Raw genomic sequence first — 46,690 nt, forward strand, 5'->3', positions numbered from 1 at the left:
GACAAACGACAATGGCGAAAAGGGCCGGGCCGATTACGTGCTTTTTGTGGGTTTGACCCCTATCGCCGTGGTCGAAGCCAAGAAAGAAAACACCAACGTCGCCGGTAAGATTCGCCAGGCAGAGCGCTACAGCAAAGGCCTGAAAGTTGAGCCCCCTTTGGTCGGTGCCTGGGAACTGATTGGCCGCACCATCGCCTGGCCTGCCGATGAAAGCGGCCATTACCATGTCCCCTTCGTGTATTCCTGCAACGGCCGCCCTTATATACCGCAACTGGCGGAACAGTCCGGCACCTGGTTCCGGGATGTGCGAGAGCCCAGCAACCTGCGCCGGGCACTGCCGCAGTTCCACACCCCGGGCGGCCTGCTGGATTTGTTGGAACGGGACAAGGAAAACGCCGAGAAATTGCTGAAAGGCGAGCCCTTCGGCTACCTGAAACTACGTGATTATCAACAGAACGCCATTGTCGCCACCGAACAAGCCCTGGCCCGTGGCGTGCGTACCGCGCTGCTGGCTATGGCCACTGGCACTGGTAAAACCCGAACCATCATCGGTTTGATGTACCGCTTCCTGAAGGCCGAGCGCTTCCACCGTATCCTGTTCCTGGTAGACCGCACCGCCCTGGGGCAGCAGGCCATCGACGCGTTTAACGAAGCGCCGCTGGAGCAGAACCACACCCTCAGCAAAATCTACAACGTCGCCGAGCTGGGCGACATGGCCGCCGAAGCAGAAACCCGCGTTCAGGTCGCCACCGTTCAGGCCATGGTCAAACGCATCTTTATGAGCGACAACCCGCCGCCCATTGACCAGTTTGACTGCATCATCATCGACGAAGCCCACCGTGGCTACACCTTGGACCAGGAAATGACCGAGGGCGAACTGGCCCTGCGGGACACCAGCCAGTACCTGTCCAGCTACCGCCGGGTGCTGGACTATTTCGATGCCGTGAAAATCGGCCTGACTGCAACACCGGCCAAACACACCAGCGAGATCTTTGGTAAACCGGTATACACCTACTCCTACAGGGAGGCGGTGGCCGACGACTGGCTGATCGACCATGAACCACCTGTTCGCTATGAAACCCTGCTCACCCGCAACGGTATAAAGTTCGAGAAGGGCAAACCAGTCGAAGTGATCAACACAAAAACTGGCGAACTGGACACTACCGAACTCGAAGACGAACTTAACTTTGAAGTAGACGCCTTCAACCGTCGGGTCATCAACGAGAACTTCAACCGGGTAATCTGCGAGCAACTGGTGCAGGAACTGGACCCGTTTGGCGACGAAAAAACCATGATTTTCTGCGCCACCGACTTGCACGCAGATATGGTAAAAAGTCAGCTCGATAAGGCCTTCAAGGACTTGTACAACGGCCAGTACAACGAAGCAGCCGTGGCCAAGATCACCGGCCAGAGCGACAAGGTGGAGCAGCTTATCCGCCGCTACAAGAACGAGCGCTACCCCAATATCGCCATCACGGTAGACCTGCTCACCACCGGCATCGATGTACCACGCATCTGCAACCTGGTGTTCATGCGCCGGGTGCGCTCACGCATCCTGTACGAACAGATGATCGGCCGCGCCACCCGCCGCTGCGACGAGATCGGCAAGACCGTGTTCCGCATCTACGACCCGGTGGACATCTACGCCGCCTTGCAGGATGTGAACACAATGAAGCCCTTGGTGAAAGACCCCAACGTCACCCTGGAGCAACTGGTGGACGAGCTCACCGACGAGGAACAACTGGAAAAGGCCCTCAGCAGTCCTGGCGAACAACCCGATGAAAGCCATGCTGATGTGGTGCTCAGTCAGCTTAGCCAGAAACTCATGCGGGTGCTGCGCAAGGCCGACAACAAAGCCGAAAACCGCCCGGAACTGAAACAGAAACTGGACGAACTGCACCAGAGCTGGGGCGTGGAACCCAAATCCCTGCACCAACACCTGCATAAGCTTGGTCCGCGGCAAGCGTCGAAGTTCATAAAGCAGCACAGCGGACTGCTGACCCAGTTAGCAGAAGTGAAATCTCTCGCCGGCACGGAATCCATGCCTCTGATTTCCTATGATGACGATGAGTTCAAAAAGCGAACTCAAAGCTACGGCATTCACGAACGGCCTGAAGATTATCTGGATGAATTCGGTCGGTTCATCAAAGAACAGTTAAACCAGTCTGCTGCACTCTCAGTTGTGGTCAATAAACCGCGAAACCTCACGCGTGAGCAACTGAAGGAGGTGCGCCTTCTACTGGATAACCACGGCTACTCAGAGGCCAAGCTGCAGAGCGCTGTTCGTAGACAAGCGAACAAGGATATTGCCGCAAGCATCGTGGGGTACATCCGCCAGGCTGCACTGGGAGAACCTCTCATCCCGTTTGAACAGCGGGTAGCGCAAGCTATGGATCATATTTACACCCAACACGAATGGAGCCCGGCTCAACGAAAATGGCTCGAACGGCTAGCCAAACAGTTGGTGCACGAAGTGATTATCGACCGCGAGTTTGTGAATAGCCGATTTGCAGATGACGGTGGCGCCAAACAGATGGACAAAATTTTGGGCGATCAGCTTGATACCGTCCTGGAGGAGCTAAACGACGCCATGTGGGGCGCTGAAAGCGCCTAATTTATAAATGTTACCCATTGCTGTTGTAATCGCCACGAGGCCACGGCCTAACCTGCTCATTAGGCATGCCATGCCTGCTGTTGAAGCCCAGCAACGCAAGCCAGACGTAATCGTAGTCGTCTCTGATGAAAGACCCTTGTCGGCCGCAGAGCAAGATATGTTGAGACGGCATACGCCTTCCTTGAAAGTGGTCTTCGGTCAGAACCAAAACTCCCCGGGGGCTGCCGGCACCTGGAACACAGGATTCTCAATCCTCAGTAATTTGTACAAGGATTGCTACGTCGCCATTATCGATGATGACGACCAGTGGCACCCAGACCACCTTCGCTCCTGCGAAACGACTTCGAAAAATGGGCAAGCAGATGTCGTCTTGTCTGGGATAAACGTAGTCCGCAGGAGCACTATTCTGGCGAAAAACATCCCTGATAATATCAGCGCGGCTGATTTTCTCATCGGAAACCCAGGCTGGCAGGGCTCGAACACGTTTATCAGCCTATCAAGCGCGTTACGCATCGGCGGATACACCGACGGGCTCATTAGCTGTAACGACAGAGACTTTGCCATCCGGGCACTCGAATTGGGTGACCTCGACATTCAATACACTCGCCGGGTCACCGTTGATTGGCACATCAATCAAGCTCCTGATGCATTATCTGCTGTCGGGTCTGAGCAGAAGCTCAAGGGGAGCGCTCAGTTTCTGAGGTTCCATGGCGGGAAAATGTCCCCGATTCAACGGGAACAGTTTTTCCGTCGCATGGAATCGCTGTTTGGTCTGAACAAAATGACTATCGAACGAACTGTACAGGGAATGTAACGCTTGCCTCTTCGTGCCCCGATCCGAACATCGCAGATTCTCACTCTGAGAAAGCTCCAGTGCCTGAATGCCGCCAGCAATGAATTCAGGGCTGCGCCGGTTGTTATTGCGGTCTCTCACCAAAACCAACCAGAGCTCTTGAAACGAGCGCTAAAAAGCGCCGTTGAGCAAACTCTTGTCGATGAGAGAAAGGCACAAATTGCGGTACTGGATGATCAATCTGAAGAAAACTGGCGGGACATCACAGGTGCCATTCTCGACCATCCGGCCATTACGATACTAACGGCACGTTGTGGTTCCCCGGCGCGATCCCGGAATCAGATCCTCGACTGGGCAGAAAAGCAGCCCCAGATAAAATGGGTGGCGCGGCTAGATGCAGACGACGAGTTCGCTGCTACCAACAGCCTCGAAGCACTCTACCGCCAAGCAGAAACTCAAAATTCGATCGCGGCAATCGGCAGCAACAAGCTCAGAATCAACGGCTCGCTTTCCTCAAATATCAACCATGCCTCACCCAAGGAGCTGTTGAATACAGAAGCCCTGGTTCAACTCGTACAAAGCTTTTGTATAGAAGGCCAAAAGAGGGAGCTTCCCTCCTGCAACTTGCTACTGAGAGCGGACGCGGGGTTACGCTACCCGAATATCCGCAGCGCTGAAGATCATTGGTTGGTAATGCGTTTACTTTTTGACTTCCCGGATCGAGTGAGTGTTGTCTCCGAACCCACCTATGCCATCTATTCGTTAACTGGCAATGACACTCAATTCAATCGCGACACAGGTTACTGGGCAGATAGCCGCAAAAAACTGGCTTTTGTGGCGCAGAAGCTTCTTGAGCTGAAAAACAATGATCAGGAGCTAGTCGGTTACGGATTAGAGGGTGCCGTATGGCTTGAGGGCGATACCGTCCGAAAGCAGTTCTACCCTTGGTCGATGACTGTCACCGAAGTGACAATGCTGAAGGAGCTTCTGAAGAATGAAGCTACACCTATTCCGCCGGTTCAATGGTCTCAGGCCAGAGAAGGCTTTTGGCACTATGTAACACCGAAGGTTGCCTATTCAACGATAAGAAAACACATACCGTTCGACCAGGTCGTGCATTTCCTTCAGGCACTTTACAAAGCCGGCATTGCCACGCTGAATATCAAGCGTGACAACCTGCGGCTAACGCCTGAGGGTAATCTTCATTACATCGACATAGGAAAAGATATTCAGCCGCTTACGACTTCGTATTTTCTGGACATGTGCGCGCGGCTTTACGGCATCGGAATACTCGGCTACGACGATGAGGAATTGGTGCGAAGATCGTCGACTCTTCGACCAGAAGAAGCTTTATCGGAGATTCCCGGATTCACTAACTTCTATCGCGACTTGATTTCCGGTCTTCACGGCCAAGATTCAGCCGTAACTACAGCCCCAGTCGCCGAAAACGAAGCAGCTGACGTTACGCTCCTTATCAAATGCTGCGCCCAGGATGCTGATGGCTTGTACGAACAAGTCGCTCATATCGTCACCCAGCTCTCCTTCCCAACCACTTTCGCTGAAACAATCCTGCTGGTTGATGGGTATGCCGGGCCTTTTCTTCGACAATATGCAGAACCAGACCTACAAAGCGTTCTGGATCAGGCCGCCCGGCTAAAAGCTGATGGATTAATACATGAAATTTTGACGCCACCAAAAGGCACAGAGTCCATACAGGCCATCTACGAGCAGTGGTTTGGTACTTCCGAAGCCTCAGACACCCACACCATTAATAATGCACCGCTGTATCCCCAAGTTTGGGCCTTTTCTAAAATCCAGACTCGCTATGTCCTTCAATGTGACTGCGATGTTTTGGTTGGCCGAAAAAGGATGGGTCATGATTATCTGACCGACATGCTTGATGCCATTTCTGTGGATGGTGCGCTCAGCGTAGGATTCAATATTCCCAAGGCGACGAACGACGCGTTGGCGTACCAAGGAAAAGCCGGTGAATTCCCTCCTGAAGTGCGATTCGGTCTTCTCGACTTGCATCGAATCCGTGGCTGTTTGCCAATCAACAATCCGGTGCACGACGGCCGCCATCAACTCACTTGGCATCGTGCCCTACAGCAATTCCAGAAAGAAAGTGGGAGACATACTTCCCTCAGAGGTGGGAACCCTGAAAGTTTCTATATCCACCCGCGGAATGAAGACAAAGCGTCGCTGAAATACTCTGCAATACGAGATCTTGTCGCCCAGGGCATCTTTCCTGCGAAGCAAGCCGAACAGTTTGACCTCGTGCCAAACGCGGCCTGGCGGTATCCGCAGCGGCATGAGCCTGTAATTTTCTTGCTTAAGGGACGTTTCACATCTGCCATAAAACTACGGCGTTGCCTCAAATCTCTGGAACAGCAGTCAGACCACAGCTTCGGAGTAATTCTGATTGATGATGCCAGCGGTTACGCCCATTCCTGGCACTATCCCGAACAGATGCGCCCGTTCAAGAATCGTTACACGCTGGTACGGAACATCAAGCGTGAGGGCCATATCGCCAATATGCAAAAAGCCGTGAGCCAGATTTGCACGGATCCATCGTCAATGATCGTGATTCTGGATCAGGATGATTACCTGATGCAGGACACCGTTGTCGAGCAGTTACTCCATGCAAGAGCGAAGGGGCATGATCTCATTCAAATGCCGATGTTCCGACCGAACAAACCGCTGAAGCTTTATCAACCGGATTACAATTCCCCTAGGCAAAAAGGCGGTGGCAATACCTGGGCCCACATGAGGGGGTTTACCAAAGATCTCTTCGATCGCATTCCGATTCAACATCTTAAAACGGCCGACGATGACTGGTATCGGCAGGTGACCGACTACGCCACCATGCTACCGATGGCTGAGCTGGCTAGAAGCCCCGTCTATCTCGACGCTGGGTATGCCTACTGGCACGAACGGGATGATTATTCAGCCACACACAAAGAACAGGAAGTTGCGGCTCTTAAAGAGATTCTGGCAAAGCCTGCACTGGAGAAAGAAGGGACTGTTGAGCCATCGCCAGCGTGCGATGAATCCTCGCCATAAGCCCAGAAGCCTCAAAATCGAAAAGCCACCAGTTCGACGTATCGCGAACACCTCTTCTCAAGAAGAACAAATGTTCTGCCTGTATGAGCAGCTCTTCTGTTGCGTGTGTTTTCCAACAGGCGTGAGGTTGCCCGGCCAGCCACCGTATCAGCCTCAAACCTTCTTGCCTCTCAATGGAAGACAGTGACAGAAGCGGAGGGTATGGGTCGGAGGCCTGGCTCAACTTGGAACCTTCCAATTCAGACAACCAGAACTCAGACCAATCGAGCTTGTGCGCCCATGACAATGCAATGCGGCGTTCCCCCAACCAATTATGAAAACAACACGCTAGTGGCAGACGGTTCGACAACTGCTCTGGCCGCGCAATAGTAGGAAGAAGGTCCATGCAGCTAATTCGTAGGCTACTGGGCTCCTCTCTCAACGCAACAAGGGTCGTCAGCCCTGCAGAGGGACGAACTCCCAGTCGGCTTTCTAGAAACCCTGAAGTCTCATTCAAACTGCGCTCGAAATCATGAGGTGGTTGCAGCCCTTCAACGAGGAACGGTTGGTTGATCCCTTTTCCGCGACCATTTGAAACAACAAGAGTTGATGACTTTGGCCCGGGATCTGATTGATTGAAACGTATCAATCTCTCATTTGGCCTGATCTCAGCCTTTCCAGGACCATTCCCGATCACATGCCATTGCTCGGTATTCGAAGTCATAATTCTGTTTTCTGAATAACAACAATGATTCGGTCTCCCTGACTCTCAACCGAAGTTACATGCGCCATACCCTCCAGCGCAGAGCTAATGGATATCACCTTGCCAAAGCGGTCAGAAACGACAAACTGACCATCCAGCAGATCGAAGTTCCACTGGTGCAGCCCGTAATAGTCTGCAGCGATGCCCTCATTACGATAATGGTTCAGATAAAAATGGCAGCCGGGCTTGAGTACGCGAACACAATTGAGAATGACCACGACCGGATCCAGGCAGTGATCAACACTGTTCCGCGCATGGATAAGATCGAAACTATTCTCTGGAAACTGCTCCGAAAGCCTCTCCCCATAACCTTTCCGCGTGGGAACCGGCGGCAGTAAATCATTCTTTGCCAACAGTTGTTTGTAGTCGTCTGCCAAAGGATCAACCGGGATCAGGTCTATGGGGCTGCCATCCGCGATTTTTCCGACCTTGCTGATCGGTCCTGCTCCCACATCCAGAACCTTATAGAGAGCGTTCGAATCGTTCGGAAGAAGTCTCGCGAGCTCAGGTTGAAGCGCCATCTTTGGGTCAAAAAGCCGCTCCAGTTTTGCCCGATTTCTTCGGAGGTTTTCACCGTGAAATTCCGTTCCCACCAATGTCAGCGCGGATTTCCAGCGAAAAAAAGTGCTCAGGCGAGAGTCCGGAAGTACGGGGTTCAGGAAACGGTGAATCAATCGATAGGCAGCGTGACGCAAATACAGCTCCGTGCATTGGCTAGGACTTAAAACAACGATTTGGACAAGGATATTACCCATCAGATGAGTGCTTTAACATCAAAGCCCAGAAAATGGTAAATTCCTTCGCTATCTAACCATAGCTCCTCACTACAGGCACTGGCTCTTAACATGACCAACAACGACATCGTCCAAAAACTCTGGAACCTCTGCGACGTTCTGCGGGACGACGGCATCAACTACTCGGACTACGTCACCGAACTGGTGCTTTTGCTGTTCATCAAAATGGTCCACGAGAACACCGAAGCCGGCACGCTGAAAAAGCACCCGCTGCCGGAGGGCTGCCGCTGGACGGACATTAACGGCAAATCCGGCATCAACCTGCTGAACGACTACAAACGCATCCTGCTCAGCCTGTCCACCGGCAAGGATGGCGAGGGCAATCTGGTGCACGACGATCCGCTGATCAGCGCCATCTACGCCGACGCCCAAACCCGCCTGCGGGAGCCGCGCCATCTGGAGCAGATGATCAAAACCCTGGATCAGATCGACTGGTTCAGCGCCCAGAAAGACGGCCTAGGCGACCTTTACGAAGGCCTGCTGGAAAAGAACGCTAACGAAACCAAATCCGGCGCTGGCCAGTACTTCACGCCCCGCGCCCTGATCAACACTATGGTGCGCTGCCTGAAACCCCAACCTGGCGAACATATTCAGGATCCGGCAGCGGGCACGGCGGGCTTTCTGATTGCCGCCCACGAATACATCAAAAGCCAGACCGACGACCTGTACGAGCTGAGCGACAAAGACAAAACCTTCCAGACCACCCAGGCCTACGTGGGCATCGAACTGGTGCCGGGCACCCGCCGCCTGGCCCTGATGAACTGCCTGCTGCACGGCATGGAAGGGGATGCAGAAGGCGTGGTGCACCTGGGCAACGCCCTGGGCCAGACCGGCGCCGGGCTGGAAAAGGCCGATGTGATCCTAGCCAACCCGCCGTTCGGCACCAGCAAGGGAGGTGATGCCAGCATCACGCGGGACGACCTGACGTACAAAACCAGCAACAAACAACTGGCCTTTTTGCAGCACATCTACCGCAACCTCAAACCCGGTGGCCGCGCTGCCGTGGTACTGCCGGATAACGTGCTGTTCGAAGCCGGCGTGGGCACCGACGTGCGCCGGGACTTAATGAACAAGTGCAACCTGCACACCATCCTGCGCCTGCCCACCGGAATCTTCTACGCCCAGGGCGTGAAAACCAACGTGCTGTTCTTCACCAAAGGCAGCGCCACGGACAAATATCAGGAAGAGAACTGCACCAAACACGTCTGGGTCTACGACCTGCGCACCAACATGCCCAGCTTCGGCAAACGCACCCCCTTCGGCGGCCAGCACCTCAAACCGTTTGAAGACGTGTATGGGGAAAGCCCCAACGGCGACAGCGAACGCAAAGAGGGCGAATACAGCTTCCATTCCGAAGACATCGAACTGCCGGAACACAGCGACGAAAACGAAGGCGTCGACCCGCGCCTGGCCCACAGCCGCTGGCGGAGCTTCAGCCGCCAGTGGATTGCCGAGCACAAGGGTGACTCCCTGGATATTTCCTGGCTGAAGGACAGTGACAGTGTGGATGCGGCCAACCTGCAGGAGCCGAGTGTGTTGGCGGGTGAGGCGATGGGAGAGTTGGTGCAGGCGCTTGGCGAGCTGGATGCGTTGATGCGGGAGTTGGGGGCTGAGGAGGAGGCTGATGGGGCGAGCGTGCTTTTGCGGGAAGTGATGGGTGAGAATTCATGACTGGCAGCTCTATGCCATCGGAATGGCACAAAACGACATTAGGTACCGTCGCACAGTGGGGCTCAGGCGGTACGCCCTCGCGGAAAAATCGCGAGTACTACGGTGGGGATGTGCCTTGGGTCAAAACTGGTGATCTCGGTCCAAAAGTCCTGTCGGGCGCAAGTGAATACATCACTGGACTTGGCTTACAGAAATCCAGTGCGAAATACTTTCCAAAAGGTTCCGTTGTAATAGCCATGTATGGTGCAACGATCGGCAAAACATCAATTCTGGGTTTCAACGCAACGACTAATCAGGCATGCGCAGTTGGCCAACCAGTCGATGGAATTACCGATACGACATTTCTGTACTACCTACTCCGAAATGAGAAAGACGCCTTCATTGCGAAGGGCAAAGGGGGAGCACAGCCCAACATTTCTCAAGCTCTCATCAAAGAGCATGGGATTGCGCTTCCACCCCTCGCCGAACAAAAAGTCATCGCCAACAAACTCGACACCCTGCTGGCCCAGGTGGAAAACACCAAAGCCCGCCTCGAACGCATCCCGCAAATCCTCAAACGCTTCCGCCAGTCCGTGCTGGCTGCGGCGGTCAGTGGGCGGTTGACGGAGGAGTGGCGGCCGCATTCCGGGTCGTATGTTCATTCGCTTGCAGAAGACTGGAAGTGGACGCCGGTTCCTGAAACCTGGGAAGTCAAACTCTACCCTGATCTGGTAGAGAGTCGGTTGGGAAAGATGCTTGATAAAGCCAAGAACAGCGGTCTTCCAACCAAGTATCTCGGCAACATTAATGTCAGATGGTTCGATTTCAATTTATCCGAAGTTCAGGAAATCCTGGTATCAGAAGCAGAGAGGAATGAGCTGTCCATTCGCGCTGGTGATGTCCTGATTTGTGAGGGCGGAGAACCCGGAAGATGCGCGATCTGGGATGGTCGAGTTGAAGAGCAGATGGTGTTTCAGAAGGCTCTCCACCGGGCCAGAGTCTCAGATGCATTACTACCCGAATGGCTGGCCTTAAATCTGAAGCATGATGCTGATAGTTTGACCTTGGAACAGCTATTCACAGGCACGACAATCAAGCACCTGACCGGCAAGGCATTAAAGAAATATCCGCTAAGGGTTCCGCCCATCAAGGAACAAACCGAAATCGTCCGCCGAGTAGACCAACTCCTCGCCCACGCCGACCGCATCGAACAACAGGTCAACAACGCCCTGGCCCGCGTCAACAACCTCACCCAGTCCATACTGGCCAAAGCCTTCCGCGGCGAACTTACCGAGCAATGGCGCAAGGACAACCCGGAGCTGATCAGCGGGGAAAACAGTGCGGAGGCCCTGCTGGAGCGGGTCCAGGCGGAGCGAGCGGCAATGAAGCCTGTGAAGAAAACCCGAAGCAAGCCGACTACCGTTTAATCTCTCTCTGAACTACCCTTTAGAATTCAGGATGTTAAAAATAATCTGAGAAAAAAGGCGACATGATGCAACATGGACGTTATCGGCATTTTCCGTCAAGTTCACTTGACAACAGCAGGCTTGGCTACCAAACTTCGCAACACATCCGCCCCTTGGCAGTAAGCCCCCTCATACATCCGGAGGGTGCGCCGATCCCCTGGGGCTTTCTTATTTCTGGGCTCTCGAAAATCTCCGTTTTCGGGAGTCAGCCATGAGCCACCGCAACATTGCTATCCTTATCGATGGTGGCTTCTTCCTCAAACGCCTCCCCAAACTCGTCAATGCCGATGACTGCGATACCGTAACCAAGGTAACCGACTGCATCCGCCGAATGTGCAAGCAGCACATCAGGTTTCTGACTGGCGATAGCAGTCGACAGTGGCACCAGCATGTCTACCGGATCTTCTTCTACGATGCATTGCCCTATGACGGCAAAGCCCACCATCCCATCGACAATCGTGCTATCGATTTTGCCAAGTCCGACGTCGCCAAGTACCGTCACGAACTGTTTGATGCACTCAGAAAGCAGCGAAAAGTTGCTCTGAGGCTCGGCAAGGTCAATAAAGATCGCGACTGGACCATCAACCCCCGATACACGAAAAAGCTCCTGAAAACCCGTGAATGGCTGTCTGCGCTTGATCAAATCCCGTCACCTGAAGGTGATGCTTTGCCAGATGAGACAAGCCTCACTCTGACCCCCGAACAGACACAGAGCCTTTTAAATTTGAGAGACCTTTGGAGCTCTCTGGATGGCGGTACCGTGAGCTTGGGGCTCCATCAAAAAGGTGTGGATATGCGGATCGGTATCGATATCGCGTCACTGACACTCAAGCAGCAGGTGGATACGATCATTCTGGTGGCCGGGGACAGCGACTTTGTTCCAGCCGCCAAAATGGCAAGGCGTGAGGGGATTGAATTCATCCTTGATCCGCTGTGGCAGGAGGTCAACGCTGATTTGTTCGAGCATATTGACGGCCTTCAATCTGGTCTCCCCAAACCCGGTACCCGAACTCCTCCCCAAGAATAAAAGGAATAGCTTGTGCACTCCGATCTCTCTAAGGACACGGAACTCAAAACCATTCTGGACGACATCTCCCCCAGTGAGCGAAATCCTGACTGGGTTTCCAGCCTGACGGATTTTTTAGAGTATGTTGAAGGGGCAGACCTGGAGACCCGCAAAACTCTCGAATTTCAGCAAAAGCTTTGGGAGGGAAATGCCGTCAGCGGTGTGGGAATGGGTACGGTCAATATCTCGGCTGCTCTTGAGGATCCTGAATTCAGATCCTGGATTGCTGAGGAGTCGCTTAAGCCACTACCTGAAAGTTCAGAAGCCCGAATCACCCGACTCCAAGCCTTCCATGACGAAATCGCTGCACGGATGAAAAAGTACACCAATCGGATTGCGTGGGTGAAAATCTGTCGGGTGATGGCTGCCCTCTATCCGCAATATTTCAGCACTATCACCTATGACCTTATGGCCCAAGAATGTCACAGGGCCTGGTTTGGCGATTCCTCCCGCCGGCCGAAAGTGGTCACTTGCCAACATGATCTGATGCGCCGATTGGAACAGCTATTGGGCCCAGTAGAAAGCTCACCTAAGGCGCTTGCCGAACGCATGACACTGCCCTGGTTTGTCTATGAAGGGCATGTTCAGGGCTCCCATACTGAAACGGTAGCGGAGGAGGCAGATGATAAAGGTGAAGTGAAGCTGAAACCGCTTCCTGCGATTCAAAGACGTAAGGGCCTGACTAGCATTCGTGGCGGTATTGCTACCCTGATCAAAGCACTGAGCTTTGTTGAGGATGGCGTTCGACGCGACGAGCTCATTGATTTTCTGAGGTCTGAGTTTCCAGATTACCGGGAAAGCAGCCTGCGGACGACGGTCAATGTTCTGAAGAATGAGTTCTATGTCATTGAGGAACACGGAGGCGTTGTCACGAAAACCACGCGTGGGCAGCTATATCTGGATACCAAAGATCCCCGAGAACTGATCCCGATCTTTCTGACACGGGTTCTGGGTATCGATCACGTTCTTTTGGCGTTGGGGAAACAAGACCAAACCAGCCGTCAGCTCTATAACCTGCTTAGGAAGGTGAATTCCGGCTGGACCTCGAACTTTATGCCCGGAAGCATCATCAAATGGCTAAAAGGCTTTGATCTGGTCCAAAACTCGGAGAATGGGCTGTTCTCACTCACTGAAACCGGCAAGGAATGGGCAGCACAGATTCACTGGGAGCCGGAATTCCTCGATCCCGAGGATCTCGGGGAAGAGAGTGATTCAGTAGATGTCGATGAAGCGTCTTTGGATATAAGTAGTATCGATCAAGGCTCCCTGATTAAAGCCGTAACTGCCAGCACCGCTTTTTCTGCCAGACTCGCAAGCCAGCTGCACTTTGGACTGTGGTCCCACGAACGGAGACATTTTGCCATCCTCGCTGGCCTGTCTGGGTCAGGTAAGACACTTCTGGCTCAACGGTATGGGCAAGCACTGTCGGAGCAATTCGGGCTTCCGGCAGACAAGCACGTGTTTGTACAGGCGGTGCAGCCTGGTTGGTATGACCCATCCCCACTATTCGGACACATTAACCCATTACGGCCGGACAACTATGTACGCTCCCCCTTGCTGGATTTTCTGCTGCAAGCCGCCAACTCTCCTGGCCAACCTTTCATTGCGATCCTGGACGAGATGAACTTGTCTCACCCAGAGCAATATTTCGCACCCGTTCTGTCTGCCATGGAAACAGGGGAACACTTGCTGCTGCATAATGAAGGAAAATCCTTTGATGGAGTGCCAAGCACTCTCCCATTCCCTAGTAACGTGGCCTTCATTGGCACCGTCAACATGGACGAAACCACTCATGGCATTTCCGACAAGGTGCTGGATCGAGCGTTTACCATGGAGTTCTGGGACATCAATCTGCAGGCTTATCCGAACTGGCACAAGTTCGGGCTGAATGGACAGGATCTGGCTCGGGTGAAAAGTTGCCTGACCGATCTTCTCGCAGCACTGGAAACCGAGCGACTGCACTTTGGCTGGCGCACCGTTGAGGATGTGTTGTCCTACCTTTCTCTGGCACAGAAAACTCCGGAAATCGAGCTATCTCAAGCGCTGGACGATGTTATCTACGCACGGGTGCTTCCGAAGTTGAGGGGCTCCGAGAGCCAGAGGCTGCACGAGGCCTTGGTGAAGCTGATTTCGGTTCTGGCTGACTACGACCTGAAGCGATGTCGTGCCAAAGTTGAGTCACTGAAATCTGACCTGGCCGATACCGGAATGATGCGATTCTGGCGCTGATATGAAACTACCGGTTTTCGCGTCAACGGCCGCAATCGAACCGCTCGGTTACCTGGATACTGAGCAGGCTCTGCTGGGCCTGAGTGAAGCCCAAACCTATCTGATCGGCATTCCTGATCAAAATGCCAAGTGCTATGTCGATGATGCTTTACTCAATGTAGATGACAGCGGGCAACACTGGGTCTGGGAACCGGGCTTTTTCGCCGGCGAGGTTGGCCTGGAGCTGGAGTTGCCTGAATTGGCACAGCCGATCCGTTATCGGGTAGACGTATCCCCAGCTCAACATAAATCCGGGCGAGACCAGTTCAATCAATACCTGCAACAAATCATCGACTTTCTGCCGCAGCTGGCCACTGGAACTGAACCGGCCATGCACAACGTAAGCGGTCGGTCCGGCTTCGTTTCGCTATGGCTTCGTTATGCCAGACTTCGACAGTTCATTGATCGTTACCTTTCTGGACTCAGGGCTATACAAGACCGGCCTATTGTTCGACTGAGCAGTCGCCGTGAACAGATGCCGCTTCATATGGCCAAAAGGATTGATGGAATTACGGTACAGCGCCTGACAGCGAACGCCGCCTTGCTTTCAGCATTATCCGGAGACCTTGCCGCTGAACCACTTGTTGCTCCTGAGCAATGCAATCTGGACGTTCCCTTTCACGAACCATCCATGGATAACCCAGCTAACCGGCTGATGGCGCGCCAGTTGATCGAAGTGCGCAGGCTTGCGCGATTCATGCTTTCAGAGCTTCGAGACTTGAGGGTGTCAGGATCTGAAACGGAAACCGACCTAAAGGAGCGGTTGCCTCGGCGTATTCGTTTTTTAAAATCCGTAGACAAAAAGTTGGGGCGAATTGAACGGGGCGAGCCCTTTGCGAGTGCGAGCGTCGAGAAACGAGGGGTTGCGGATCTCAATGCCGTTTCCGGCCATCCGCACTACAACATGACCTATCGGGCTGGTATCCGACTTTTGCGTCAGGGCCTCTCGGATATGGGGGGCGATGAGCAGCACTACCTTGCGCCCACATGGGAAATATATGAGGTTTGGTGTTTTGTGGCGTTCGCGGAGGCTCTTCAATCCCGATACCCGGATTATGAGTGGCAATTGGAGCAGACCCCGGTATCTGCAGATCTGATTCTCTGGGGCCAATCGGGCTCGAAGCGAATAACTCTCTTTTTCCAGATGACTTGTCCGTCCCTTGAGACACCAAACCGGTACGGGTACTTTTCAGTTTCTAAGGAGCGGCGTCCAGATATTCTGCTGGAAATTGTGGATGGCGAACAGAAGAGGTTTATCTGCCTCGATAGCAAATACACAGCGAGTAAAAGCCGAATTCTGGACTCCATGTCTTCCGCCCACATTTACCGGGACTCTCTGCGATGCGGGCAGGCTGAGCCTTCGTTATCGATAATCCTGGTTCCCGCTAATCAAGACTTAGCTGTTCTGGGAAGTCAGAATTACTGGTGTAATCACGGGGTTGGATGTGCAATTCTGAAAAAAAGTGATGACGCATACTTCATACTCGACCAAGCGTTGGGCACCTTCAGCAATATGGGGTAAGTTTCCGACCCCGCCGACGCTCAACGTTGTCACTAAGATACTCCCACTAACTTGCATAAGGAGTGTGTCATGTACAAGGAGTTCGAAAACCCACTTCCCCCGAAGTTCGGAAGAATGTTTATTGGTAACGATGCCAAATCAAACCAAGGACCTCCGAAGCCACATGACACAGTGACAGTGCGCGCCGGGGAATCCACGGATTTTTACATCCTCGTGGCAGAATGTTCTTCTGGCATGGTTCGCGGTGAATTGGTTGGGATTGGTCCTGATCCTCAATGGGAATACGAAAGCTGGTCTCATGGCGACAAAATTAAGGTTTCTGAGTCGGCAGTCACGGCAATAATTCGAGCGGATTGATTACCGAATTAGTCCATTAATCGTCAGCGTTTTAAGATTATTTATGAAGAGACGTGAGATTAAGGGTGCACATGAGAGGGGTGTAATCGGCTCCTTCAAAAAGCACCTTGAAGATGCAGGCAGAGCGCTGGCTGTTATAAGTCATCCTGATCCCCCAGATGCTGTAGTTGAAGTGGATAACCAACTTACTTGGCTCGAAATTACCGATGCTTTCATTGGTCCAGACTTTGCCAGAAGCCTAACTTCATATGCCGCTGACGACACGGCACATATCCCAACACAGCGGAAGGCTATTAGAGATCCCGACGCTCGCTTTTCTGACGTTGTTCAGTCCGTAGTCGAAAAAAAGTACGCGAGCACATCGATCGGGAATATCTATAAAAAGAACGGAGCTGGTGTTCTTCTGGTAGGACTGTTCTCACCTTTTGTAGGCGAACCAGAACGCGATGAGCTGATCCAATGTCTGTCAGAAATGCGGCGTCAACGAGATGGTCGTTATAAAGAGATCTATGTTTACGATCAATCTCATAGGTTTTATCGAGTTCCTTGAGCCGCTCAGGTTTACTGTGATCATATAATGAGCGTCGACGGGCCTTTCGGCCAAAAAAGGGAGTCCAAATGGCTGATTTGCAGACGAAGATTATCCAAAACGTGCAGTCTGCAGCCTCCTGTGTTTACCGTGCGGACGATTTCTGCGACCTTGCCGATCGGGATGAGATCGAGCGCGCCTTGGTTCAGCTCGTCGAGTTGAATGTTCTCTGGCCAATTGGCGAAGGCCTCTTGGCCAGAGTCAGAACCAACAGACTTACGAATCAGCTGATGCTAGATGCGCCCGGCGGATTCGAGCAGGTCGCCCACGAGGCACTTGATAGGCTCGGCATTGAGTGGTTTCCAGGGACAGCTTCAGCAGCCTATCAGCAAGGTTCCAGTCAGATACCGGCAAACGCGTCCGTCAGAGTCGTTGGCGAGTTCCAGCCAAAGATTGCATTCAAGAACTATAGAATCATCTACGAATAGGCCAGAGATAATACCCGCAGCTGATTCATAGCTTCTCGCCTGGCAAGTGGACTCGAAGTGGACTCCAAGTTGACTAATCGAATTAGAGCCCCGGTAGGGCTTTGACCAAGAGCTTTCGAAAGTCCATTTGGAGTCCACTTGGAGTCCACTTGAGCCGATGACTGCCGTTCATTCCCCAAAGCCAATGGTCGGCTAAACGCAAATATATTGCGTTTACTCCGCTGGACATCAATGAAGAGATCTTCAACAATGGTTTGGTATTGAGGCACTGCCTCTGACGCGCCTAGCTGGGGCTCGATGAAATAAAACAGCACAGCGATCCGATCTGTTAATCGGATCCAGAAGTCCCTTCCTAATGAGCTCCTGAAGCTCACCCCTAAAAACGCCGGCTTGGCGACATTAACAGCAAACATATCTCGATTTTTCCGTTCTGGTTGTATGACCTTAAAACATTGAGATGCACTAGGTTTGGTAAGAGCTCACCGCCTGGAATCAGGCACAGAGAGCTGTTTCCAACTCAGCAAGCGACGAAACCCCGAACGAAACCTATCGGGCCGGGTGGATCACTCCCATGATCAGCGGTGCGTCATCACCGTCATCGCTCAATTTTCGTTCTTGCTCTAACCCCACCACTGAATGTGGTACCCACTCCTCACGAGTCATGTTGACGACATGAAGCCCGCCCCGGCCAGAAATGGTTTCGCTGGTTCATGAGGACAATTCAATCGCGCTTGCAGCAGCGCAAACGGAGGCCCGGAGCCATGATCTGGAAATGGTTAAAACTGACTCAGCTATACGGGGACAGGGCCTACGAGTGTGGAGAACCGAGCGGTCCTGCCCCCATACGCTGAGGGTTTGCCACACAACCATGCTGCACTTTTTGAAGGAGAAAACTTACTGTAAGGAATTATCGAATGAAGAAAAGCAGGCAACTGAAACGGAATCGCAAGCAACGAAACTTTGGGTTAGGCCACCAGCCGGCATATGCCGCAAAAGTAGCTTTAGCACAGGCTTATGGCGGAGACAGCCATTTTTATACGCGGTATACCCACCATGCCAGGTTCAAGCTCGTGCTCGTGTGGCTGTCGAAACTCGACCCGCCGATTCGAGACCTCCGGGACATTACCAGTGCTCATGCTGTGGCGTACGCGGAACATTTGGCAGCGGTTGTTGCAACGGGAAGCATGGAAGTCGCGTATGCGCAGAATCTGATCTCGACGGTAAATACGGTGATGCGAGCAATTCGTCTGGACAAAGAGATTCGGCTGTCACCATCAGATGCAGTGGGAAAAAGAACTTACATCCGAACCGTTCTGCCGATGGCATCCTGGGACAAAGTCATCGAAGCGGTACGATTAGCAGAAAAAGCGGAATACTATCGCGGAGCTGCCCTCATTCTGCTGTGGCGCGCATTTGGTATGCGGCTACGGGAAGCGGCGCTGGCTGATCTGCATCGGATGAGGTCAGAGGCGGAAATGTATCGTGGGGTTTGGATCTCGGAGGGAACCAAAGGCGGTTTTGTGTCGGAGGACCGGTGGATTCCGGTTGAGAGCGTACAGTGGCAGGCCCTTGATTATGCGATTCATACGATTTCCGATACTGGCACGTGCCTGATCGACACCAACAGCTCATTGAAGGAGTTTCTAGCGCGGCACGCCCCGCCTATCCGCAAAGTGCTCAAGCAAGTTGGAATCAAAAGCCCTAAAGAGCTGCGAGCAGAGAATTTCATTGAGCTGTATGAACGAGAAAGCGGCCAGCCAGCTCCACTGAAACAGTCTGGGCCATTCGATAGAGGGGCAGACCTCAGAGGTCGGGAAGTTGTGGGTAAATCGGGCGGTCACAAACGTCCCACAGTCTCATCAGCATATATTGGAAAGCGACATCGTTCGGATCGTCCGGGAGAGGAGGCTGAGCGATGAATCTCTCCGGCGTGTATCGGCGAATTAAAGCTGGCGACGGCTCTGAAAGGGTCCGCCGTCGTCATATCAGTCGCATCGAAAAAATGGTGGCTGCCGTCGAGACTCGATTCCCAGAAGTAAGAAGAAAGCAACAGATTCAACAGAAGCACGTTCGTTGGTTATTGGAGCACTGGTGCAGTCCGTCCACGATGCGGGATTATCGCAGTTCCCTTCGAATCCTGTTGGAGGCCCAGGGTCGAGATCCTAATTGGTTAAGACAGGTAGGAATGGCTCCGGCCTCTGCAGGAGGTCGTCCCAGGGATGTCTCGGTAGTCCGATCTCGCTCCGCCAAGACATGGTAGGCATAGGGTGGGCTGCGTAAGGTAAAATTCTTGACGAGGACTGGCACAGGAAATTTGGAAAGTGCACTTGGTTCATAGCATCCAAAGCAGGGTATCAACAGCAACCAGTCTGTAAGGTGAAAAACGATTGGTGGAGTCACTCGTTATGCCGATAAATGACAGTGAGATCTCGGGCAATGTTGAGCCGGAGCTGTCTGAGCTCAAAGGTGAAGTGTGGCAGAAAGTTCTTGAGCTATTTGAAGGCGATGAGGCGATGGCTCGGGATTGGATGGGACGAGCCCGACCGTTTCTGGGTAACGTGTCACCGGAGAGTTTGCTGGAGACTCCCGAGGATATTGGTCGGCTACGGCGTTTTATTCAGCAAATTCAGCTGGGCATAGTTCCGTAGTTGTTGGAGCTCTTCTAGGCAAAGAGCCCCAAACATAGGTGTGTGATTGGGGCTGGTCCGGAGCGCTTAGTGCAGTATCCTCGAACTATCCATCAGCAAGCGGGCGCCGGTATCGCAATCGAGAGTCGCGAGAAGGCGCTCAGGCTCCTCCGAGTTCTGGTATACATCGAGCCTGATCCAGTTTTAGCCACGTTGCATCTGGACATGAATGTGCAGATCGCCGTGTGTGTCTTTATTTGTGGCGATTTTGCCGTCGGAAAAAGACAGCTTCAGTGGTTGAGTGGCGACCTGGAAGAGGTCTATGGTTTCGGCGACTGCGCGTCTCTCCCCCATTGACGAGCTGGTCTGACTGATTGCCTTATTCACAGATAAATACCTGTGAAATTAGATTGTTGACCGGCCGAATTCCACAATGCATTAAGTCACGTTTTGACCAAGCAATTACGTCCCGGTATCGCTGATGGAACCCACAACTGCAGAGAGACAGCTGCGGTACTCCGATCGATTAGTCGAAGCTGGCACGCAAGGACTGAATTCGTTCAAGGTTGAGCTAGAGCCGGTGGACTAAAAAGCTAAACTATGGTTTCTGAAGGATAAAGGCTATGCGCTGATGAAAAAGCTGAACGCAGCGATAACCTCGAAATAGAAACATTCTCCGGCTGCAACGACGATGGAGGGGCGATGGCGGGATATGGAGATCTCAGAGTTCCGTTTGGTGAGAAGAACGGTCGCCTGTACACACCGGACGAAGTTGACCAAGGCAAGGCCTGCGGCTGCCATTGCCCGTCGTGCCAGTCCCCCCTGATCGCAAATCGACCCAAAGTGAAGCGAAACTACTTTTCTCACCATCGAGCGAAGGAGTGCCCTGGTGGCTACGAAACCGCGCTTCACCGGATGGGTAAGCAAATCCTTGAAGACGCCGCCTGCGTCTGGCTTCCCTCGAAATCCTTCCATTTCCGAGCCCACGTGGCCGAGGACGTATACATCTCGGAAGACCTTGTGTTCGAACCCCACAGAACGGAATTGATTGATGTGGTTTCGGAGCAAATGGCCGAGATCTGGCGTCCGGACCTCACCGCCAACCTAAAAAACGGCTCAACGGTCTATATCGAAATTAAGGTGTCCCACGAAGTTGGCGAGCCTAAGGCCGGAGCACTCGACAACCTTATGGAGATTGACCTGGCCACGGTATCCCCAGAAGAGGTTCGGGATCTGGATGCGCTGCGAGAAATCGTTCTTCGCACCGCACCCCGACACTGGTACCGCTGTTCGCTTTACGACGACCTGCCGCGAGTGCACGCCGCACGGAAACGCCTCGAAGACCGGCTACCTGCGGCCAAGGCCAAGTTCGTGGCCGAACGTGAGGCTAGAGAGAAGCGTGAGCTGGAAAAGCTTCGCTACGAAGAAAACAAAGAGCGCCAACGAGAGCTCTATGCCCCCGACGTGGAGAAGGCGTTTCGAATGCAAAGTGAGGAGGCTCAGACAAAGCTCCACCAGCAAATGGAAGAGAAATGCGCCCCAGCCATCAGGCAAGAGCATGCGAGGCTTCATACCGCAGGCCACGCTTTACCGGACCGATTGCCCTTCGGCACGGGAGTTCGCCTCAAAGGGGATTGGATCGTCAGGTGTCATTACTCGCTCTGGCAAATGTTCGTCTTGGAGCATTTCATCATCAACGCGCCGGTTGGCCATCATCTGACGGTGCGGGCCGTTGTTGACGCAGTGAGATCCCGATTCGGTTACATCAAGTGGATGGATCGGCTTGCAACCATGAAGCTGGAAGGGAAGAAAAAGGGTCGGAAGCGTGGTACTTGGTACGCGGATACTGGCGTCTGGTTCTTGACCGAATCAGAGAATCAGGCCATCAAAACGCCCTATTTTCTAATGTTGCAGTACCTTCGTCGGCTTTGTGACTGGCCATATAGCCTTCTGACTGAGACCGGTGAGGGGTATCGGTTCACCATAATCTCAAACAGGCCCCATGCCCGGTATCTCGAATACCAGGGTGCAGAAACCAGAGCCAAGCAGCAGAGCGAGGCCCGGCGACGGGCAATTAAGCGCGAAGCCGAAATGATCGAGACGCAGGACGCTAAGGCAATACTTGATAAGCTTGAGGCCGAACAATGGGAGGCAGAGGCGGAAGCTCGTAGATTTGACAGAAATTTGGAAATTGCCGAGGGGCTGCACCGACGCGGTGTCTCCAAGGGTTATATCTGTAATCGCTGTCACGTGCTCATGGAACAACTGGACGCGATGAAGTGTGTTGAATGCGGTAGCCACGCAGTTCAGAGCAAAGAGCTCTCGAAGGAATACTATGAAAGTTATCCCTTCCGACTACGCACCATGCCAAAAATGAAGTAATTACCACAGTTGGAGCTCTCGCTGGCGTTTCCCTATGCCTTTGAGTCCCGTCCCGACAACCATCAAAACCTCCCACTAACGCCATTGAAGATCTTATGAAATTTACCCAGCTGGGTTCTACCCCGTTACGGCGGACATTCCCCATAAGTGGCTGGGTTGTGTCATGCGTATCGGGGGAACTCCAGCACGTGAGCTGGGCGTTATCCCCAAATCTGAATGATCGCTTTGCGACCAATGCCACTCACGGATCCTAGCAAAACTAAACCGAGCAAGGGGGCAGGTCAGAGTCACCGACGTGTTAATGGGCCTTTATATTGGGGCGTTTAAATAAACACTCAAAAGGTTGAGATCTCCATACCAGCTCTTTAGTTCTGTTTAGTAGTGAAGTTTACTGATTTAGTGGGAACGATTACTAAAGTGTACTAATTCGCTATGAGCTCTGAGCAGTCGGAATCACAGATATGTTATACGGGACGATATAGTCCTTGCCGAATCCGTTTGACCGCCTCTTTCCCGAACTTTTTCCGGGCCCGCATTTCGATGCAATTGAGGGTCAGGGGCTTTTCCGAGGCTTCCCACTCATATTGCTTATGGATGCCGCGGATAGTCTGACCGGGCTTAAGGCGGAGGCCCAACAGCCTGCCCAATGCGTCTGCTTGTTCCCATGTCCAGTGCCTGTTCTGCCTGGGCTGGTAGACGCAAGGGAGCGCCAAACCTTGCTTAATTCGGCTCCGCCGAATGCTGTGCAACCCATCGTAGCTTCGGGTGATCTCCACGTCATCAAACCGCCATCGATGCGGTGCTCTAACCGAGGAAAATTCTGCATCGAGAAACTCTCCCCCCAGATCGGCTGCGAGCAGTTGGGCATCACGGGTTTTTTTCCGGTGATCACCCCGGCACTGATCGCAGGCAACGTACGCCGGTGATGTGTTAACTTTTTTCGCAAGTTGCTCCAATTGATAAATTGACCGCTTCGCGTGATGAGAAGCATTTTTCTGGCACTGTAATTCGAAGCTTCCGGATGCTTTGGAGGGCTCAGCGACGATGGCGAAGCCAACGACTTTGCACAACCGCTCAGCTTTTTTTATGCACTTCACGAGAAATACCTGATTGGTTGTAAGCTTCCGCTGTGCGGAGATTCTTCGCCTGCAAAAGGAACACCATCGGCCATCGAACTGGGCGTCTTTTTCGCGGCTTTTTATCTGTCGAAGACTCAAATTGTTGGGCTGTTCGCAGTGATCGCAGAAAAATCGATGCTTTACCGTCGCGTTTTGATACTTGTCGCCGGTGAGCTCGACCCTTACGGTGTGGTGTTCGCCCAGCCACCGCTCAAATTCTGCCTGGGAGTCGGCTAGTTTTTGCCTTGCTAAGCGCTCTGCCGCGCAGGCTTGGCACCAAGTGTCCTGATAAATTATGGATAGTGGCGATGTGGGCCATTCGGGATGTTCCGAATGCCCACACTGAACGGATACGCGCGACGTTAACCCGATATACTCCGAGACAAGCTCACCACCACGCTTCTTTATTTTATCGAGTAACGTCTGGCGCATCTCGTGCGCCCTGTAGAGAAATGCGAGATCGAGAAGGCTTCGATCATAAGCCGGCACCTCAAGGCCCGCCGCCAGAATCGCGTTTTCAACGTGATCAAACATGCGATCAACTGGCCATCCGGGATTCAATTCCCACACGATAATCAGATCGACATTCTGTGCTCCGAGAATAGCGCGTTTCCGGGCATCGCGGTCTTGCTGATCTTGAAAGTCCGCTTCGGTTTTATGGTAGAAATCGACGCGTTCTTTGTGAAATCCGCCTTGATGTTCGTATGCAGTCGTCTCAGATAGATTCAGTCCGTCGAGTTCCAAGCCTTTAAGCCAGGGCGGGTGAGCTTTCGGCATCGGCTCACCAAGAATAATTTCGAGAACCGCCCGGCCGATGGCCTCTGGGAGAGACTTTTTTAGGTCATGGCAGTGTTGGCACCACCCCCCCTCACGTAGTTTGTCGAGCGACACAGCTGCTTCATGATTATGTGGACACAAAAAATGAATCCGCGTGGAACTATTTTGGTACACCGCATCTGGCGCAAGGCGCCCTCCGCGTTTCTCTATATGCGCCCGGGCATCCAGCGCGGCCTGTATCCGGCGTTGGAAATTGCCGCCCTTTGTGGTGGTTAATGAATTAATCTCCGAAAACAGGATAGTCGCGTTGCTCTCATTTGCGATTTTCTTACACGTCGGGCACCCGTGGAACGCATAGTTCAGTTCGTGCAGCTGTGGTGAATATGATGTATCACAGACCACGCACCGCACGGGAAGTGGAACCCCATGATGGATTCTCGAAGGAACGTCCGAAGCCGAGGCCCATTCGACACAGCCCTCAGTGATTGCGTGCAGAATCCTGGGCGCGTCCACGTGAGGTCGATGCAGCCGAATGTTAGAGCGAAAACTCGTACAGAGTGGGCAATTAGGCTCTTTTTTTGCCAATGTGCCACCTCCGCAAATGACCTGAACACCACAGGGCTTATGTTCCGCTACCCAGTCGTCGGATATTTTTAATGCGCCATTCGGCAGAATCTTCCAGGCGCTCGCCCGATCGAAAAGTCGTTTCTCCATGGAGTGCTGTCCTACTCGGCATGATTTTCCCCTCTTTTTTTGATCACACACTGACCCCTGACACATCACGTGATCAGGGCGTGTTGTAAGTGATTGCAGATTTCTCAGTGATTGCACGGTCGGTTTCCCCTGAGGCCCCACACACCGGTGCCCCTCTCGATCCTTGAATTCGCATACGAGGGTCAACCGATCCTGCATTACTAGAATCCGGTTTTGTTTCGGATTCTCTCGAACCAGTGACCAGGTGGATTTAACCGAACACAGCAACCGCTCAACGCGATCCTCAGTCCACGGCTCGGTTCTCCTGAAACCATTCTCCCAATCGCACACCCGACACGATGAGATCTTTGATTTGGTGAAAAGGTGGAGTCCACTGGTTTCAAATCGAATACGGTGTTTTGGGCAAAAGCCGGTCAGCGTCGTCTCAGAAGTTACCAGCACCTCAAAATGATCATATTTGAGGGCAGCCAGGTAGGCTCTTCGACTATCCCTAAATGAGGTAAGCGCGTCGATTAGGTCGTTGTAGGAGGTCGGGTATGTAATACGGCGTCGGATGCACATAGAGTGTTATCCTTTCTCAAGAAAACATCGTTCGATACAGATCAGCCTAGACAATCCTCCCTAATCTGTGTCGACGTGAAGATGTGTTTTTCGCACGCATTGGTCGGGCTAGCGTCTTGGAAGGGGGGTAGCGTGTAAACGATGGGTGGCTGGAATGGCTGATGTGAATGAAGAGGAAGTTGTGGCTGAACTGAGGGAGCAGGTTTATCGTGAGATTTTTGAGCTTTTCGAAGGTAATAGAGCGGCTGCTGAACAATGGCTTTCTTCGCCGATTACGGTCTTGGGCAACCAAGCCCCGATATCGCTAATGGAGAACAGACGGGGGCTACAGAAAATACGCAGCCTCATCAAAAAGTGGGAGCAAGGAGCTGCCTCATAGTAAAGCTGCTCAGTCAGACGGCTGTACTAAAATGGTCGGTCGAGCTACGGCCGAATCCACACGGGAAAATACTGCGTGGGGCGCCGGAGATGGTAAGACCCTCTGCGGAGATTGAAAGGCCCGTCTTGTCAGGTACACGAACGGCCATATTCACTGTACTAGACCGTTCGCCTGCGCTTTTAAACAAAAGCGAACATTTGCCTCTAGTAAGTCATCCGTGGAAACGGGGTAGAACCCGGCGGTAACGAAGAGCCAGGAGTAGACACTGAAATCCTTAACTTCTCTATCAAACATGTCACCGCGACAGGCTACCTCACTCCAAATGGGATGGTCGTTGTTGCTGGATCTGAAGCAGTATTGAAAAAGCGAGTGTCGACGAGGCAACGGCGATCATTGCGGATCTGAACGAACGCTTTCAGAGTATCGAAAAAATGGTCGGCACCATCGCCGGCGTGGCTGACCAGACCAATCTTATGTCGTTGAACGCAGCCGTAGAAGCAGCCCGGGCTGGTGAGCATGGGCGAGGATTGGACGTGGTTGCTGATAAAGTTCGCACGCTGGCGTCAAATACAGGCGTCTCTATCAAAGAAATTGCGGACGTAATTCATGCCATTCTGGAGCTTTCAAGGGGCGTCGAGCGTCAGGTACGTGAGTTGCTTGGCAAGGCCGTTGAAGGCAGAAAGCAGGTAACAGATGCTGAGTCGATCGTTGCTGAAATCCAGGGTGGCGCCAGCGATGTGCAGAATGCGATCGATGAAATTGGCCGGTGATACTGTCGTGACGCCGCCCCAGGAGGGCGACGTCACGACGAACTCGACTTTTACAGTTCTTGGGCGGTGGGCCGCAAGATAATCTCGTTAATATCGACATCGGCCGGTTGCTCGATGGCATAAACGATGGCCCGCGCCACGGCATCGGCATCAATCGCAACGCTGTACAGATCTTCTGCCGCTTTCTTGGCATTTGGATCGGTAATGGTGCTGGTGAGTTCGGTCGCTACGGCACCCGGTGAGATGTTGGTGCTGCGAATCTCATCACCGGCTTCCATCCGCAAGCCTTCCGAGAGGGCTTTGACTGCGAATTTCGTTGCGCAGTAAACAGCGGCACCGGGGAAGAGCTTGTGACCGGCGACGGAGGACAGGTTTATCACGTGGCCGCTGTGCTGTTCCCGCATGGTGGGCAACACCGCCGCAATGCCGTACATCACACCTTTGATGTTTACATCCACCATCTGGTCCCACTCGTCTACCTTGAGCGCATCCAGCGGTGCCAATGGCATCAAGCCGGCATTATTGACCAGTACATCGATCCTGCCAAAAGCTTCTTTTGCCGAGGCGGCCAGGGCTTCCACCTGTTTGCGGTCGGTTACATCGGTGACCTGCCAGATGACTTCGGCGCCCTTGGCACTCAGGTCCTCAGACAGGGCTTTCAGGCGGTCTTCCCGGCGTGCTGCTAGCACCAGTTTTGCGCCGCGGTCGGCCAGGCGGCGGGCCGTAGCTTCACCGAGGCCACTGCTGGCGCCGGTGATAATCACAACTTTGCTATTGATCAGATCGTTGGTGTTGCTCATGGTTTGTTTCCTTTTGGTGATAAAAGTTTTCTTCAGGCGCTGACTTCGAGTTCTTTCAGCGTTGGGTAATCGGTATAGCCGCGCTCATCGCCGCCATAAAATGTGCTGTCGTCCCACTTGTTCAACTCGGCGTGCTCGCGGAAACGCGCCGGCAGGTCGGGATTGGCAATAAACGGACGGCCAAAGGTGACCAGGTCACAACGGCCAGCGCTGATGCGCTTGCGCGCTTCCTCTGCGGTATAGGCACCGTTGGCAATATAAGTGCCCTTGAATCCGGCCTTGATAACGTCGATCACTTCTTCCGGGCGGCCATTGGCATGGTTGCCCTGGAAGGAATCTTCAACCACTTCCAGATAGGCAATGCCCAGATCATTGAGGCGACTGGCAAAAGCACCGAAGGTTTCCACTGGATCTTCGTCATACATGGCATTGAAGCTGCCGGTCGGGCTGATACGCACACCGACGTTTTCTTTACCCCAGACGTCGATGACCGCTTCCACCACCATCAGCGGCAGGCGCATGCGGTTTTCCACCGCACCGCCAAATTCGTCGGTGCGCTGATTGCTGCCGCTTTTGAGGAACTGGTCCAGCAGGTAGCCATTGGCAGCGTGTACCTGAACACCGTCGAACCCTGCGGACTTGGCGTTGATGGCGCCCTGACGAAACTGCTCTACGATAGCCGACATCTCACCCGCGTCCAGAGCTTTTGGTTCCGGCACATCCACCATTCCTGAATCGGCACTGATGAAGGTTTTCGCACCCTCAGGCTGGATGGCAGACGGAGCCACTGGCTTATTGCCATCTGGCTGCAGGGCGGTGTGGGAAATCCGGCCTACGTGCCATAGCTGAGCGTGTATGCGTCCACCGGCCATGTGCACGGCAGTTGTTACCTTCTTCCAGCCCACAACCTGTTCCGGGGAATGAATGCCTGGGGTAAACGCATAGCCTTTGCCCTGGGGCGATACCTGAGTGGCCTCGCTCAAAATCAGGCCCGCATCGGCGCGCTGCTGGTAGTACCGGGCATTCATCTCATTCGGGATATCGCCGGGCTGAGTGGAGCGGGCCCGGGTAAGGGGCGACATCAGTACCCGATTGGGAAGGGCAAGATCGCCCAGAAGATATGTCTGAAACAGTGGATCGTTTGGATTGCTCATTAAGTATCCTTCCTGAGGATGAAATGATTTTAATTAGACCAGTCTACTAGTCGAATGGCGAAAAAAAAGGAGGTGTCAGGCAATGCCAAGACACTGACGGAAAAAGACGGAAACAAAACGCTCCATCGGCTCGGTGCTCTTCAGGACCTTGGCTCTCAGGATGGCGCCTTCCCAGCCTGAAAGCAGAAAGCTGGCTACATCGGCGGGAACGATGGATTCATCCACTTCTCCAGCCAGTCTGGCTTCTTCAATGCAGCGCTCGAAACGCTTTTCCCAGCCCTGAAATACAGTATCCAGACGTTTGCGGAAAACTTCATCTTGGCCGGCCAGTTCCTGGCCAAGATTGCCAATGAGGCAACCGCGGGTGAACTCGCAACTGGTCATGGTTTCCTGGCCGGTGTCGAAGTAGGCGCGAAGACGATCAAGGCAGGAACGACTGGTGTCGTTGAAAATCCGATCCAACTTTGCGTCATATTCCTCGGCGAAGAAATCAATGATGGCGAGTCCGAAATCGTTTTTGCTCTTGAAATAATGGTAGAACGACCCTTTGGGCACGCCGGCCGATGTTAGTACGCCGTTGATGCCTGTCGCGCCAAACCCTTTCTGGCCGATCAGGTCGGCGCCGGTCTGGATGATGTGGTTACGCGTGTCAGTAGATGTCATGCTTGTTATAATAGACCGGTCGTCTACAATGAGTCAAATTCGTATAACCCGAGACATGTTGTCCCGAATAGCCGAATTACCCCTGAACTGTATTGAAGGAGTCTGCCAGTGATCAAATCCCGTGCCGCCGTGGCATTCGCGCCTAACAAGCCGCTGGAAATCGTAGAAGTTGACGTTGAAGCGCCAAAAAAAGGCGAAGTCCTGGTTCGCATCGTTGCGACCGGTGTTTGCCACACCGATGCCTATACCTTGTCCGGCGCCGATTCGGAGGGCATTTTCCCAGCCATTCTGGGCCATGAGGGCGGCGGTATTGTCGAAGCGGTTGGCGAGGGCGTGACGTTTGTAGAAGTCGGTGATCATGTTATTCCGCTGTATACGGCCGAGTGTGGGCAGTGCAAGTTCTGCACGTCCGGGAAAACCAACCTCTGTGGCTCCGTGCGTGAGACCCAGGGTAAAGGTGTGATGCCCGACGGCACCTCCCGCTTCAGCTACAAGGGTGAGCCGGTATATCACTATATGGGCTGCTCCACTTTCTCCGAGTATACGGTGCTGCCGGAAGTCTCGCTGGCAAAAATTCCCAAGGAAGCGCCGCTGGAAAAAGTCTGCTTGCTGGGCTGTGGCGTCACCACCGGTATCGGTGCCGTGCTCAATACTGCCAAGGTGGAAGAAGGCGCCACTGTAGCCATCTTCGGCCTGGGCGGTATCGGCCTGGCGGCGATTATTGGCGCCAAAATGGCCAAGGCCAGCCGCATCATCGCCATTGACATCAACCCGGGTAAATTCGACATCGCCAAGGACCTGGGCGCCACCGATGTGGTCAACCCCAAGGATTACGACAAGCCGATCCAGGAAGTCATTGTGGAAATGACCGACGGCGGGGTGGATTATTCCTTCGAGTGCGTCGGCAACGTCCAGCTGATGCGCTCGGCCCTGGAGTGCTGTCACAAGGGCTGGGGCGAATCCATCATTATCGGGGTGGCCGGTGCCGGTGAGGAAATCAGCACCCGTCCGTTCCAGCTGGTCACCGGCCGGGTCTGGAAAGGCTCTGCGTTCGGCGGGGTGAAAGGCCGCACCGAGCTGCCGGGCTACGTGGAAAAGGCCAAGACCGGAGAGATTCCGCTGGATGTCTTTATCACTCATGACATGAAGCTTGAACAGATCAATGACGCCTTTGACCTGATGCACGAAGGCAAAAGCATCCGTTCGGTGATTCACTTCTGATGTTCCGCTTTCGCTTCCGTATGCGTTACGGTGAATGCGACGCCCAGAGCGTCGTGTTCAACGCCCGGTATGCGACCCTAGCGGGCACCGGTCATAAGTTATCTGGTGCTAACTTCCCGCAAAGAAACGAAGAAGATCCCTGGCGACGACCGGCCACTCCCGCTCCGCCTGAAATGTGTGACTCATCCCTTCGTAGGATTTGAAATGACCACCCTCGCGTTTCGATCAGGCTCCTCCAGTCGCAAACAAAAGTAAACATTTGAAACCGATTACACCTTTATCTTTTTCGCAACGGCGTCAGTCAATGCTTCCGCCAGAGCGCGCACGCGCCGAGACTGTGATCGCCCCGGAGGAAACATCATCTGAAGAGGGGTCGGCGGCGGGCTGTACTCCTGCAACAGAGGCACCAGCCTCCCGGATTCAATGTCGGGCCCAACTTCCAGTTCTGACTTGAGGGCAATGCCAAGGCCATCAAGCGCCCATCGTCGCACTAAAGAGCCATCATTAACTGTCTTATTGCCACGCACCGTCACACTCATTGGGCTTTTCTCCGTACCAAAGCGCCACACATTGTCAGGGATCGCTCCGAACCGCATGACCAAGCAGTTATGTCGAATCAGGTCGGCAGGCTCTTGCGGTGCGCCATGTGCAGCAATGTATGCAGGAGATGCGCAGACAATCCGGCGATGGTGTCCAAGGTTTCGGGCCCTCAAGGTGCTGTCTGTCAACGTGCCAAAGCGCAACGCAAGATCGAAACCTTGGCCAACGATGTCCACATATCCGTCGGACAGGTGCAAGTCGACTGAGATCGCGGGATGCTCAGTTGTGAAGGTCGAGATCACATCCGAAACGAAACTGCGGCCCAGACCGATCGGTGCACTGATGCGGATCGGCCCCGACAGTGTCTCGGCCCCGTGGCGGATTCGAGTGTCGAGGTCATCGATCTCGGCCAGCACCTCTTTGGCACCACTCAGCAACGTCCGGCCTTCTTCGGTCAGGCTTAGCGACCGTGTGGTGCGGTTGAAAAGAACAACGCCGTAATGTGCTTCCAGAGCGGCAAGCCGCTCGGAAACCGCGGTTGCAGAAAGGCCCACCTCACGGCCGGCAGCGACAAGACTGCCTTTCTCGGCGATGGTTAGAAAAAGGCGGATGTTATCAATCAACATTAAAAGGAAGTTCCGAATTATCTCTTGTGATCTTATCCATTTATCCGACCATGGCAAACAGTTAAATGACTCGGCCTCTGTCACGAAATTCCGAAAACCGAAGGCGATCGGGTTACTGGAACAGGGTATCTCCGTAAAAAATAATGTCCGGATTTTCCGGATTATTATTTCGTGTTTCGATCGTTTATCCGGCAATGGAAGGCTTGTACATTTGATCCATCGAAACCGTCGTCACAAACAGTGGCGTGCCGTGCATCCCAAGCCACTTCTGGAGAACGAAAATGAAAGCTATCGGCTATACCATTAATGGCGCAATTGACCGCGCCAACGCCTTGATCGACCTTGAGATCGAAAAACCCACCGCGACCGGCCATGACATCCTCGTCAAGGTCGAGGCCGTGTCGGTTAACCCGATCGACACGAAAATCCGCCAAAGCCGCGCTGGCGAGGGCGGTACGCCAGTGATCCTCGGTTGGGACGCCGTGGGCGAGGTTGTGGAAATTGGCGACAAGGTTAGCCAGTTCAAAACCGGCGACAAGGTCTGGTATGCGGGTGCGATCAACCGCCCCGGCACCAATGCCGAATACCACCTCGTTGATGCCCGCATCGTCGGCCACGCGCCGAAAAGCATCGAAACGTCCGCAGCTGCCGCCTTGCCCCTGACGACACTGACAGCCCAGGAGATGATCTTTGACCGCCTGAAAGTCACCGATTCCGTGCCGGGTGCCGCGAATGCCATCGTGATCATTGGCGGCGCGGGCGGCGTTGGCTCTATTGCGATACAGCTTTTGCGCGAGCAGACCGATCTGACCATCATTGCAACGGCCTCGCGCCCCGAAACGCAGGAATGGGTCAAGGAGCTGGGCGCGCATTATGTCGTGGACCATTCCAAATCCTTGTCGGAACAGATTGCAGCCCTGAACATCGGCGCGCCAGGGTTCGTATTTTCGACCAACTATTCCGAAACCTACGTGCCGCAGATCGTCGAATTCATTGCGCCTCAGGGTCGGTTTGGCCTGATTGACGATCCTGAAGTGTTTGACATCATGCCATTCAAGGCTAAGGCCGTGTCGATTCATTGGGAGCTGATGTTCACGCGTTCGCTGTTCACCACCGACGACATCGCGCGTCAGGGTGAAATCCTGGATGCCGTCGCTGCTTTGATCGACGCCGCGAAGATTCGTTCGACCGCGACCGAGAGTTTCGGGACGATCAATGCCGAAAACCTCAAGCGCGCCCATGCCCTGATTGAAAGCGGAAAAGCGAAGGGCAAGATCGTTTTAGAGGGTTTCTGAAAGGCAGGTGAGCAGGCTTGATCACGTCATAAAATTACCTGTGAAAAGCTCAACGGATAACTTGCTGACCAAAGTGGTGAGAGATCAAGGCGCTTGGAGCGTTTGCGTTTTTGGGGTTGGCGGTGACTGCATTGATACTTGCCGCCACGGCAATGCAAAACAGGATGAGCGTATGGCACTGAACGATCTTCTCTGGCGGCGACCGCGCCATTACATGGATGTGGATGATGCCCACGACCATGTTCACTGGGTCGAGCTGTTCTTCGATCTGATCCATGTTGTCACGATCTTCATTCTGGGGAACTACCTTTCCCACCATCTGGACTGGCCGGGCTTCTGGATTTTCACCGGTCTGTTCCTGGCGATTTTCTACGCCTGGGCAGACAGTTCGGTCTACAACTCGCTGTATATCTCCACGGACATGCCGCATCGCGTGGCGATGGCACTGCAGATCGTGACGATGATGGTGATTGCGGCGGCGATTCCAGACGTGGGCGGTAAAGGCTGGGTGTATTTCGCGCTGGGCTACGCGCTGAATCGGGCGCTGACGGCCTATTTGTATTGGCGTGCGCGTTGTGTCGACAGCGCGGGTAACGAGCTGGCGCAGGAGCAGGGGCGGAATTTCTTCGTATTGGCCGGGTTGTTCGCGGTGTCGGCTTTTCTACCAAAACCACATGCTTACTGGGTTTTCGGTGCCGGCGTGGTAGCCATTCAGCTGCAGTACATGCTGCCGCGCGTCGGTACCCTGCGTTTCGAGCGCTTCGTGCCGAGTCTTGGCCATATCTCGGAGCGTTTCGGCCTGCTGGTGTTGATTCTGCTGGGAGAGGGCTTCTTCAAGCTGGTGCTAACGCTGGCGGATAAGGGCATCTATAAGGTTGGCGCGGGGACGCTTTTCAATGTGACCATGGGCGGTTTGTCTCTCTTCGCGCTGGCCTGGATCTATTTCGACAGCGTCGGCAATGCGAAGCCGAAGAGCCGCCATATCGGTGTACTGGTGGGATACTGGCTGGGACACATCGCGATCCTTTGGAGCGCGGTGGCGATTAGCGTCGCGCTAGCCGGTGAAGTTTATGTCGGTCTGCGGGAGCCTTATCCTGAAGGCTATGGTGCGCTCGGTTCGGTCGGCCTCGCCGTTTTTCTTGCGGCGCTCTGGACGCTGCAGCGGATGGTGGCCAAAGACGATGCCAGCTGCCACTACCACAGCACTGGTTTGAGGGTGTTCGGTATTTTCATGGCCTTGGTCCTATTGGCCGTTCACCCTTTCGTGCCGTCGATTTTCGGCAACGCTCTTTGGGGGCTGGCGCTGTTCTCACAGATTGTCGTGCCGATTTATCGAGCTGTTAGGTCGATAGGTACTGCTGATGGTCAGTAGCTGGCTTTCAATAAATCGAGCGGTGTCATTTACTGAGCACTGTCCAAGCTCCGCTTCTCGGCTCGGGCTTGTAGTGAACAGTACTTATGAACGTTCGCTTTGCGACCAAGGCTACTCACGGGCCTCAGCTAAACAAAAGCGGACGTTCAGAAATGATTCAATTGACCACTAAGCGGACCTTTTCAGGTCGGGGTTTACCCAATCCGGCTATTCGGAAACAAAGCACGCTTATGTTTAATTGCGCCTCCTGCTAACAAGGCCTGTTGCTTGCCTCTCATCTTTCCGTTCCAGTGAGACTATTGTGGCGTGATAATAAAGTCGGTAACACGTTAATAAAGTTGGTAACTCATTCGGCTGGGCCTATGCGTATCGCAGCCGGTACCGAACCCGAACTTTCCAATGAAGGTTCGTTCGATCGGGTCTCCCCCGGTTTTGGCATGAATTAACGTGCCACATTGGAATTCGATCAGGTTTGGGCGCCAACAGCACATGGCCATTGGCTGGCCGATATTGTCCCCGGCTTACACGACTTCCTGGAAGGTTAGTCACCTGGCGGCCTGCTAAAGGGGCAACTAGACTTCTGAACATGCTGTGGTTGGTTTTCGATCATTCAGGGCATGCTTGTGGGAGCTTAATACACCAAAAGACAGGGATATCAACGACGATGAAAACGCTCTTGGTCTTACCTTTTGTTTTGATCCTTGTCGGCTGTGCGGCCAACGAACCCATGCGCAGTGACAAAGCGGTCTTTAAATGGGACATGAGTGACTGTTCAGTCGGACAGGATTACTGTCCTTTCCAAGAGCGGGCGCTAATTGAAGTCGTGAATCCCGGTACAGATAGCGAGTTTTCCCTCGGCTTTATTGAATTTGATGACCAGGGTGCGCTGCACGATTACGCGGCGAAAGCGTATGTGCTCGATTATCTCAAAGAGGAAATGGCCGAGCCTTCAATTGTCGTCATTTTCACCCACGGGTGGCATCACAATGCGTTTTTTCAAGATGGCAATGTCGTTTCGTTCCGAGGCATGCTCGCCGGGCTTGCCAGAAAGTTCAAAGATCGAAACATCATTGGCCTCTATCTGGGGTGGCGGGGTGATTCGTTCCTGGTGCCTTGGATCAACGAACTGACATATTGGGACCGCAGTGAATCCGCCCATCAAGTGGGTTTCGGTGCTACCCCCATATTTACCGAGATCGAAAGCATTGTGAAAATACCCGAAAGCTCCCCTGACAACATTCTCGTTACCGTGGGGCACAGCTTCGGAGGGCTGATAACTTACACCGCGCTCGCGCCGGTGCTACAAAGTCGCTACCTGGTAGACCGTCAAGTGAACGCGGACACCGTTAGAGGTTTCGGTGACTTGGTCGTCCTGATCAACCCTGCTTTCCCGGCACAGCACCACCTGCCCTTGTTCAACTTGGCTCAAGAGGGGTGTGCCACATTCAGCGAGAACCAGCCCAAGCGACTTGTCATTGTAAGCTCGACCGCTGACAAAGCAGTACGCTTGCTTTTGGCTCCCGGGGAGCTAATCAGGAACTTGCCCGATCGTATGCGAGACAACGGCCAAGTGTTGGTTTGTGCGGATAACGGTAAGAACCCGTCGGTGCTACTGCAGCGTCAAGGATTCAATCAGGGCTCAACGCTGAAGGGTCCGGGAGATTTCGCCGCAACAGCGACGCACTGTCTGACTTTCAAAGACGACAAGCTCGTGTTTGGTTTTAAAAACAGCATTGTAAAAAACCACCCCTATATCACCCTGAGCACCACCGAGCACGTCGTCAAGGATCACAACGATATCTGGAATAAAAGGGTCGTCGGTTTGGTTGAAAGCCTGATCCAGAAAAAAGTGACGGCGGAGGTGGCCTACCGGCTTCCCGCGAGCACCGATGAAGTTGAAGAGTTTGAATATTACGAGTGCCCGACGACGCAAGGTTATAAGGGCACCCTCGATCTTCCAGCTAACCAAGAATCAAACACGTATTTGCCGCCCCAAACATAGCACTTCGGACGCAATGCAGCGAGACTGACGTTGACACCCTTGCTCGTTTGCATAGATAGATACCCGAACCATTCTTGGGCGCGAATGCATCAGCTGACTAACATTGGAAAACGGTGAAAAGTGCCATTCTCAAGCAATGCTTTAAGTTTTGATTTTGCTCCCTTGTCGTCACTTTTAGCCACGTGCCCGACAAGCTGTTTAATGCTGACGCTTGCGACCTGAACGTTTTGATCGCCAATCTGAACCATTTCACCGGAAACAGAGCCGATATTGATTGTAGAAGAAGGTTTGTTCGTTAAGTGTGGTTCTTCAGTTGTACTCTGAACGTTCGGAGAGAGCATATTGGGGTGCTTGGCGCCAACATTTAGGCTGCCACCTTTGAGAAACTGACCATCAGTTACCTTTCCTGCGAGACTATTCCTTACTCTGAGCCTGACGCCGAGTTTAGCTTTTTTTCATGGAACCCGAGAGGAGCGCGCCCTATTCTCGAATCGACTTTAAGTCTTAGCGCTTTGTGTGGATTTTAGCGGGTAAGCCACTAAATGATGGTTGCGTAAGCTAAGTTCTATGCATGGTCGTCCACGGCCGCAGCACAGCTGTTAACCCTTGAAATCTTGCACAGCCAGGCTCAAGCTTGACGTATAATCAGGGTAGATACCCAATTTTCTTACCCTGGGGATTGAATCCGTTGCTTATCTTAAAGCAGTTTTCTGTATTGATGGGCTTGCTTGTCCTGCATGCGAGCCAACCGCTTCTTGCCTCAGCCGCTTTTATGACCCGGCGATGGAGAAACGCACCCTTAGGCAGGCGGTAAAACGAGGAAATGGCATACCCAGCAACAAAATAGTCGATGGCGCGACAATACTTCGAGAGCTCTGGTGGCACACTCGGACTACTCAAGGCCTGAGATCTATTCTACGCATTGTTGGCTTCATCCAAGCGACAAACATTCAGCAGTTAGCCATCCGCTACAAGCGCATCAAAGTACACCCGCTCGTACTTACCATCACTGGACTCATGGCGCAGGATAACCCGAGTTTTGACCATGAGACTTCCGAAGCGCGCGCCTAGCTTCTCTTTCGCTTCTTCAGAAATTAGAAGAACGTGCCCATGGCCTGAGCGTTCCTTGAAGCTGTTCTCCGGATAGCCGAGCCCGTCCATCCAGATACGCGTCGTTGTAACGAGTTTCTCTTCGGCATCGTAAATGTCAAATGGACGCTTTCGCGAGCGCTTCCAGCCGAACTCATCAAGAACGCGTTGGTTCAAGGTCAGAATTGGATCGCGCAGATCTCCATACATCAGGTCGGCGACAGTGCAAAGCATCGCACCATCGCGATCCTTTATCATTGAGCCTAGATTGTCGAGATCCATGGCTCTTGCCATACCGAACAGATGCTCATCGGGTCCACAAGCCCATTCAAGTTCGGGGAGTGATGTACGGACTACCGAACATTTCTTCCAGTTTCCGACGAATGCAAACTCCGCTTGTTCAGCGAGAACGAAAAAACCATCAGCAATGGGCACGAAGGAGTTTTCCGGGCCCAACTGAAGCCACGTATCCGCTTCGATCCTCCAATGATCCATCTTGGGCAGAGCTGCAGGAACAATCCAGTCAGGTCGTGGCTCACGCGGGATCTCACGGCGAGAAAAGTGCGCTCCTCCCAATTCAGGCCAAAGAACCTGGAAGACACTGAAGTCGAATTGGCCTGCTATTGTGAGCTCTTCTATGACCTTCCCGAGGGAAACCAGAGCGCAATACGGCATAAGCCGCGCGTAAGAAAAACGGAGATCGAGGCTCTTGAGGTCGATCGCAAGCTGCTTCTCGGCAGGGGGGCCAAATGCCTCCTCACCGCCAACCTCGCGCATGAACTGAGCGCATCGCCTTCGGATCGCTTCAACTTCAAGTCCTGAAGCGCGGGAGACCATCTTGATCTCGTAACCGAGCGCAGCCGTCCAGAACCATGGATCATCAATCCAGAATTTCGAATCCGGCTCCACACCCGCAGGGAGCTCGAACTTTTCTGCGTTTCCGTCGCCGAGGACTGAGATTTCGTAGAACACTGGCAATTCTTGTGAAGGCACATCGAATGCTATCCCGAAGCGATGGAGAATGTTGCGCGCAATATTGGTGACTACCGCGTCGTCGGAAAGAGAGAGATCGCGCGCGTACTTTATGAGGGTGTCTTTGCAAGCTGAGTTGTCAACGAGCTTCCAGAAGATCGCTGAGAGCTCGCGGTGGCACTTCTCGACGCTTAACAACATCCCGGCAATCACATCGAATAGCTGCAGCCCTTCGGGATCCGCAGCCAAATCGAGCAAGCTTTCGCGGAGCCTATCCGTTAGTGGGTAGCATAGAAGCGAGAACCCAGTTCGAAAAATATGTCCGATCAACTCCTCGTGCGAGGAGACGTCATCGAGCACTTCGACAGGGGCTGCGGCGCCGTATTCTCGGTAGACTGACAGATGATCCTGAACTTGCATCCACACCTTGTACCAGTCCGCATCGGGGGCAATTAGGTCGAATACCTCATCAAGATCTGGCAGCACCATCTGCGCGGACGCCCTTCCATGGGCAAAGTCGTTCACGATCGAACCAAACCCTTGTTCTTGGCTCGCTTCACCGTCGCGTTTTTTACGCAACTTTTGAAGCGCGATCTTCTCTCCGCCAAGCCAGACTGACCAGCTACCCTTCAAGGCACATTTTTCGGCAACAACATAAAGTTCATCAGCTTTCTCCTTTGCACCAAGATCCATCAGACGCGATGTCGCCGCAATCGCAAACTTTGCGTCCTCCAGAACGATCGGGCGCTCGTTCAGAAACATCTCTACTTCCGCGAGCGATGCAGTTTCGAGGAGATCGGTCGCGCGCCGCGCATATGAATAGTCGACATGCCTTCTACCGTAGGATGCAACACCATCATTTGCGGCCACGAGTGCAGATAGGGACTCAATCGCTTTCAGCTTCTTCTCGTCATAATCGAATGACGATGAAGCACCTCCTTCCAGTGGTCCTTCGTTACGGATCTCTGTAAGTTCACGCTCTGCACGTTCGAGTGCGTGATCGAGTTTTTCGTTATTATTGGTTGCCACATCTTTGAGGCGAGAGAGCAAAGCCGATTCGTGGGACGTATCAGCGAACATCTGCGTGCACGTAACAAAGGCGTTCTCCGCCTCCTCTCTCACAGCTTCCGGCAGCCGGTCGTAGATTGGTGCTATCGCTTGATAGGCATCATCTCCAGCAAAGGGTACAACGAGCCTGCCGTAGAGCGTAAAGCATTGCCAGGCTAGGTCTGGCCGCTCAAGCACGATCCCGTGCAAGGTGGCAGCAACGATATCTGCCCAATTTAGAAGGCGCGTTCCGATGACCCGAGAGATGATCCCTGCGCAATGACCAGGGGCCCGCGCGACATTCTTTAGTAACCCATAGGAAACGCGATGACCTGTGTCGCTTCCTTCTGTATCGGACAGGCCGATGACAAATCGCGCGAACTCCAGAGCTAGTTCTCCCGCGCGATCAGGCACCGTATTGCATGCCCGCTCGAAGGCTTCATTCCAGAAGACGTATTGCGGCTCCTTCTTTGCCGCAAGCCAGTACCCGCAGGTATCGTTGTGAATGAGAGCCAGTTCGGCCTTCCCCTGATCAGCCGCATCGATCTCTGCTAGAGCCGTTGCAAGATCCAGACGTAATTGAACCGCGGAGTGCGGCGAGGACTCCGTCTCGATGAGGCGGTCTAGGTATCTAACTCTCTCAAGTGCCTTGTCCTGATCACCGTTTACACCATAAACCTCCCTCGCGAACGCTAACCTGAACGGCGTAAAGCGAAGCCGCGTATCACCTCGCGCGTAAAGTCGTCCTACCTGCTCTTCCAGAGCTTCAAGCGTTGCACCACTATGAAGCGCCGAAATCCTAACAAGCGTCTTTGCGTACCACTTCAAGCTATCACCCGAGAGTGGCCCAAGGGATTGGTGCCTTTCACCCGAGTCAGCGAGAGCCACGAATAGGCAGCTCTTGACCACCTCTTCCTTGACCGGGACGTCACGGGGATCACTTGCCATCTCCAACTTGCCCTGCAAGCGACCTAATCGAATGACGTTTTCCAACACCTTGTTCTGGAATTCATCTTCTTCAGACGCCTCAAAGAGAACGTCTACCCCAAGGTGCTCACTCAGTCGTGCAACCGAAAAGGCACTCGCGAGGAGCCCGCCGATATGCTCGCGGTAGCCGTACTCACGAAAGTTGTCGCTTGCGCTAACACGAACGTTTTCGAGAAAACGCCTTGCGAGATCTTGATCTCCTTGCTCGAATGCAACACGGGCGCACACGCGCGAGTTAGGGATAGATAGATCAGCAGCTTGTTCAGCTAGCCGTGCCAGCAAACCTCTGACGCGCTCGCTGTCTTCCGCGTGATTCAGGTAGTTTGCCGCTTGGACGAGCAGAGCAGTCTTTGCCGGCTCCTCTATGCCGATCTCGGTACAGAGCTGGTCGATGTCGGTCGTTGGATCGTCGTATAAGATGCCGCGGGCAAGAACGAATTTGAGGTTATCTGTGGGGTTATACTCAAATAGATCATCGAAAGGTAGACCAGCAACGATCTCAAGGATGTTCTCTATGCTGCGAAAGCGATGAGCGCGCTCGATCCAGTCATATAGACCTCGTAGTTCGGGATTACGGATTGACTGATTACCTTGTCCGAAGAAATACTCGGCAGGCTCGATTACCTCAAACAGAGATCGCGCGCGAACGAAATCCCCTCGCTCATGAAGCTCATCCAGGAGCGCAAACGCACCGTCGGTTGCGTCGCCATCCGCTATCGCGGTTTGGAAAGCGCGATCCAGTTCCTCAAAAGTAAGATAGGTGTCGACAAGGTCGAGCTGACTGATAGCCTCTAGGCGATAGTCGATTTCTTTTTCGGCCATCATCAGTTGAATGAGTTTTGGTAGTTCGTCCTTACCATTGATCGCGCTGTATGCAAGCCGAAGGTCAACGTAAACGTCCTTGCCAGGACGAAACTCCTCTAAGTGCTTCCGGAAGAGGGCGGGCTTAGCCAGTTCCTTTACAACTTGCTTGTCTCCCGCACGAGAGCGATAGCGCAGCTCAAGCCAGTGCTGATCGCTTGTACTATCGGCGCGCGCAGCAACTTCTGCCAGTTCTGAATATAAGGCGGCATCGACGCTCGGGTCTTCCTGCCCAAAACGCTTTTTGGTTTCTTGGCCTAAGAATACGCGGAAGCTGTTGTGAAAGATGCTCCACTTTCCTGACTTCAAGCCGGAGAGCAAAAACCCGGCTTGCTTGCGAACACTCTCAACGGCCGCATAATTGACAACGCTTGCGAGCTCCGCAGGTGAGATTTTGTTATCCGCCCTCGCGAGCAGTCCGAGAACGTGCTTTGCGTCATCGTCTAGATGGACCCCGTTCCAGACGAGCTCATACATCAGCTCAACGTTGGTGCCGATTTCACTTGAGGAAAGGAGATGATCTGCCTCCTCCTTGGTTTCGGTCTCTGAGAGTTTTCCGATGTAGTAACGGGCTAAAAGTGGATGACCAGCGCACACATCGGAGAGCGCTTGCCGATCAACATGCTCTGGTAGTTCAGCCTTGTCGGCCATATCGAAGATGGCTTGCTTAGGCAGCGGTGCCATCTCAACGCGCCGATCCTCGGCTGAGGCTTGTTGAACAATACTGGGAGCCAATCCATTAAGCTCTAGGTATTGCGAGCCGAGAATGAATAGAACTCCATCGGGAACGCTTTGCGGAGGTGGCAGTATCGACAGAAGGTTGTGTTGCGGGTTTTCTTCCCGCTGAATGTGGTCCAGACCGTCGACGATGATGAGGGTCTTTTGACTTTTTTCCAGAAATAGCTCCTTGGCCTCTTCGAGTTGGTTTAGGAACTCCTCGCGAAGCTGTTCCGCGTCCGCAAATCGCGGACGTGAAAAACCGAGCTTATCTAGAGCGAATGTGACGTCATTGAGGAAATCCATAGCCTCGGCTCTACCAAGACCGTGGCGCTCGTCAGGCACAAAGGCGAGATATCGCGCAACGCCATAGCGCGGCGTGGATGCAATAGCATGTTGCAGTGTTGTGGACTTTCCCGTACCTGGTGGACCAATAAGGCTTATATATCCAGAACTGTGATCGTCAATCACACGTCTTAGGGCTTTCTCAACAGCAGGGTTGACCTGTACATCTTGATAAAGCGGAAAACTGTGTGATGCGCGAAGCCCAGAGATGCGGTTCCAACCAAGTGTGTCGATGAGCTCTTGCTCGGTCCAGAGCTTCTTCGTATTACGGTCTGCAACGATTTCAGGTATCAGATGCTTTATCTGCCGGGCTTTTTTCGCGGCGTATGCATCAAGGTTCTCTATCTGACGTCTGGTGAGCTCATTCTGATCGTAGAATCTCAGCTGACAGAACATCTCGAAGAATTGTTTTTCTGGCAGCATCGAAACTACCATAAGCTCCCGGATGAACGGCGCCCAAGGGGAATCTAGCAGCGCTTCTCGGCTCAGATCAGTCTCGGGGTCTGTAAGGAAAGCAAATAACTGCGCACTATGACCAACATCGCCAAGTTTTTTCTTATCATTGGTGGACGGATAACCTGCCAAGACGTAACGAATGCAGATCCTCTTGTCAGGGTATTCCTCTCGAAGCGCGCTCCAGCTTTTCGCGATCTCGGCAATCAGCCTGTTGTCGACAAGTTCAGTTGCCATACTGAAGCGGTCGGGATAGGTCTGGGACTTGATCTGATAGGCGAGTAACTCATGGCGGCTGATCGCAACAAGGTCATCGCAGATACCTGCGGCGTGATCACAGACCGAAATTGCGTCAAGCTGGTTGTCCTGTATGAGGCGCAGGAGGGCGCTGGCCGAAAACTCGTACTGAACGAAATAGCCTCTGATGGCACTTTCTTCACCTGATGCTGGCGCGCGTTCTTTAGCCATCCACTTTGTTACCTAACAGCTTATTAGTTTGAGTTCATATTAAACCGCAACCGCATGGCCCCGTCCAAATCTGCTTCACAGCCTTGATAGTGCCCATTTTTCAAAGTGTTGCCTAGCTGCACCTGGCCGTTTTCGGGCTTCATCGTTTGTGAATAGTGTGTAGGCGGTTTATCCGTGCACGTTTTTGCAAAAAATGCAGAAGGTCAAAAAGTTCCTAATGTAAGTCAACGGGTTACAGAGGGGCTTTGTGAAAAGTGTGCAGCGCCGCGCAAACTAAACCGCAGAAAATTTGGCGTTTTTCAGGCTTTTTCATTATGCCGCTACTTTAGCGACAGGCCTTTTTGCCATCGACTTTCCATGCTTCAAGCAGTTATCAATCGGGAGTTTGCGGATCTGAAAGAGGAAGCTATCGGGGGAGACTCTGAAGAGAATCGGGCTGGGAATTGGCTGGTCTCCGAATGTTCGCTTTTGTTTAGCGACGGGAGGAGTCTGATCGAAGCCCGAGGGTGATCATCGACCGGGGCTGGGAGCGTTTGCGGCATCCAAAGAGACCAAATACAGAAGCTACGCACCTAAATTTCAATACTCTCAGCTATCTCCAGAGCATCCTCGACCTCGACACCAAGGTACCGCACGGTGCTCGACATATTCGTGTGTCCCAACAGCAACTGGACGGCTCGAAGATTCTTGGTCTTCTTGTAGATCAATGTCGCTTTGCTCCGTCTCATTGAATGGGTTGCGTAGACTGAAGGATCAAGTCCAATGCTGGTAATCCACTTTTTGACAAGACGGGCGTATTGGTGAGTAGTGATATGGTCGAACTTTCGCATCCGGCTCGGCCACAAATAATCCATACCTGCGAGTCCTCGCAACTCGATCCATGCTTCGACCGATTCGCGCGTCTTTTTGGTTATCTCAAACTGAACAGGCTGACTGGTCTTCTGCTGGATGACTTGCGCCCGGTCCAGAACCTCACCGTTTCTGGAAATGTCTCGAACCAATAGCTTTACCAGATCGCAGGATCGGAGTTTGCAGTCAATTGCCATGTTGAACATCGCCAGTTCGCGGATGTTCTTTGCTATCTCTAACCGAATACGGATAGCCCATATTTGTTCGAGTTTGAGCGGCAGCTTCTGGCCGACGAGCTTCCCTTTGTTCCAGGGAACTTTGCTGGTAGGAAACGTCATGACGTGGCCCTCTTCGGAGGGTAAGGGTCTTTAAGTATGGTTCAGAAAATTGTTCCCTGCTGGCCAGCCTGGTCGCAAAGCGAACATTCAGATTTTGGAATAACGCGGCGTTCACCGGCTAGTCCGGTGCAACGCTTCGTTATGGCCCATTACGCAAAAATACCAAAACATTACTGAACATCCTCTTGCACTATATTTGGTTGCAAAAAGTCGATTACTTTGTTTTAGGCATTAGGTTGGTTCCGCCGCGTTCATCAATCTTTTGGAATCGAGCGTTGATACCCTCGAACAGTTTTTCAAACTGGATTGCCGTTTCTTCGGATAAAACCGCTTTCACATCGTTCGACATCTTAGTAAGTAATAGGCGCGTAGGTCTGGTTTTGTGAAACTCGATTCCTATGTCAGCTAGGGCCAACTCAACCCGCTTGGCTATTCGGGGTATGTTGTCGTTTAACACCAGCTTTTTACCTTTCAGCTCCTTCGCGTAACTCTCTCGCACAAGTGCTTCATAAATTTTAGTATCCAGTAAGTCTTCAATGTCAGCTTCACCCGGAGGGTTTCCATTGAAAGCTTCTGTGACCTGCACCCAACTTTCTAATCCATCGTGATCTTAGTAATGTTCATCACCAGAGAGGACGATGAACATGAAAAAGCGATTCACCGAAGAACAGATCATTCCCATTCTAAAGGAAGCCGAGGCTGGCTTACCGGTCAAAGAGCTGTGCCGGAAGTACAACATCTCGGACGCGACCTTTTACACCTGGCGCAAGAAGTATGGCGGCCTGGAAGTCTCTGAAGCCCGTCGCCTGAAGGCGCTGGAGGAAGAGAATGCCCGGCTAAAGAAATTGCTGGCCGAGTCTATGCTCGACACCGAAGCTCTGAAGGCCGCCCTCAACCGAAAGTACTGACCGTCGGGAACAAGCGCGAGGCTGTGCGCACCATGCTGTCGGAGACGACGATATCCGAGCGCAAAGCCTGTTCACTCGTCGGGTTATCCCGCGCAACGATGCGGTATCAGTCTCAACGCTCGCCAGAGGAGCGTGATCTGACAGAACGCATCAAAGCCATTGCGTTCGAACGTCGCCGGTTCGGGTACCGGCGTGTTCATCAGTTGCTGCGTCGTGAGGGTGCTGAGGTGAATCACAAGAAGGTTTATCGACTTTACCGGGAAGCAGGCTTGGCCGTCCGCAAACGCAAGCGCCGTAAAGGGGTGATGGTCGAACGGCAGCCCTTGGTGCTGCCCGATGCGCCGAATCATACCTGGTCTATGGATTTCGTCATGGATTCCTTGGCCAACGGGCGCAGGATCAAATGCCTGACGATCGTGGATGATTTCACCAAGGAATGCCTCGACATTCCCGTTGCTATGGGAATCTCAGGCGAACAGGTGGTCCGCACCCTGGATGGCATAGCGGCCTTCAGAGGCTATCCAAAGGCCGTCAGAACCGATCAGGGGCCGGAATTTACTGGCAGAGCATTGGATCAATGGGCTTACCATCGTGGCGTTGAGCTGAAGCTGATCCAGCCTGGAAAGCCGATGCAGAATGGTTACGTCGAAAGCTTTAACGGAAAATTCCGGGATGAGTGTCTGAATGAACATTGGTTCCGGGATCTTGCTCATGCCCGCGAAAAGATCAGCAACTGGCGCTTGGACTACAATGAGCGGCGACCGCATTCCTCCTTGGGGTATCAGACACCCCTGGAGTTTGCCTCCGCTCTCCGACTTGGAAAAACTGATTCAAAAGTAACGGACATTACTAGGGAGCTGTTGGATTAAAGACTGGGTGCAGGTCAGGGCGTTTTGAAATCCGAGAGAGGTACTCGTAAAAGATGTCATCTTGGCAAAGCTTGTAGCCTCGGGCCCAAGTCAGAGCCTGTAAATAAATCTGTGTAACTGCCCACCCCATTACAGGTGGCCGTCCAGGCGGTCACCGAATTCGATAATAAAGCGATTCAATGCCGGCTTCCAATCACGGATCGGCATGGTCCATTTCTTTGAGGCCTGTTGGATCGCCAGGAAGGCCACTTTCAGGGCAGAGTCATCACTTGGGAACAGCTTCCGGCGCTTGGTCGCTTTGCGGATCACGCTGTTCAGCGACTCAATGGCATTGGTGGTGTAGATCACTTTCCGGATCGCCGGCGGGTACTCGAAGATGGTGATCAGGTTATCCCAGTGGCTTTGCCAGGAACGAGAGATCTGTGGGTATTGGC

At 53.2% G+C, this 46,690-nt stretch carries 34 protein-coding genes (1 of these 34 only partly in view); 22 read left to right on the plus strand and 12 right to left on the minus strand.

Annotated features, from left to right (window positions below):
- The 3 genes in view from hsdR to BM035_RS12910 are tightly spaced (at most 7 nt apart) and all read left to right on the plus strand, a layout consistent with a single transcriptional unit that may run on beyond the window.
- Nucleotides 1-2,614, plus strand: the 3' portion of a protein-coding gene (gene hsdR, locus BM035_RS12900; protein WP_092032276.1) for a type I restriction-modification system endonuclease. Its footprint begins 911 nt before the window's first position; 2,614 of the gene's 3,525 nt are visible here — the last part of the coding sequence; its start codon lies off the left edge, out of view; the stop codon is at nt 2,612-2,614.
- A gap of 7 nt (nt 2,615-2,621) precedes the next feature.
- Nucleotides 2,622-3,428, plus strand: coding sequence for a glycosyltransferase family 2 protein (locus BM035_RS12905; RefSeq protein WP_092032279.1), 807 nt, complete (start codon nt 2,622-2,624; stop codon nt 3,426-3,428).
- A gap of 3 nt (nt 3,429-3,431) precedes the next feature.
- Nucleotides 3,432-6,470: a glycosyltransferase family 2 protein gene (locus tag BM035_RS12910; RefSeq protein ID WP_092032282.1), complete on the plus strand. Its 3,039-nt coding sequence runs from the start codon at nt 3,432-3,434 to the stop codon at nt 6,468-6,470.
- Here BM035_RS12910 and BM035_RS22345 read toward each other — a convergent pair.
- Both BM035_RS22345 and BM035_RS12915 read right to left on the minus strand, forming a co-directional pair.
- The gene (locus tag BM035_RS22345) at nt 6,388-7,173 is read right to left on the minus strand and encodes a hypothetical protein (protein WP_139216042.1); all 786 of its coding nucleotides are present in this window, start codon (nt 7,171-7,173) and stop codon (nt 6,388-6,390) included. The two genes, BM035_RS12910 and BM035_RS22345, sit on opposite strands and share 83 nt — an antisense overlap.
- Nucleotides 7,170-7,967 carry a methyltransferase domain-containing protein gene (locus tag BM035_RS12915; RefSeq protein WP_092032285.1) on the minus strand — a complete coding sequence of 266 codons (798 nt, stop codon included), beginning with the start codon at nt 7,965-7,967 and terminating at the stop codon, nt 7,170-7,172. Before BM035_RS12915 ends, BM035_RS22345 begins: the two co-directional genes overlap by 4 nt.
- A 90-nt stretch (nt 7,968-8,057) precedes the next feature.
- Between BM035_RS12915 and BM035_RS12920 the strand changes: the two genes are divergently transcribed.
- The 12 genes from BM035_RS12920 to BM035_RS12985 all read left to right on the plus strand — a co-directional run bounded on the left by BM035_RS12920 (nt 8,058) and on the right by BM035_RS12985 (nt 22,361).
- Entirely contained in the window at nt 8,058-9,677 is a 1,620-nt protein-coding gene (locus BM035_RS12920; RefSeq protein ID WP_092032288.1) for a class I SAM-dependent DNA methyltransferase, read from the plus strand.
- A complete protein-coding gene (locus BM035_RS12925) occupies nt 9,674-11,083 on the plus strand; it encodes a restriction endonuclease subunit S (protein ID WP_092032291.1) in 1,410 nt (469 codons plus the stop codon). Before BM035_RS12920 ends, BM035_RS12925 begins: the two co-directional genes overlap by 4 nt.
- Before the next feature lie 250 nt (nt 11,084-11,333).
- The gene (locus BM035_RS12930) at nt 11,334-12,149 is read left to right on the plus strand and encodes an NYN domain-containing protein (protein WP_011783610.1); all 816 of its coding nucleotides are present in this window, start codon (nt 11,334-11,336) and stop codon (nt 12,147-12,149) included.
- A 12-nt stretch (nt 12,150-12,161) separates the two neighbouring features.
- A complete protein-coding gene (locus BM035_RS12935) occupies nt 12,162-14,417 on the plus strand; it encodes an McrB family protein (protein ID WP_092032294.1) in 2,256 nt (751 codons plus the stop codon).
- A gap of 1 nt (nt 14,418) precedes the next feature.
- A complete protein-coding gene (locus BM035_RS12940; RefSeq protein ID WP_092032297.1) occupies nt 14,419-15,978 on the plus strand; it encodes a nuclease domain-containing protein in 1,560 nt (519 codons plus the stop codon).
- A gap of 69 nt (nt 15,979-16,047) precedes the next feature.
- Nucleotides 16,048-16,335 carry a hypothetical protein gene (locus BM035_RS12945; RefSeq protein ID WP_092032300.1) on the plus strand — a complete coding sequence of 96 codons (288 nt, stop codon included), beginning with the start codon at nt 16,048-16,050 and terminating at the stop codon, nt 16,333-16,335.
- Between the two features lie 43 nt (nt 16,336-16,378).
- Nucleotides 16,379-16,885, plus strand: a complete 507-nt coding sequence (locus BM035_RS12950; protein ID WP_092032301.1) for a hypothetical protein — start codon at nt 16,379-16,381, stop codon at nt 16,883-16,885.
- Nucleotides 16,886-16,953: 68 nt separating this feature from the next.
- Nucleotides 16,954-17,352: a hypothetical protein gene (locus BM035_RS12955; RefSeq protein ID WP_092032303.1), complete on the plus strand. Its 399-nt coding sequence runs from the start codon at nt 16,954-16,956 to the stop codon at nt 17,350-17,352.
- 914 nt (nt 17,353-18,266) lie between these two features.
- Nucleotides 18,267-19,271 carry a hypothetical protein gene (locus BM035_RS12965; protein WP_092032308.1) on the plus strand — a complete coding sequence of 335 codons (1,005 nt, stop codon included), beginning with the start codon at nt 18,267-18,269 and terminating at the stop codon, nt 19,269-19,271.
- A gap of 486 nt (nt 19,272-19,757) precedes the next feature.
- A complete protein-coding gene (locus BM035_RS12970) occupies nt 19,758-20,000 on the plus strand; it encodes an antitoxin Xre/MbcA/ParS toxin-binding domain-containing protein (protein ID WP_092032311.1) in 243 nt (80 codons plus the stop codon).
- A gap of 69 nt (nt 20,001-20,069) precedes the next feature.
- Nucleotides 20,070-20,336 carry a hypothetical protein gene (locus tag BM035_RS12975; RefSeq protein ID WP_092032312.1) on the plus strand — a complete coding sequence of 89 codons (267 nt, stop codon included), beginning with the start codon at nt 20,070-20,072 and terminating at the stop codon, nt 20,334-20,336.
- Between the two features lie 345 nt (nt 20,337-20,681).
- Nucleotides 20,682-22,361: a hypothetical protein gene (locus BM035_RS12985; RefSeq protein WP_139216043.1), complete on the plus strand. Its 1,680-nt coding sequence runs from the start codon at nt 20,682-20,684 to the stop codon at nt 22,359-22,361.
- A 464-nt stretch (nt 22,362-22,825) separates the two neighbouring features.
- Here BM035_RS12985 and BM035_RS12990 read toward each other — a convergent pair whose 3' ends face one another.
- Entirely contained in the window at nt 22,826-24,970 is a 2,145-nt protein-coding gene (locus tag BM035_RS12990) for a hypothetical protein (protein WP_139216044.1), read from the minus strand.
- 715 nt (nt 24,971-25,685) lie between these two features.
- Between BM035_RS12990 and BM035_RS12995 the strand changes: the two genes are divergently transcribed.
- The gene (locus BM035_RS12995) at nt 25,686-25,910 is read left to right on the plus strand and encodes an MbcA/ParS/Xre antitoxin family protein (protein ID WP_092032323.1); all 225 of its coding nucleotides are present in this window, start codon (nt 25,686-25,688) and stop codon (nt 25,908-25,910) included.
- A 356-nt stretch (nt 25,911-26,266) separates the two neighbouring features.
- A complete protein-coding gene (locus BM035_RS13000) occupies nt 26,267-26,680 on the plus strand; it encodes a methyl-accepting chemotaxis protein (protein ID WP_081699724.1) in 414 nt (137 codons plus the stop codon).
- A 50-nt stretch (nt 26,681-26,730) separates the two neighbouring features.
- Here BM035_RS13000 and BM035_RS13005 read toward each other — a convergent pair whose 3' ends face one another.
- The 3 genes from BM035_RS13005 to BM035_RS13015 form a co-directional block, all read right to left on the minus strand.
- Nucleotides 26,731-27,480 (minus strand): SDR family oxidoreductase, encoded by a 750-nt coding sequence (locus BM035_RS13005; protein ID WP_022992095.1) that lies wholly within the window; start codon nt 27,478-27,480, stop codon nt 26,731-26,733.
- Between the two features lie 32 nt (nt 27,481-27,512).
- A complete protein-coding gene (locus BM035_RS13010) occupies nt 27,513-28,634 on the minus strand; it encodes an alkene reductase (protein ID WP_092032325.1) in 1,122 nt (373 codons plus the stop codon).
- A 75-nt stretch (nt 28,635-28,709) separates the two neighbouring features.
- On the minus strand, nt 28,710-29,297 hold the full coding sequence (locus BM035_RS13015; RefSeq protein ID WP_092032328.1) for a TetR/AcrR family transcriptional regulator: 588 nt from the start codon (nt 29,295-29,297) through the stop codon (nt 28,710-28,712).
- Between the two features lie 108 nt (nt 29,298-29,405).
- On the opposite strand from BM035_RS13015, the gene BM035_RS13020 reads away from it, so the two are divergent.
- Nucleotides 29,406-30,518 (plus strand): S-(hydroxymethyl)glutathione dehydrogenase/class III alcohol dehydrogenase, encoded by a 1,113-nt coding sequence (locus tag BM035_RS13020; RefSeq protein ID WP_092032331.1) that lies wholly within the window; start codon nt 29,406-29,408, stop codon nt 30,516-30,518.
- A gap of 269 nt (nt 30,519-30,787) precedes the next feature.
- Here the strand turns inward: BM035_RS13020 and BM035_RS13030 are convergent, their stop codons facing one another.
- Nucleotides 30,788-31,684, minus strand: a complete 897-nt coding sequence (locus BM035_RS13030; protein ID WP_092032336.1) for a LysR family transcriptional regulator — start codon at nt 31,682-31,684, stop codon at nt 30,788-30,790.
- 281 nt (nt 31,685-31,965) lie between these two features.
- Between BM035_RS13030 and BM035_RS13035 the strand changes: the two genes are divergently transcribed.
- The 3 genes from BM035_RS13035 to BM035_RS13045 all read left to right on the plus strand — a co-directional run bounded on the left by BM035_RS13035 (nt 31,966) and on the right by BM035_RS13045 (nt 36,353).
- On the plus strand, nt 31,966-32,979 hold the full coding sequence (locus BM035_RS13035) for a zinc-binding alcohol dehydrogenase family protein (RefSeq protein WP_092032338.1): 1,014 nt from the start codon (nt 31,966-31,968) through the stop codon (nt 32,977-32,979).
- A gap of 172 nt (nt 32,980-33,151) precedes the next feature.
- The gene (locus BM035_RS13040; protein ID WP_092032341.1) at nt 33,152-34,351 is read left to right on the plus strand and encodes a low temperature requirement protein A; all 1,200 of its coding nucleotides are present in this window, start codon (nt 33,152-33,154) and stop codon (nt 34,349-34,351) included.
- A 664-nt stretch (nt 34,352-35,015) separates the two neighbouring features.
- Nucleotides 35,016-36,353 (plus strand): hypothetical protein, encoded by a 1,338-nt coding sequence (locus BM035_RS13045; protein WP_092032344.1) that lies wholly within the window; start codon nt 35,016-35,018, stop codon nt 36,351-36,353.
- Nucleotides 36,354-36,442: 89 nt separating this feature from the next.
- On the opposite strand, the gene BM035_RS22355 is transcribed toward BM035_RS13045, so the two are convergent.
- The 4 genes from BM035_RS22355 to BM035_RS13060 all read right to left on the minus strand — a co-directional run bounded on the left by BM035_RS22355 (nt 36,443) and on the right by BM035_RS13060 (nt 45,065).
- Nucleotides 36,443-36,694 (minus strand): hypothetical protein, encoded by a 252-nt coding sequence (locus BM035_RS22355; protein ID WP_139216045.1) that lies wholly within the window; start codon nt 36,692-36,694, stop codon nt 36,443-36,445.
- 616 nt (nt 36,695-37,310) lie between these two features.
- A complete protein-coding gene (locus BM035_RS13050; RefSeq protein ID WP_092032346.1) occupies nt 37,311-43,292 on the minus strand; it encodes an AAA family ATPase in 5,982 nt (1,993 codons plus the stop codon).
- 572 nt (nt 43,293-43,864) lie between these two features.
- Entirely contained in the window at nt 43,865-44,479 is a 615-nt protein-coding gene (locus BM035_RS13055) for a tyrosine-type recombinase/integrase (protein WP_092032349.1), read from the minus strand.
- 214 nt (nt 44,480-44,693) lie between these two features.
- The gene (locus BM035_RS13060; protein WP_092032352.1) at nt 44,694-45,065 is read right to left on the minus strand and encodes a hypothetical protein; all 372 of its coding nucleotides are present in this window, start codon (nt 45,063-45,065) and stop codon (nt 44,694-44,696) included.
- A gap of 58 nt (nt 45,066-45,123) precedes the next feature.
- Between BM035_RS13060 and BM035_RS13065 the strand changes: the two genes are divergently transcribed.
- A protein-coding gene (locus BM035_RS13065; RefSeq protein WP_092032359.1) for an IS3 family transposase occupies nt 45,124-46,256 on the plus strand; the annotation gives its coding sequence in 2 pieces (ribosomal slippage) (nt 45,124-45,382 and nt 45,382-46,256; 1,134 coding nt in all).
- Between the two features lie 129 nt (nt 46,257-46,385).
- Here the strand turns inward: BM035_RS13065 and BM035_RS13070 are convergent.
- Nucleotides 46,386-46,690: transposase (locus tag BM035_RS13070; RefSeq protein ID WP_139216046.1), on the minus strand; the 305-nt coding region annotated here is incomplete at its 5' end.

The organism is Marinobacter sp. DSM 26671, assembly GCF_900112835.1.
GTDB classification, from domain to species: Bacteria; Pseudomonadota; Gammaproteobacteria; order Pseudomonadales; family Oleiphilaceae; genus Marinobacter; species Marinobacter flavimaris.

Coding starts and splice junctions, on each gene's coding strand:
- BM035_RS12905 (WP_092032279.1), top strand. CDS start 2,622: ATGTTACCCATTGCTGTTGTAATCGCCACGAGGCCACGGCCTAACCTG.
- BM035_RS12945 (WP_092032300.1), top strand. CDS start 16,048: ATGTACAAGGAGTTCGAAAACCCACTTCCCCCGAAGTTCGGAAGAATG.
- BM035_RS13015 (WP_092032328.1), bottom strand. CDS start 29,297: ATGACATCTACTGACACGCGTAACCACATCATCCAGACCGGCGCCGAC.
- BM035_RS13035 (WP_092032338.1), top strand. CDS start 31,966: ATGAAAGCTATCGGCTATACCATTAATGGCGCAATTGACCGCGCCAAC.
- BM035_RS12970 (WP_092032311.1), top strand. CDS start 19,758: ATGCCGATAAATGACAGTGAGATCTCGGGCAATGTTGAGCCGGAGCTG.
- BM035_RS12950 (WP_092032301.1), top strand. CDS start 16,379: ATGAAGAGACGTGAGATTAAGGGTGCACATGAGAGGGGTGTAATCGGC.
- BM035_RS22345 (WP_139216042.1), bottom strand. CDS start 7,173: ATGACTTCGAATACCGAGCAATGGCATGTGATCGGGAATGGTCCTGGA.
- BM035_RS12915 (WP_092032285.1), bottom strand. CDS start 7,967: ATGGGTAATATCCTTGTCCAAATCGTTGTTTTAAGTCCTAGCCAATGC.
- BM035_RS12925 (WP_092032291.1), top strand. CDS start 9,674: ATGACTGGCAGCTCTATGCCATCGGAATGGCACAAAACGACATTAGGT.
- BM035_RS12940 (WP_092032297.1), top strand. CDS start 14,419: ATGAAACTACCGGTTTTCGCGTCAACGGCCGCAATCGAACCGCTCGGT.
- BM035_RS12985 (WP_139216043.1), top strand. CDS start 20,682: ATGGCGGGATATGGAGATCTCAGAGTTCCGTTTGGTGAGAAGAACGGT.
- BM035_RS12965 (WP_092032308.1), top strand. CDS start 18,267: ATGAAGAAAAGCAGGCAACTGAAACGGAATCGCAAGCAACGAAACTTT.
- BM035_RS12955 (WP_092032303.1), top strand. CDS start 16,954: ATGGCTGATTTGCAGACGAAGATTATCCAAAACGTGCAGTCTGCAGCC.
- BM035_RS13040 (WP_092032341.1), top strand. CDS start 33,152: ATGGCACTGAACGATCTTCTCTGGCGGCGACCGCGCCATTACATGGAT.
- BM035_RS13050 (WP_092032346.1), bottom strand. CDS start 43,292: ATGGCTAAAGAACGCGCGCCAGCATCAGGTGAAGAAAGTGCCATCAGA.
- BM035_RS12930 (WP_011783610.1), top strand. CDS start 11,334: ATGAGCCACCGCAACATTGCTATCCTTATCGATGGTGGCTTCTTCCTC.
- BM035_RS13030 (WP_092032336.1), bottom strand. CDS start 31,684: ATGTTGATTGATAACATCCGCCTTTTTCTAACCATCGCCGAGAAAGGC.
- BM035_RS12995 (WP_092032323.1), top strand. CDS start 25,686: ATGGCTGATGTGAATGAAGAGGAAGTTGTGGCTGAACTGAGGGAGCAG.
- BM035_RS12990 (WP_139216044.1), bottom strand. CDS start 24,970: ATGGAGAAACGACTTTTCGATCGGGCGAGCGCCTGGAAGATTCTGCCG.
- BM035_RS13045 (WP_092032344.1), top strand. CDS start 35,016: ATGAAAACGCTCTTGGTCTTACCTTTTGTTTTGATCCTTGTCGGCTGT.
- BM035_RS13005 (WP_022992095.1), bottom strand. CDS start 27,480: ATGAGCAACACCAACGATCTGATCAATAGCAAAGTTGTGATTATCACC.
- BM035_RS12920 (WP_092032288.1), top strand. CDS start 8,058: ATGACCAACAACGACATCGTCCAAAAACTCTGGAACCTCTGCGACGTT.
- BM035_RS13055 (WP_092032349.1), bottom strand. CDS start 44,479: ATGACGTTTCCTACCAGCAAAGTTCCCTGGAACAAAGGGAAGCTCGTC.
- BM035_RS22355 (WP_139216045.1), bottom strand. CDS start 36,694: ATGCTCTCTCCGAACGTTCAGAGTACAACTGAAGAACCACACTTAACG.
- BM035_RS13010 (WP_092032325.1), bottom strand. CDS start 28,634: ATGAGCAATCCAAACGATCCACTGTTTCAGACATATCTTCTGGGCGAT.